The following is a 54,801-nucleotide window of genomic DNA, read 5'->3' as shown; positions in this document are numbered from 1 at the left end:
GTGGCCGTCAGCGCCACCGCCGATCTGGCCACCGTCCGCCGGTCCACCCCTCCGCCGACACCCGCGCCCGCACGCCCCTCCCCCTCCTGCGCCGGTCTCCACGACATCGCTCCCCCTCACTCCCACTCTGCTGCCACGCGCCCCCGCGCACGGTCAACTCCTCTCGACCGTGGCCCTCTTGGCCGGGGCCCTCTTGCCGCCCCGAGGGACAGTGGAGGGCCGTCACACCCGCCACACCGGCCGCCGTTCATCCGCAACCCTGGCACCACGGCCGGAAGGCGGCGATCCTTTAGGCTCTGGCCGAAAGGATGGCGCCACCGGTGGCGGGCGACGGAGAGACAGGGGGCAGCGGTGATCCGGATCCACTTCACGGCCGCCGACTTCGCCCAGGTCCGGTTCGCGCCCCGGCCGGCGCCACTCCAGGAGTTGAACGTGGCGCTCAGCATGATGTTCCGCCGCGACGCCGCACCGCTCTTCGGCCGCTGGCGGCAGCGCACGCTGCGCGCCCTGCCGCCGGCCACCCAGCCCTTCGGGGACCTCGTCCCCGGCCTGCAGGCCCCGAGCTTCCTCGACCAGTTCGGCGACGACCTCGACGAGGCCCTGGAGTCCGTACGGGCCACCCGGCCGGAGCTGGTCCGCGCCGAGATCGAGCGGGTCCACGCGGGGCAGCCGGTACCGGCTCCGGCCTGGCTCCATGACCTCCACCGGGGCGGCACCGATGCCTGGCGGCTGCTGCGCCGGGCCCAGCGAGCCGCCTTCGACGCCGTGCTGCGGCCCGTCTGGCCACTGGTCCAGGACCTGCACCATGCGGAGTTCGCCCGCCATGCCCTGACCGTCGCCGAACACGGCCTGGCCACCGCGCTCGACGGACTCACCGCAGGCGCCCAACTCCGCGGAAATTGCTGGGAGTTAACGGGAAACCGCGGGGAGTCGACGGATTCATCAACGGGTTCGTCAATAGATTCATCAACGAGTTCGCCGGCGCCCCACCGCGAGATCGCGCTACGGGGCCGCGGCGTCGTCCTCGTCCCCACGTTCCACTGGACGGGGCCGCCGCTGCTCGCCGATCCGCCCGGCCGGCCGCTCTACGTGACCTATCCGGCGGGGCCGGGGCTTCCGCTTCCGCCGCCTCCGGCCGGCGGCACCGACGAGGCGCTGGCCGCGGTGCTGGGCCGGACCCGTCTGGAGGTCCTGCTGCTTCTGGCGGAGGAACACACCACGGGCGCGCTCGCTCGTCGACTGTGCGTCAGCAACGCCACCGCCTCGACTCACGCCGCGGCGCTGCGCGGGGCCGGGCTGATCACCACGGAGCGGGCCGGCCGGGCGGTGCTGCACCGCCGGACCGCGCTCGGGACCCTGCTCGTCCACCGGGGCCGGCCGGCGGGCCCGCGCCCGGCGCGGTGGTGACCGCGGACGGCCCGGGGGTGTCGCCGTCCACGGCCACCGGACCTTCAGCGCACGGCCCTCACATTGGTGGCCTTCGCCCCGCGCACATCGAAGATGACCTGCTGGCCGACGTCGGTGGTCTGCGTCTCCATCCCGGAGAACGGCAGTCGCTCTCCGCGCTCGTCGGCGATGATGCCCACGCAGTCGCTCTTGTTGAACAGCACGATGGTTCCCTGTGGCATCGCTTCCTCCGTGGACGGACAGCTCTCGGCGGCGGGCCTCTCCCGCCGACCGCACCGCGTAGGAAACGTATGACGCAACGTGCGGCGACTGGGAAGAGACCGACGGCCCGTCGGCCACAGGTTGACCGAAAGCCAGCTATTGAAAATTAGCGTTCGCGATGACGCAAATGACACGTGGGCGGGGAGGCGGGCCCGGACCGCCGACCGATGGCCCAGGCCCGCCGCCCCGCTCAGCCGCGGGCGCCCTCGGCTGCCTCGCACCGCTCGTCCTGGTGCCGGCGGACGGCCTCCGCCGCCCAGTCGCACATCGTCAGCCGGGGCAGCATCCCGGCGTCGAACCAGTGCAGCAGCACGCCCTCGGTGAGCGGCAGCGCCGCCGCGTCACCGTCCCAGTGCCCGAGAAACACCTGCACGTGCCCGTGCACGGTGCCGTCCGGCCCGGAGCACCGCAGCAGCGCGAACGGCACCAGGTCGGGCACCACCAGCTCGGCCTCCTCGCGCAGTTCGCGGGCGATGGCCTCGTAGGGGCTCTCGCCTGCCTCCGGGGCGCCGCCCGGCAGGGACCAGGTGCCGGGGTTGCAGATCTCCTTGTGTGCGTCCCGGAGGTGGAGGAGGTACTGCCCCTGTTTGTTGACGAGCAGTGCCGCCGTGCCCGTGATGACGGGCCGGTGCGCGGCGTCCTCGGGGGCCGCGGGGTTCTCGGCGTCCGCGGGAGCCGCGCCATTCTCCGCCGCCCGGTGCACCTCCCGCGTGTGCTGGTAGGCCCACAGTTCCCGGAACAGCCCCGGCTGCGCGACGAGTTCGGGGAAGGTGCCGTGCTGGACGACCTGCCCCTTGTCCAGGACCAGGATGCGGTCGGCCACCGCCACGTTGGTGAGCCGATGGGTGATCAGGACCACCGCGCGGGTTGCCGCGATCTCCCGCAGGCCGGCGAAGATACGGTGCTCGCCGAGCGGGTCCAGCGCAGAGGTGGGCTCGTCCAGGACGAGCAGCCCGGCCGGCCGGTGGAACGCCCGGGTGAGGGCGATCCGCTGCCACTGACCGCCGGAGAGCTCCTGTCCGCCGAGCCAGTCGCGGGCCAGCACGGTGTCCAGGCCGGAACGGAGTTCGGTGAGCACCTCGTCGGCGCCGGAACGTGCGCAGGCGTCATGGATGTCGGCGTCACCGCCTTCGGTGGGCCGGCCCAGGGTGATGTTCTCCCGGGCGGTCAGCGGCCAGCGCGCGTAATCCTGGGGCACGAGGGCGACCTGCGACCACATGGCGTGCGGGTCGAGGTCGCCGGTGGGCACGCCGTCCCAGGTGACCGCTCCGGTCGTCGGCAGGTACAGCCCGCTCAGCAGCTTGGCCAAAGTGGTCTTGCCGCTGCCGTTGTAGCCGACGAGGGCTACGACCTCGCCGCGCCGCAGCGTGAACGAGACGCCGCGCAGCGCGTCCCGGGCCGCCTCCTCGTACCGGAAGACGAGGTCCTGGACACGGATCTCGCGCGGGGCCGCCGGGACGACGGTGCCGCGGCTCATCCGGAAGCCGCCGGCCTCCGCCAGGAACTCCGACCAGTCGTCCATGTACAGCCCGGTGCGCATGATGCGGGCGCCCCCGGTGACCAGTCCGCGCAGCGCGGTGCCGACCGTCTGCAGCGCGAACACCGCGGTGCCGGCGTGCCCGACGCTCATCCGCCCGGTGGCCAGCAGCCACACCACCGCCGACCAGACCGCCGCCGAGGCCAGCCCGCCGCAGACCGCGCCCACCGCGGACATCCGGGCGCCGGTGTCGGCAGCGCGCCGGTCGGCGCGGTTGATCCGCTCGGTGATCTGCCGGTAGCGCCCCACCAGGAAGTCGGCCATGGTCCCGGCCCGGACCTGGTCGGCGGCGTACCGGTCACAGACGTGCCAGCGCAGGATCGACAGCAGGCGGTAGTCGCCGCCGGCCCGCAGCCGCGCCAGGTACCGCACCCGGGCCGCACCGACCTGGGCCACCGCCTGCGGCAGACTGGCCAGCATCAGCAGCGGCAGCAGCGCTGGGTGCAGTGCCGTCAGCACGCCCGCGCCGGCCGCCAGCGAGGCGAGCGAGGCGATCAGATCCTGTCCCTCCCCCACCAGGTCCTGCGCGATCTCGGCGCCCCGGTCGGCCGCCTCCTTGCGGTGGGTGAAGCCGGGCGCGTCATAGGCCGACAGCTCGACCTCGGTGACCGCCTGCAGCAGGCGGAGTTCGGCCTCCCGGGACATCTGCGGCCCCAGCCTCGACGACAGCCAGCCCACCACGATCCCGAGCGCCGCCCGTACCCCGGCGGCGGCCGCCAGCAGGACCACCGACGGCCAGGCCCCGAGCAGCCGGCCGTAGAGGTCCCCGCCGGTCAGCAGCGCCGTGAGGGTCCCGCTGACCGCCAGCAGTCCGAGCGCCTGCATCGCACCCGAGGCGGCCTGACAGACCAGCAGTCCCAGGGCCGCCCAGCGGTCGGTGCGCCAGGCCAACGCGACCGAACGCCGCACCAGTTGCGGCAGGCGCCGCGCCATGTCCACCAGCCGGATCTGCCGCGCCGCCCGCTCCCGGCTACCGGTCCGGTCGACGTACTGCAACACCTCCCCGTCGACCGTTCCCCCGTCCGTCACCGACCCGGGTTTCTCCTTCCGCACCCGCCCGGAATCCCCCATCATTCTTCGCAACATGCCTCTTACTCCCCTTCACGATCAACGACTCGCGTTCGTGTCTTCGTGTCCTCGTGTCTGCATGTCTCCGTGCCTGTGATGCGGCCCGCGCGTGCGGTGTCAACCGCGTGCCGCGCCCGGACTGTCCACGGGGGAGAAATTCGAACGAAACCGGGCCGCGTTCCCTCACGGACATCGAACCCGCCCTTCTCCCCCGAGGCGCACGATGGGCACAGGTGCCCTACAAAACGGCCCACCCCGGTCCCCGTAACGGGGCATCCGGGGGCAGATGTTGGACGCACGTTCCCCTGGCCGGGACAGTCCGTGGGGGGCCTGGCTTACGACCATCGGCGGCCGCTCGAACAGTCCGGGTCGCCCGCACGGGGGATTGCGGGCGGCGAATCGCGGGCAGCCACTCGCGAAGAGTGCACGGGCGAGGGGCGAGGCGCTCCTTGCGGCTTCCCCCGCTCAACTCGCCCCGGGCGAACTAGGGTGAACGTGTGACCGAGACCGAGACTTGGAACGCCACCGACCCCGGAGTCCTGCGCCTGCCCTCCGGTCGCCTGGTCCGCGGCCGCGGCCTGCGCCACCCGCTCCCCGCCGGCCCGACACCCTCCTACGCGGTGTATCTGCTCGGCAAGAAGCCACCCCAAGTGCCCTGGGAATCCCATTGGTTGGCCTGGCCGGACTTCCGTCTGCCACGCAGCCGCACCGAGGCCCGTCGCGTGTTCCGCGAGGCATGGGAGCGGGCGGCGGAGGAACGGGTCGAGCTGGCCTGCGGCGGCGGCCGCGGGCGGACGGGCACCGCACTGGCCTGCCTCGCCGTGCTCGACGGCGTACCGGCCGACCAAGCGGTGGAATTCGTCCGCCGGCACTACGACCGGCACGCCGTGGAAACCCCTTGGCAGAAGCGGTACATCCGCCGCTTCACACCATGACGAGGACGGTACGCATGGACCCGAACCCCCACCCGGAAGCGGGCACGGGCACCGGCAAGGCCAAGGCACTGAAGGTGCTCGCCTGGACCATGGGCGTGGCCTGTGTCGCGATCGGCGTCTACCACCTCGCACTCGGCATCGCCTCGGTGCCGGGCGAGGAGGCGACCAACGCCACCGTCGACAGCCGGGAGCGCTTCTACAACGCGATCTTCCTCGGGTACGGCCTCGCCTGGATCTGGGCCGCCCGCCGCTCGCCGACCCCGTCGGCCGCGGTGCGCCTGCTCAGCGCGGTCTTCCTGCTGGGCGGGATCGGCCGGGCGCTGTCGGTCCTCGTCCACGGCTGGCCGCACTGGTTCCAGATCCCCCTGTCGGCCGTCGAACTCCTCCTCCCGCCCCTCTACTTCTGGCTCGCGGACGCCGACGAGAAGGCCGTCGGGTCGAGGCACGACTGACGCGACGCGGGGCGCATGGCGCGGGGCACAGGAGCTCGTGCGAGATCGCCGTGTGGAGAGTGCCGGGTGCGAGGTCGCCGGATGCGAGGCGCGGCCGCCGATGTCGCGGCGGCCGCCTCTCAGGGACGCGGCGCAGTGCCGGGCACCTGGGCGGCGCCGCCGGTGCGCACCGCGTCCAACACGGCCCGGTGGAGCACCGCTACGCCCCCGGGCGGAATCCGGACCGGCCCGCCTTCGAGGTCGTAGCGGTCCTCCGCACCGGTGTACTGGATGACGACCCGGGCCGTGCCGTCGCCCCGGTCGGTGGTGGTGACGGTCAGGTCGCCGGTGATGACGCCGACCTGAACCGTCATTGCGCCACCGGGCCCGGCGGTGACCCGGTCGGTGAGTGGTGAGTCGGGATCGGGGATGGTCACTGTTCGCAGGTGTCCAACATCTCGGTGAGTTTCGCCTTTTCCGGTCCGGTGATGTTCAGGTGGTAGAGGTGTTTGACGTCGGTCCAGGCGCGGGCGTAGGTGCACCAGTAGGCGTGCCGCGGCGGGGCCCACTGGTCCGGGGACTGGTCGCCCTTCTGTCGGTTGGAGGAGGCCGACACCGCGATCAGCTGGGAGTGGACGAGATCGTTGGCGAACTTCCGGCGCTCCGGGGTGGTCCACCCGTCGGCACCGGACCGCCAGGCGTTGGCCAGCGGCACGATGTGGTCGATGTCGAGCTGCCCGGAGTGGGTGAAGACCTTGGCGTCGTATTCGCTGAACCACGTCCCGGAAATGGCCCGGCACTTCTCGTCCTGCTTGGTGTTCTCGCCGTCGCGGGCGAGGACGACCTCACGGGTGTCGCATTCCCCGTACTGCTTGATCCAGTGCGGGAATTTCGCACGGCTGTAGCCGTTCATCGAATGCGGTGCCGCGGTATGCAGCTCGGCGAGTTCGTCCCGTGCTTCGTCCACGGGCGGTGGTTCCGGAAGCCGCAGCGGAATGGTGTCGAATGCGGTGTCGGCGGGCCGCATCGCGGGGGCGGGCGCGGGCGCGGGGCCCGGATGGGGAGCGGCTATCGCGGTGGTCGAGCCGGTCGGCAGAACTGTCGCGACGATCAGGGCTGTTGTAGTGGCGGCGCGGCGCCACCAGGCGTTGGTCAGCACCCGGGAAGCATCACCCGCCGAAACGGTTCCGCATTCCAACGTTCACCCATTGGCAGCAATTACCGGAATCCAGGGCGTAATTGAGAAGGCGACAACAAGCCAGCAGTGAGTGGCACCATGCAGGACGCCGAAATGGCGTGCGCAAGGACCCCCGGCGTTGCGATGATGCAGCCGAAGGGGAGGGGATGATGTGGTCGAAGGGGAGGGAGCGACGCATGACGACGGACAGCGGCCGGCCGGTGGGACAGGTGGCGGCGCCCGGCTGCCTGATCGTCTCGGGGATGCCGGGGGCCGGGAAATCGACGGTGTCGCCGCTGGTGGCCGCGCACCACGAACGGGCGGCGCACATCAACGGGGACTTCCTGTCGTACATGGTCGTCCAGGGGCGGGTCGGCTTCCTCGGCCGGCCCGCGGCCGAGTCGCGGCGGCAACTGCTGCTGTGCGCCCGCAACATGTGCACGCTCGCCAACAACTTCGCCGAGCAGGACATCTTCCCGGTCATCGAGTACGCCATCGCCGACCGCGCACTCCTCGACTTCATGGCCGAACTGCTGCTGCCCCGGCCGGTGATGTTCGTCGTGCTGGCCCCGCCGCCGGAGGTCTGCCGGCAGCGCAACGCCGCACGCCCCGCCCGGGAGCGCGTCGACTACGACATCGCCCCCTTCTACCGCGCGATGCGCGAGGAACTGGGCGGAGTGGGGTGGTGGCTGGACAGCTCCGGGCAGACGCCCGAGGAGACCGCCGCCACGATCGCGGCCGAGGCCCGGCACAGGGCGGTGCTCGCCGCCGGTCACCGGTCGTAGTACAGGGTGCTCATCGGTCGTAGTGCTGGATGCTCACCGGTCGTAGTGCAGGGTGCCGTCCTCGTCCATGGTCGGGTGGATCTTCGTCGGGCCGTAGTCGTCCACGTCCGACGGGCGGGGTGGCTCCGGGCCGTCGGGGCCCATCCGGATCATCCGCTCGATGCGGCAGATCTGGAACTTCCGGTCGCCCACCCGCACCTCGTCGGCCCGGCCGGCGGCCTTGAACTCCTCGGCGGCCCGCGCGTACCGCTTCCGCTCCTCCTCGTCGAACTTGTACAGCTCGGGCCAGAACTCGACCATGGCGTCGAAGAGCAGCCGCCGCGCCTCGTGCGGCGTCGGCATCAGCGCTCCCCGTGGCTGCCAGCCGCCGGAGCGGCGTTCGGCGACAGCGAAGCCGACGGGCAGCAGCACGACGTTCGGGTGGGTGGTGCACGCCCGCTCGGAGTCCTCGCGGACGGCGGCCGGGAAGCGCGGCCCCGAATAGGCGAAGTCCTGGAGCGCCACCTTCATGGCGGCGGCCATCGGGCTGGTCTCCCGGCCGGGGACGAGGCGGAAGTCGCGGTCCGGTGAAGGGGTGTCGTTTCGGCCATCCCAGTCACGGTCGGCCGGCTCGGGGTCGGTGGGCCGGGGCGGCTCCAGCCCGCCCCGGCCGCTGCGGGCGAACTCGTCGCCGCGGACGATCCGGTAGCGGGCCCCGCACACCGTCAGGTCGTCGATCGGTTCGCTTTCCAGCCGTGCCACGGCGGCGAGCAGTTCGCGCCGTACGGCGGGATCGTCGGTGTCGTCCTTGGCCTTGAACCAGAGATGGGAGTTGAGGGTGTCCCGGGCATCCTGCGGAGTACCGTCGGTCACAGGCTTCAACACCCGCCACTGCGAGGCGTGTTCGGGCACCTTCCCGTGGGGTACGGCATGCGCGGGATCGAGCACGGCGAGACCGAAGACCGGGCCGCGGAGCGCGAGGTCCGGGTAGCGGCGGGACGCGTCCACCGCATCCGCCTCCGCGACCCATTCGGCCGGGTCGTCGCGTCGCACCAGTTCCTCGTGGAGCCGGTCGATCTGTCGCTTCCAGTCTTCGGTCATGAGCGCATTGTGGTCGTTGTGCGGTCCGCGTTCGGCCGGAACGATGGATGTGGCCCACCCCCATGGGTGAATGTGGGGGAAAGTGTTGCCGCCCCCGAGACGGGGCGGGTCCACGAAGAACCGACGACGAGCCGCGAAGTCGACGAAGAGTCGAGAAGATGAAGAGGTGGGAAGGGACGGCATGGTCAGCGGAACAGGCATGGTCAGCGGAACGGGCATGGGGACGAACGCGGTGGCGAGCCGGCAGCGCGGTGACCGGCCGCCGTCGGCACAGGCCGTGTTCGGGGTCGGCGTCATCGTGCTGGACGCGGACGGGCGGATCCTGCTCGGTCTGCACCGCGCGGGCACCTGGGAACTGCCCGGCGGCAAGGTCGATCCCGGCGAGAGCGTGCGGTCCGCCGCGGCCCGGGAACTCCACGAGGAGACCGGACTGCACGCGGAGCAGGACGACGTCCGGATCTTCGCGATGCTGCACGACGATATCGAGGGCCTGAACCGCATCACCATGGCGTCCCTGGTCACGCGCTGTCAGGGCACGCCGTACGCGGCGGAGCCGCAGCACATCAGCCGCTGGGAGTGGCACTCCCCCACCGCGCTGCCCGGCCCGCTGTTCACCCCGTCCGCGCAGATCCTCACCGTGTGGCGCCCGGAGCTGGAGATCGTCGCGCCGACGGCGCACCGGCTCGATGTGCTGTGCGTGGGGACGACCTGATGCCTACAACCTCAGCGCACATGGCGGTGCACCGGCTCGACCTGGGCTACTTCATACGGCCGGCGTCGGAGACCGGCGGCCCGGAGCCCCGGGTGGAGCCGGCACTCGGCTACCTGGTGGAACACGAGCGGGGCCGACTCCTCTTCGACACCGGCATCGGCGCCGCCGACCCGGAAACCGAGGCCCACTACCGTCCTCAACGCCGGTCGCTGCACGCCGCGTTGGCCACCGCAGGGATGTCCGTCGACGACATCTCCCTCGTCGTCAACTGCCATCTGCACTTCGACCACTGCGGCGGAAATCCCCTGCTGGCCGGGAAACCCGTCCTCGTGCAGGACGTCGAACTGGCCACCGCCCGCCGGGGCGACTACACCATCGACGAACTGATCGACTTCCCGGGCGCCTCCTACGAGGAACTCAGCGGCGAGGCCGAGATCTGGCCGGGTGTCCTGATCGTCCCGACCCCCGGCCACACCGACGGACACCAGTCACTGGTCCTGTGCCGCCCCGACGGCACGGTGGTACTGGCCGGCCAGGCCCACGACTTCGCCTCCCATTACGCCTCCGACCACCTGGCCCGCCAGGCCGCACTCGACGGCGTGGCCCGGCCGCTCCCGAGCTACCGCCCCTGGCTCGACCGGCTCGCCGCGTTCGATCCGTGCCGGGTGTACTTCGCCCATGACGGCTCGGTCTGGGGGCCGCCACGCCCGGCGTGACGCCGCGCCAGGCGTGACGCCCCGTACCGTTCAGGCGCCCGGCTTCCCGGCACCGTCCCACCCGGGGACCGGCGGCAACGGCCACGCCGGCGGGACCGGCAACCGCCCGACGGGCACCGCCGCCACTCCGTCGGTAGCGCGGCCGCTCAGCCATCCCAACAGGACATGACCGGGCCCGGCGACCGTCGGCCCGGCCGCCCGCGACACGCTCCAGGCCCGCCCCAGATCGACGGCCTCGACCCGGGCGAGGGGGAAGTCCCGGGCGGCCAGCGCGGCCAAGGTGCTGTCCAGGGCCCACACCACATATCCGGCGGGCCAGTCGGCCGTACGGTACCCGGCACCCAGGTCGACGTGGTGGGTCTCCAGCTCGCGCCAGCACCGGTAGAGCGTGTACCAGGCCGGATGCGCCCAGCCGGCCAGCGCGGTGACCAGCGTTTCCCAGGCCCCGGCGGGCATCGCGCGGGCGTCCTCGACCAGCCGCGCCAGAGCGGACCGCACATCCTCTGCCAGCGCGACCGCCGGGCGCGCCGCCCCGTCCGCCACCGCCCGCGCGAGCTCCGCGCTCCCGGCCCGCGGTCCGGGTCCGGCTCCGTCGCGCGCTACGGTCAGCAGCCAGACATAGGCATCCGCACTGCGCGCCACATGGGCGAGGACATGACCGCGGGTCCAACCGGGAAGCAGGGACGGGGCCCGCACCTCCGCGTCGGTGAGCCCGTCCAGCGTCGCACCGAGCCGCACACCGGACCGAACAACCTCCCCGATGAGACCCGCGATCTCGCCCGGCCGCGCCCGACAGGACTGACTCGCGGACTCCGGCACGCTTCGGGACACGTCGTCCCCCTCCCGATCTCGACATCTCGACATCTCGACGCGGTTTCTCACCGGTACTGTGCACCATGACCATCCGCCGCGCCCTCGTCCGCCCCGTCCCGTACCACTCCCAGTGGGCGTCCCCCGAACTCGTTCCCGCGCTGCTCGCCGGGACCACGTCGGCCGCCGAGGACCCCCGCTGGCCGGAATACGGCGCCAAGAGCCCCGAGGAATACGCCTGGTGGTCATGGCGCCTGTGCGGGATGGCCTGTCTGCGGATGGCGCTGGGCTTCTGGCGGAGCTCGGCCCCGACCGCCATGGACCTGGCCGCGGAATGTGTGGACGCCGGCGCGTATGTGCGTCATGCGGACGGCCTGCATGGCCTGATCTACGCCCCGTTCGCCGCCTACGTGGAGCGCCGCTGGGGTCTGCTCGCCGAGTCCCGCTCCGAGCTTCCCCGGGAGGAGATCCCCCCACTGATCGGCGCCGGCCGACTCGTCCTCCTTTCCGTCCACCCATCCATCCGGGACGCGGACCCCACCCCGCCGCAGCGGGGCGGCCATCTCGTCCTGGCCGTCGGCGTCACCCCGGACCATGCCGTCGTCCACAATCCCTCCGGACTCCCCGGCCACTCACAGGAGTTCGCGCACGTCACCTGGGAAAAACTGGACCGGGTGTACGCCGGCCGCGGGGTCGTACTGGGGAACCGCATCGACCGCCTGGAGGCGCAGCATGGGTGACCGGGCTGGACGTACGGCAGGACGGGACCGGGCCGCGGTGCCCCCGGTGCACTCGCGCCCCCGGTGCCCTCGTATGAGTGATGGCCAACTCCCCACATCACAAAGGAACATGGAGGACAGGAAGAAGACGGGAAGAAGAAGAGCCGAGCGGCACAACGGGTGGAGCCGCTGAAGCAGCCGGAGTCGCTGGAGCAGCCGGAGCGGCGCGGCGGCGGGGAGGAGCGCCAGCGTGGCGACGGATACGCGAGGCGGGGCCACCGGGCGAGGCGAGATCCGACGCATCCCCGTCGAGAACATCGGACGCGGTGGAGTCCGGAGCATCCCGTCCGAAGACATCGGACGCGGCGGGGTGCGGCGCATCCCGTTCGAGGGCATCGGCCTCGTCTTCGCGCTGGCCGTGAGCGTCACCGGCATCGTCTGGACGGCCGGGTCCGACGAGACCGGCGTGGAGGTCGCCCCGTCGAGCACCCACACCCTCCATCACCACCCCTCCGCCACCCCGACCCCGACCCCGACCCGGGCACCGGCGCCGCCGCACCACGCCCCGGCCTCCCGCCCGTAGGACCGGGCCGCCGCCCCCTCCGGCGCCCGGCCCCGGCGGCGCTCCCGGCGCGGCGTGCCACGTCCCCTCTCGCCATTCCGGAAGTATGGGGACAAAAGGTACGCGCACGTAAGCCCGCCCGTGCGGCTCCAGCGGGCTCGTCGTCACCCACCACAGCCGCCGTAACCGCCGCACCCGCCGCCACCCGTCGCAGCAGAACGAGGGCACGCCCATGGAGATGCACAAGCCGCCCGCGCCGGCCGCGCCCCGCAATCCCGGCCTGAAACGAGACATCGGGCTGATCGGCCTGATCTGGACCTCCGAGGGGTCCATCATCGGATCCGGATGGCTGTTCGGGGCGTTGTTCGCGGCGCAGGCGGCCGGCACCGCGGCGCTGGTCTCCTGGGGTATCGGGGCCGTCGCCATCATCATCCTGGCGTTCGTCCACGCCGAGCTGGGGGCGATGTACCCGGTCGCGGGTGGCACCGCGCGCTTCCCGCACTACGCCTTCGGCAGCGCGGCCGGCGCGTCCTTCGGCTGGTTCTCGTGGCTCCAGGCGGTCACCGTGGCACCGATCGAGGTAATGGCGTCCCTGAACTACCTCAGCGTGCACGCCCCCTGGGTACAGACCGGCAAGAACCACCTCACCCCGGCCGGCTACGGACTCGCCGTCGCCTTCATGGCATTCTTCGTCGTGGTCAACTTCTTCGGCATCCGGTGGCTGGCCCACACCAACAGCGTGGCGACCTGGTGGAAGCTGGCCGTCCCCGTCCTCACCATCGTCGTGATGGGGACCGCCGCCTTCCATCCCGGCAACTTCGGCTACCAGGGCTTCTCGCCGTTCGGCGCCAAGGGCATCCTCTCGGCGGTCAGTACCAGCGGCATCATCTTCGCCCTCCTCGGCTTCGAGCAGGCGGACCAGTTGGCGGGTGAGAGCAGCAACCCGGCGCGGGACATCCCACGGGCGGTGGTCGGCTCGATCCTCATCGGTGTGCTGGTGTACGTCCTGCTCCAGGCGGTGTTCATCGGGGCGCTCCCGCACAGCGCGTTCGCGCACGGCGGCTGGGCCGATCTGTCGTTCGGCGGCAAGGCCGGACCGTTCGCCGGCCTTGCCACGTCGATCGGCCTCGGCTGGCTGGCGACGCTCCTCTACATCGACGCCGTCATCTCGCCGTCCGGCACCGGCCTGGTCTATGTGACGGCCACCTCCCGGGTCTCGTACGGGCTCTCCCGCAACGGCTATGTGCCGGCGGTCTTCGAGCGCACCACCAGGCGGGGTGTGCCGTGGCTGGGCCTACTGGTCGCCTTCGTCGTCGGGCTGATCGTCTTTCTGCCGTTCCCCACCTGGCAGAAGCTGGTCGGCTTTGTGACGTCGGCGAGCGTGCTGATGTACGCCGGTGCCCCGCTCGCCTTCGGCTGCCTGCGGAGACAGGACCCGGACCGGCCGCGGCCGTACCGCCTGCCCGGCGGCCTCTTCTGGGCTCCACTGGCCTTCATCGTCGCCAACCTCATCATCTACTGGGCCGGTTGGGACACCCTGTGGCGGCTCGGTGTGGCGATCGTCCTCGGCTATCTGGTCCTCGGCGGTTCGGCGCTGCTCAAGCTCAATCCCATGACCCCGCACCCGGACTGGCGGAGCGCACAGTGGCTGCCGGTGTATCTGCTGGGCATGGGCGTGATCTCCTGGCAGGGCGGCTTCTGCAGCACGGGCCCGGCGTCGAAGGTGTCCTGCGGCGCGACGGACGCCATTCCGCTGTGGTGGGACATCGCCCTCATCGCCGCGTTCAGTCTCGCCATCTACTTCTGGGCTCAGGCGGTACGCCTCCCCGACGCCGAAACGCAGGAGTACATCGGGTCGGTGGAGGTAGTGCCTGGGGGGTGAGGGGGGACGGGGCGAGCGGGAGGAGTTCCGGTAGGGCCGGAGGGGCGGGGTCCGCGGGCCTGGGCGCAGCGCGCCAGCCGGACGATGGTGCACTGCGGCTGATCGACCCGGCCTGGGCACCTGCCGCACTCCGACGTAGCCTCGATCGAGGACAGATTGTCAGGGTGGTGGCGGTGGACGGATGCGCGGAGCCGGAGCGGTCCGGCGGCGGCATGCAGGTGGAACGGAACATCCGGACGGTGGAGGACGTACTGCGGCTGCTGGACGGCCTGTTCGCGCCGGAGGCCGACCGCTGGACGGCGGGTGCCGCCGGCTGGTGGGACGACTTCTACGCGGACCGCGACCGGCCGGTGCCGTTCTTCGTGGCCAAACCGGACGAGAACCTCGTCTCGTATCTCGATCGCGGGCTGATCACCGTGGGCCGCGCCCTGGACCTGGGCTGCGGTCCGGGCCGCAACGCGCTGCATCTCGCCGCGCTGGGCTTCGAGGTGGACGCCGTGGACCTCTCCCCCGCCGCCGTCTCCTGGGCCGAGGACCGCGCCCGCCAGGCAGGAGCAGGGACAGAGGCAGGGGCAGGGGCCGGCGCAGCGATCCGCTTCCACTGCGGCGACGCCTTCACCGCCCTCGCCGATCCCGCCCATGCCACGGACAGCGGACTCGCCGGCGGCCCCTACGACCTGATCTACGACTCCGGATGCTTCCACCACCTGCCGCCGCACCGCCGCATCAGCTACCTCGCCCTCCTCGAACGTTCCCTGGCCCCCGGCGGCCACTTCGGTCTCACCTGCTTCGCGGTCGGGGCGATGGGTTCGGAACTTCCGGACGCCGACTTCTACCGCGAGCCCGGCCTCCATGGTGGCCTCGCCTACACCCCGGACTCGCTGCGCGCCCTCTTCGCCGACCTGACGGAGGTCGAACTGCGCCGGATGCGGGACGAGCCGCCGGAATCGCCCTCCTTCGGGGAGGCGTTCCTGTGGACGGCCTTGTTCCGTCGCCCGGGTCAGAGGTAGCCGCGGTGGGCCGGCCAGCTGCCGGGGCCGGCCCGCGGTGGTCTACTTGGCGGCGAACAGGCCGCGCAGATGGCTGCCGTTGGCGACCACGATGACGCCCAGCAGCGCCAGGCCGCAGACGCCCTGTTCTATCTTGAGCCACGCCGGGAACGAGCCGGGGATCGCGATGATGACGGCGATGGCGACCGTCATGACGGTGGCGACGATCCGCATCCTGCGGTAGGCCCCTCGGGAGCCACGGGCCGCTCGCGCAGCGAACACATACGTCAGCAGAGCGCTGACCACGACGATGCTCGCCCGCACCCAGACGGCGTCCGTCACAAGGGCGGTGTCGCTACGGAGCAGGTAGATGGCCGCGAGGGTGAGCACGCTGAGGCCGAGGTAGCCGCCGATCAACAGCTTCAGGCCACGGAAGGCCCTTATGCTGCTCGGGTGTTGGAGGGCCTCGGCGGGAACCGCGGTGGGGCGCGCGCTCCGGGCATTCATGATGGTGGTCCCTTCTGCTTCCCTGCTTCCCGGCGGGGCCGTGTGTCCCGCCGAACGGTCATCTCCAGGATCCGGCCGCCGAGACCGCCATTCATCGCCCCATCGGACGACTCCCGAAGCACCCCGCCTCGGGGGCACGCTAAGGGGACCCCCTAGGGGCCCCAGCACCACATCTCAGGGTCGCCGCCCCGCGGCCCCGGCCCTCAACTACCGCCCGCTGCCCAAGCGTTGGCGGCCCCGGCCCCACGTACCATCACTCCGACCGCTGCCGCCGATTTCGGCCCCTACTCAACCGGAACGAGGCTGCGACCTCTGGAAGCGGCGGGCCATGCCGCCCCTGGCGTAGCCGGCCTCCGTGCCGAGGCCCTGGGAACCGGGGAAGCGGACCAGGCGGCCGTCGAGATCCTGGGGCCACTGCGCACCGACCTCGGTGTCCCTCGTCACCGACCGAGACCGCAGCGGCGTGGGCGGACGACTCCAGCCCTGTGATGAGGCGGCTCGACGACGGCTCGGGAGCGGCCCTCGGGGGCTGATTTGCCCCGGGCCGGGGGCGGTGTGCGACAGTGGGCGTTCCGGTCGGCCGGGCGCTTCGCGTGTGCGGAGGCGGCCGCCGGGATCCCATACCCCCAGACACCGAATGACGGTTACGGCCGTGCCCTGCGCGGATCCTGCCCGTCCGTCCTTCGCGTAGCGATTCCTTCCCCCAGAGAGCGATGCAGGCGACGACTCTTCTCCCCCGGACCACGGACCTGTTCACCCAGGGCCTGGAGCTGCAGAGCGGCTCGGCGCTGCTGCGTTTCGGCGCCGCGCGACCGCGCCCGGCCGGCCGGATCAGCTGGTCCGGCGACGGCGCGGTGGCCTGGCTCGACGAGCCGCGCGGCCATGTCTGGAGCGTCGGCGAGCCGACCGCCGCGGCCGGTCTCGTCCTGCGTGCTGCGCATCAACTGCCTGACACCGTACGGGAGTTCACCGGCCCGCGGGGCACCGAGGCACTGCTCGGCCGGCATCTGGCGGTGCTCGACCCGATCGCGTGGATCTTCCGGTGGACGGTGGCCGAGCCGCCGGTCCATCCGGCGGAGGAGCGGGTGGTCGCGCTGGACGAGACGCACCACGACGAGCTGCTGGCCTTCCTCAACGAGCACAGCCCGGCCCATTCGACGGGGCCCGGCTCCGCGGACGTCAGCCTGTGGGTCGGGATCCGCGGCGCGGACGGGGAGCTGGTGGCCTGCGGCGCGCTGAGCAGCCTGCGGGACAGCGGCGCCCCGCTGATGGCGTCGGTCGCCACCGACGCGGACCAGCGCGGCCAGGGTCTCGGAGCGGCCCTGACCTCGTGGCTGACCCGGTACGCCGTCCGCCGCCACGGCTTCTGCACGCTGTGGCAGCTCGCCGACAACGTCCCCGCCGACCGGCTCTACACCCGCCTCGGCTACCGCAACGAGGACCCGTGTGTGTCCGGGCGGCTCAGCGGGCGCTGACCGCCGGGGTGGGGCCGCGGGGCGGCCGGTGGCCCAGGACGTGGCGGAGCCGGGCACGCAGGCGGCCGGCACGGCGGCCGGCGGCCTCGGGCCGCAGCGGCGGGCAGGCATCGGTGAGGAAGAAGGTGTAGGCCAGGACCTGCACGGCCCAGCGGTCGAAGGCGACCCACTCGGTGAACTGGTGCCGGGGGTAGCGCCCCGTCCACAGCAGCACCGCGGCCGGCGAGCTGACGACCAGCACCACCAGGATGGCCAGCGCCAGCACCGCCGACAGCCCGCCGATCCACCACAGGAGCCGGAACAGCAGGCCGACGAGCACCAGCCCCACCCACTGCGGAAGGGCACGCAGCCGGGAGAGCAGCAGGCCGGGGCCGCGGGGCAGGTGCTCGGGGCGGTCGATGTACAGGCGGGCCGGGTAGTCGGGCACAAGACCGAGAGTGAAAGGCGGGTAACGGTCGGTGGCCAGTGCCCCGTAGGAGTAGAAGGCCACCCGCCAGAGCCAGCGCAGGACGCCGGTGGTGAGGCGGAACAGCGGCCGGGGGTAGCGGCCGGTGAAGAAGATCACCGGGAAGGCCAGCGCGGTGCCGAGCAGGAACGCGATGACCAGGGGCGTCAGCAGGATCTGGTGCGGGACGAGGAGCAGCCACTTCACCATCCAGAGCCAGCGGGACAGCGGCTCGTCCAGCTCCGCCTCGACCCGTACCGGCCGGTATTCCTCGGAGAGCGTCGCCATGGCCGTCAGCTCCCTCCGCCACTGTGGCCGGTCCCGGCCGGGGCGTACCCCCTCACCACCAGCGTGACCCCGTCGCGCCGATTTGTGGAGACCAGGCGGGACCGGCCACGGTCAGTGGCCATCAGCCGCAGTCAGTCGCGGACCGTCTGCGCCGGGATCGCCGGGCGGTCGGCCTGCTTGGTCTCCGCGCCGTGGGCGAAGCCCCCGGCGTCGGCCGCGTCGCGGTGCGGACGCTGCTGGGCCTGGAGCCGCGGGAGGACGCGGCGCAGGTCCTCCAGGAACAGGTCGCCGAGGTCGTGGCCGAAACCGTTGCGGACGACGACCCGCAGCGCCGCCAGGTCGGTGCGGTTGGCGGGGAAGGTGTAGGCGGGTACCTGCCAGCCTCGTTCACGCAGCGCGGCGGAGACGTCGAAGACGGTGAAGTTGGTGACGTCGTCGCTGATCCGGAAGGCGAAGACCGGGAGTTGGCTGCCGTCGGTGAGCAGGGTGAACGGGCCCATCGCGGCGATCTCGGCGGAGATGCGGGTGGCGACGTCCCGGCTGGTCTGCTGGACGGCGCGGTAGCCCTCGAAGCCCAGGCGGAGGAAGTTGTAGTACTGGGCGATGACCTGGGCGCCGGGCCGGGAGAAGTTCAGCGCGAAGGTCGGCATGTCACCGCCGAGGTAGTTGACGTGGAAGACCAGGTCCTCGGGGAGCGCGTCGGCGTCCCGCCACAGGGCCCAGCCGACGCCGGGCATCACCAGGCCGTACTTGTGGCCGGAGGTGTTGATGGAGGCGACCCGCGGAAGCCGGAAGTCCCAGACCAGTTCGGGGTCGAGGAAGGGCGCGATCATCGCGCCGGAGGCGCCGTCGACGTGGAGTGGGACATCGATGCCGGTGCGCTCCTGGAGGTCGTCGAGGGCCGCGGAGATCTCGGCAACCGGCTCGTAGGCGCCGTCGAAGGTGGAGCCGAGGACGGCGACGACGCCGATGGTGTTCTCGTCGCAGAGTTCGACGGCCTCCTCCGGGGAGAGGATGAAGCGGTCACCCTCCATGGGCACATAGCGCGGCTCGACCTCGAAGTAGTTGGCGAACTTCTCCCAGCAGATCTGGACGTTGATGCCCATGACCATGTTCGGGCGGTCGGTGGACTTCCCCTCGGCGCGCCGGCGGTGCTGCCAGCGCCGCTTGAGCGCCAGCCCGGCGAGCATCGCCGCCTCGCTGGAGCCGGTGGTCGAACAGCCCACCGCCGTATGGGAGTCAGGGGCGTGCCACAGGTCGGCGAGCATGTGCACACAGCGCGCCTCGATCTCGGCGGTCTGCGGGTACTCGTCCTTGTCGATCATGTTCTTCTCGGCGCACTCGGCCATCAGCCGCTGGGCCTGCGGTTCGGCCCAGGTGCTGACGAAGGTGGCGAGGTTGAGCCGGGCGTTGCCGTCCAGCATGAGTTCGTCGTGGACGATCTGGTAGGCGGTGTCGGGGTCCATGCCGTCGTCCGGCAGCTCGTACCGGGGGACGTGGACGGGCTGCCGGCTGAAGACCGGGTTGACGCAGAGGTTGCGGCTGGTGTCGCGGTGCTGGTGCGGGCGCTTGAGTGGCATGAGCTGTCCCTCCCGGGTACGTGGCGGACCGTGCGGCGGACGGGTCCGGTCGTCGCTGCCGCCCGGCCGGGCCGGTCCACGCGCGGCGGTCAGGTTAACGGTTGCGACCGGACGGGGGCGGCGGTATGCGCCACGGGGGTACGGCGGTCCCGCCCGCGCCCCGCCGCCGTCCCGCTCGACGCGCGGGACCGGCCCGGAGCTGGTGTGCTGGTGGCAGGAGGCCGTTGCAGCCGTACGGGGCAGAGCCGGCAGGTGGCCGTACGGGGCAGAACCGGCAGGTGACAGAGCCGAACCGCACGCGGAAGAACGCACACGGACGCGGGAGAACGCACACGGGAGAGATCCAGATGAGCAGCTACCGAGTCGCGCAGGCGGGTGCCGTCGGCGCACCCTTCGAGATCGTCGAGCGGGAGGTGCCGCGGCCGGGTCCGGGACAGGTCCGGATCGGCGTGGACGCCTGCGGGATCTGTCACAGCGACGCCATGTTCGTCAACGGTGCGTTGCCGGACCTCCGCTTTCCCCTGGTCCCCGGGCATGAGATCGCCGGACGTATCGAGGAGGTCGGCGAGGGCACGGGCAGCCGCTGGAAGGCCGGAGACCGGGTCACGGTGGGCTGGTTCGGCGGCAGCTGCCATCACTGCACGGCCTGCCGGCAGGGCGACTACATCGTGTGCGAGCGGCTGAAGGTGCCCGGCTGGGCGTACGACGGAGGGTTCGGCGAGCAGGTGATCGCGCCGGCCGACGCGCTGGCGCGGATCCCCGACGGTCTGTCCGCGGCCGACGCGGGCCCGATGGCCTGCGCCGGCGTCACCACCTACAACGGGCTGCGGCGCAGCTCGGCCCGCCCGGGCGACCTGGTCGCCGTCCTGGGTCTCGGCGGCCTGGGGCACCTGGGTGTGCGGTTCGCCACCGCGATGGGCTTCGAGACGGTCGCGATCGCCCGCGGCGCCGACAAGGCGGACTTCGCCAAGCAGCTCGGCGCGCACCACTACATCGACAGCACCGCCGGCACGCCCGTCGCGGACGCGCTGCAGTCGCTCGGCGGCGCCCAGGTGGTCCTGGCCACCGCCGCCAACTCCGCGGCCATCACCGCGACCGTGGACGGCCTGGCGCACCGCGGCGAGCTGGTGGTCGTCGGGGCGGACGCCGAACCGCTGGGGCTCCACCCCACCCAGCTCCTGATGCGCGGCCGGGTCGTCCGCGGCCATCCGTCCGGCACCGCGCAGGACATCCAGGACACCATGGAGTTCTGTGTCCTCCAGGGCATCCGCCCGATGATCGAAACCATGCCGCTGGAGCACGCCAACGAGGCGTACGGGAAGATGCTCGCCGGGAAGGCCCGGTTCCGGATGGTGCTCGCCCATACCGAAGCGGGCCGCGCGCACTGAAGCCGGACGCCCGGCCGGGCACGGGCCTGAAGGCCACGCGCCTGAAGGCCGTACATCCGTCACACCCGTCGCGGGTCAGGCGACCTCCGCGCGGAACGCCCGCCGATAGGCCCCCGGAGTCGTCCCCAGGGCGCGGAGGAAGCGTCTGCGGAGGTTGGTGGCCGAGGAGAGGCCGACACGGCGGGCGATGGCGTCCAGGGGGAGATCGGTGGACTCCAGGAGCTCCCGGGACGCGGTGATGCGCTGAGCCAGCAGCCACTGCCCGGGGCTGGCGCCCAGTTGGTCGGCGAACCGGCGGGCGAGTGTACGGGCCGACACGCCCTCGTGCGCGGCCAGTTCCTCGACCGTGAGGGGTTCGTCGAGCCGGGCGGTCATCCACTCCAGGAGGGGCGCCAGCGAGCCGTCCATCTGAACGGGGCGCGGTGGGGCGGTGAACTGGAGCTGGCCGCCCTCGCGATGCGGCGGCATGACCATGCTCCGGGCGACCTGCGCGGCGTAGCCGGCCCCGTGGTCGGCGCGGACGAGGTGCAGACAGAGGTCGATGCCGGCCCCGGAGCCGGCGCTGGTGGCGACGTCGCCGTGGTCCACGTACAGCACGTCCGGGTCCACCTCGACGGCCGGGAACGTCTCGGCCAGTTGGCCGGCGCGCGCCCAGTGGGTGGTCGCCCGTCGCCCGTCCAGCAGCCCGGCGTGCGCCAGCGCGAAGGAACCGGAGCAGATGCTGACCAGCCGCGCGCCGCGGTCGTGCGCCCGGCGCAGCGCGCGGACGACGGCGGGCGACGGCGGTTCCCCGGGAGGCAGCCACCCGGGCAGGACGACGGTGTCCGCCCGGTCGAGCGCAGCCAGCCCGTCCGGTACGAGCATGTCGTATCCGGCGAGCGTGGCCACCGGGCCGGGGTGCTCCGTGCAGACCTCGAAGGTGTACCGGACCGGGACCCCGCTGCGCTCGATCCCGAACACCTCGGCCGCACAGCTCAGTTCGAAGGTCGACTGCGGCGGGCGGACGAGTGCGACGACACGGTGACCGGTGACAGGCATGGCAGAAAAGTACCTCAGGATGTCATTCCTGACACTCGGCCGGCCGGCACCGTTCCGCGATGCTGTCCGTATGGCAACGAAAGTGAACACAGGCAACGAACCGACCGGCTACGTATGGACCGCCGTCGCGGACGCACCGACGCACGAGCTGTTCCCCGGCATCCGGGCGCGGCCGCTGTGGAGCGGGGAGAGCGGCGCCAAGGCCCAGGTCCTGGAGATGGATCCGGAGACGTGCTGGGAGGGCATCGACGTCCACGAGCCGGGCCCCGAGGAGGTGTTCGTGGTCTCCGGAGTCTTCAACGACGGGGAACGCGATTACCCGGCCGGCTCGTTCATCCACGCACCCGCCGGATCCTGGCACGTCCCGCAGACGACGACGGGCTGCACGCTGTTCGTGTTCTACCCGGAGGGATAGCCGCGGCGGGCGGCCCCGGAGGGACACCGTTCACCCGACGGCGGCCGCCCGCCCCCTCGCAGAGCCGATCACCTCGTCCACGCCGCCTCCCGGGCACCCCCGCAGCGACGTCACGCCACACTTGACGCCATCACGGCACACAGAAAGCGCCACCCCCTCGCACATAGCGCCAAACATGTGCCATGATGGCATCACGAAGCTCCGGCCGATCGTCAACTGCGGTACGCAATGGAGGACTTGGACCATGTCGCAGCAACCCGAGCGGGAGCCGCTCACCGCGTTACCGATCACCCGTCCCGAGGGGTGCCCCTTCGATCCGCCCGCCGAGCTGGCGGCACTGCGCGAGGAGCAGCCGCTCCGCCGGATGCGCTACCCGGACGGGCACGTCGGCTGGCTGGCCACCGGGTATGCCGTGTCCCGCGCGGTGGCCGGCGACTCCCGCTTCAGTTCGCGCTACGAGCTGATGCACGCGCCGTTCCCGGGCGCGGAGGACATCACCCTCCCGCCGGCCCCGGTAGGCGACCTGACCGGCATCGACCCGCCCCACCACACCCGCTACCGCCGGCTGCTCATGGGGAAGTTCACGGTGCGCCGGATGCGCGAGCTGACCTCGCGCGTCGAGCAGATCACCGTCGAGCATCTCGACGCCATGGAGCGCCAGGGCCCGCCGGTCGACCTGGTGAAAGCCTACGCGCACCCCCTCCCCGCGCTGATGATCTGTGAACTCCTCGGCGTCCCCTACGCCGAACGCGAGCTCTTCCAGCAACACGCCATGGAGGCCGGCAGCACTCAGGGCACGCTGGAGGACCAGTACGCCGCCATGGCCGCGCTCCAGGAGTACGTCGGAAAACTGGTGCGCGCCAAGCGCGCCCGGCCCACCGACGATCTGCTCAGCGACCTGACCGGCACCGATCTCACCGACGAGGAACTGGCCGGCCTCGGCAGCTTCCTGCTGGGCGCGGGGCTGGACACCACCTCGAACATGCTCGGGCTCGGCACCTTCGCCCTGCTGACCCATCCCGACCAGGCCGCCGCCCTGCGCGCCGACCCCGCTCTGGCCGACCAGGCGGTGGAAGAGCTGATGCGCTACCTCACCATCGCCCACACCGGGGTGCGCACGGCTCTCGAAGACGTCGAGCTGGACGGCCAGTTGATCAAGGCCGGGGAGACGGTCACCCTCGCGATCCAGGCCGCCAACCGCGACCCGGCGCGCTTCCCCGACCCCGACACCCTTGACCTGCGGCGCAAGGCCACCGGCCATCTGGCCTTCGGCCACGGCATCCACCAGTGCCTGGGCCAGCAACTGGCCCGCGTCGAAATGCGGGTGGCCTTCCCGGCCCTGTTCACCCGCTTCCCGACGCTGCGCCTGGCCATACCGCCGGAGGAGGTGCCACTGCGCGCGGACCTGACGATGCACGGCGTACAGCGCCTCCCCGTCACCTGGGACGCGGCGTAGGCCCCGGCCCGGCGAGGGTGCCGTCCGGCGCCTGGTGGAAGAGGCGCCGACGACCGGCTCAGCAGTCGCAGCAACCGCAGCTGTCGCAGCAGTCACAGCTGCAATTGCAGCAGCACCCACAGCTGTCGCCGCTGTTGCAACAGTCACAGCAATCGCAGGCGTGGCAGCAGCCCTCGCGCATCTTGCGCGACCACGGCCCCTCGAACTCCGACGCGCAGCAGACCTTGCAGGTGCAGCACAGCCCGATCGCGACCGCACAGCCCGCCCAGAAGCCACGCGGCTTCTTCGGCTCCGGCGAGAAGTGCGGCGAGCGCCCGTCACCGCCACCCGAACCACCCGGGCCGCCCGTCCCACCGGACCAACCGGACCCGCCGTCTCCGCCCCCATGGCCACCGCCGGCCCCACCCGGCGGAACCGCGCCCCCGTAGGGATTGCCCGCGTACGGGCTGTTGGCATACGGGCTGCTGGCATAGGGGTTGTCGGCGTAAGGATTGCTGGCGTAGGGATTGCCGGTGTGGGGACTGCCGGCGTACGGGTTCCCGCTCTGCGGGTCGTAGGGGCCGGGAGTCGCGCCATGGGCCTGGTGGGAACAGGAGGACGTACCGAAGGCGCGATCCACCGAGCGCCGCAGTTCGTGCACCAGCAGCACATGGACCAGGGCGGAGTCGGTGAACTCCACATCGCGCAGCGCCAGGCGGATGCCGTGCAGTGCGTCGTCGCACAGCCGGCGGGCCTCGGCCGGCCCGGCGCCGGTGGCGGTGATCGGGTTCCAGGCGCCCTCGGCGGCGTCCGCCGTCCGGTCCTCCACGGCGTCGAGGAGGTGGGCCAGCCGGCCGAAGAGCCGGCCGGCCTCGGCCAGGGGCGCGGCGTTGCCGGGCCGGCCGGCCAGTACCGCAGTGTGGGCGAAGGCCGCGGCGGTGGCCGTCTCGGTCGGTTCGGTGATCCTCGTCAGCGGTGTACCGGGACCGGCCAACTGCTCGATGCCCAGCTGCCGGTCCACCGCGTCGACGAGGACCGCGGTGTCGAAGCCGAGCGCGGCGCCGGTGCGCGCACCGGCCCGGTCCCAGCCCGCGGCGACCCGGCGTGCCGCGGCGGCCATCGGCCGACGGCGCAGCATCCCGTTCCCGTCGGCGACATGGTCGCGGATCTTCGCCGAGGCGAGGACGAGCGAGACCGACGCCGCGAGTCGCGCGCCCTCCCCCTGGGCGACCGAGGCGGTCCGCATGCCCCGCAAGGGGCAGGGGCCGGCGGTGCGGCGACGGAGTTCGGCGCGGCCGGACTGGGCATCGGTCAGCACGGACACGATGAGTCCGTCGTAATTGGTGACGATCCGCGCGAACTGGCCGTGATCGGCGCGCAACGCGAGGCAGAGGCCGCACAGATGGGCCATCCACTCCGTCTTGAGCCCTTGCGTCAGCCGATGGGCGCAGGGCCTGACGATTCCGAACATGTAAGAGCGAACCCCCCGTGTGGCATGAACATGAGCCGGCATGTTGACAGCGGCAGGGAATGCTACCGATCGCCCCGTGACCTGCGCCCACACCCCCCACGCCCGTCACACCGCCCCCTCCCCTCCCCCGCCTCGTCCACCCTCCCCTTCCGCCTTTCCTTCACCCTTTCTGCTGATACCGCCGCCCCACCCCTGCTGGGACCATGACGGCGCCGCCGCCCGGACGACCGGACCATGTCCGGACGGAACGGCGGCGAACTCGCCATCACCTAAGGGGATTTGGAGTGCCATGAAGACAATGAGGCGTCTGGCCGTGGTGTGTGCCGTAGGTGCGGGGCTGAGCACGGGGGTGGCCTCCGCCGCCACACCGACCGGGCCCGGCTCGACCGCGCACGGCCCGGGCCGGGGCCCGTCGGCCCATGGTGTCCTGCTCGCCAACCGGGACGACGGCCGCCGGCTCACCGTGCACACCGGGGACGTGATCGAGGTCCGGCTCACCGGCGAGCGCGGCCGCGGGACGACCTTCACCTGGAGCCCTCCGGTCTCCGGCGACCCCGCGCTGCTCCGGCGGACGGCGGCCCGCGCGACGCCGGCGGGCGGCACCACCGGGCGCTTCGCCGCGGCCGCCCGGCGGGGCACCACCACCGTCACCGCACAGCGGCGGTGCCACGCCACCGCCGGCTCCTACTGCCCGCACGTGGTCGTCCCGTGGAAGGTCACGGTCACGGTGACGTGACGGGTGGACGGGACGGACAGGACGGACCTGGCACGACGGGGCGTCAGACCGCCGTCCGCGGCCACCCGCCCAGTTGGCGGCTCGCCGCGTCGACGGTCTGGGTGAGGAGGGTGGCGATGGTCATCGGGCCGACGCCGCCGGGCACGGGGGTGATCAGGCTCGCGACCGTGGCCGCGGAGTCGAAGTCCACATCGCCGACATTGCCGGCGTTGTAACCGGCGTCGATGACGACGGCGCCGGGCTTGAGCTGGTCGCCGTGCAGGAAGCGGGGACGGCCGACGGCGGCGATCAGGACGTCGGCCGCCCTGATGTGCGCGGTGAGGTCGGCGGTGCGGGAGTGGCAGTAGGTGACGGTGGCATTGCGGCCGAGCAGCAGCATGCCGACGGGCTTGCCGAGGATCGCGCTGCGCCCGACGACCACCGCGTGCCTGCCGGTGAGATCGACGTCGTAGTGGTCCAGGAGGCGCATGATGCCGCCGGGGGTGCAGGACACGAAGCCGTCCATCCCGAGGCTCGTCGCGGCGAAGGAGTGCGCGGTGACGCCGTCGACGTCCTTCTCGGGGGCGATGGCCTCGAAGGCGGCGCGCTCGTCGATGTGCGGGCCGACCGGGTGCTGGAGCAGGATGCCGTGCACCCCGGAGTCCTGCGACAACTGCCCGATGGTGTCGACGAGTTGACCGGTGGTGGTGTCGGCGGGGAGGGCGATGTGCCGGGACTGGATGCCGGCCTTGGCGCAGCGGTTGCGCTTCATCCGGACGTAGGTGACGGAGGCGGGGTCGTCGCCTACGAGGACGGTCGCCAGGCACGGGGCCTGGCCGGTACGCGCGGTGAGCGCCGCGGCGCGTGCGGCGGCCTCCTCGACCATGCGGCGGGCGAGCGCGCCGCCGTCCATGAGGCGGGCGGTGGGGGACGTGGTCGTGGTCATGGCGCCTCCTGGGCGTCGTACGTCGTACGGGATCGCCCAGGCGCACGGCATTGACCAAGGAGGTCGAGCCGCTCCCTGGTGGTACTCCACCCAAGCGCCAGTCACGGCTCACCGAACACTTTAGGCGATGACCGGGCGGCGGGAACTAGTGTGCGCGCCCCGCTCAGGGGTACTGCTGGCCGGGACTTGAGATATGCGGTGCGGTGGCGGCCTCCCATTGGCTGAGGATGCCATCCCAGTCGTGCTGGGCGACGGTGACGGCACTGGGATCCCAGGGGGGCGCCTGGGGTGGTGGGGAGGCCCAGGGGTTGTGGGATTCCTGGGACGGCCAGGAGGCGTGGGGTTCGTGTGGCTGCCAGGAGGCGTACGGGTCCTGGGGTGCCGCCCATTGGGCGGAGTGGGCGGCCGCCGCCCAGGCGGCCTGCGGATCGTACGGGGGCGGGGGCGGTGGGGCCGCGTCGGTGCGGGGAAGGTGGCCGGTGTCGGTGGCGCCGGGTGGCTGGACGTCGGTCATCCGGCGGTGGCGGCCGATGCGGTCCGAGTTCCCGGGGCGGGCGGTCTGGGACTCGGAGGAGAGCTGGTGCGCGCGGGCGGCCAGGATGGTCACGTCCAGGCCCAGTTCGGTGGCGAGCGCGGTGAGGTCGGCGCCGGTGTGGTAGCTGTGCACCAGAACCGCGTCCAGCGCCGGTGACCAGGCCGGTTCGGTGACGGGCAACGGCGGGGGCGCGGCGGCCGGGGCAGGCGCGGGGGCGGGCGGGGGCGCGGGGGCGGGAGTGGGGGCGGGCGCGGTCGGACGCGGCGGGATCCAGCTGTGGGTGTCGGCCTGGCCTGCGGGTACGGAGGTCACGCTGCCGACGGTGGTGGCCCGCGGCCAGCCGTTGCCGATCGCGGCCGCGGCGGCGGCTGCCGCGGCGGCCGCCGCGGGCGAGGCGGGGCGGGGTGGCTCGGCCTTCTCCGGCTGGTGCTCGGCCCGGCGGGCGGCGCGGCGCTCCCGCTCGGACTCCTCCAGCAGGTTCTTGGCCACCGCACGGGCGTCGTCCTTGCCGACCGTACGGCGGGCCAGACGGACCTCGCGGGCGTCGAGGCCGAGCAGATCGGCGACCACCTCGTCGCTGCCGACGGTCACCGCGAAGGCGGCCAGGGTCCGCGAGCGGCGGGCCTCGGCCTCGTCGAGGAGTCCTTGGGTCCGGCGGACCTCGTCATCGCTGATGCAAAACGCCTGTGCGAGTACCGCGTGGCGCTCCCACAACTCCCTCGGTTCCATGTCACCGACAACGCTTTTTGGCCGGAGTTGGTCCGGTTCTCAACGAGAGATCACTGTAAGAGGTGATATTCCCCGCATCGCGCGCAGTGCTTTGGGATGTTATGAGACGGGGTACACGGGGCCGACCGGGGGTATGCGCAGTGACCGATCGGCGGGGCGAATCGTTTCAACAGCCATGAGTGCTCCCTCGTCCGTCACCGTCGCCGGCCACGGCCGGACCGCCTTCGTCCCCTGCCCCCCGGGGGCCCAGCCCGCTTCCCCCGGCACGGAGGTCGTCGCCCCCGCGCCGCCGCGGATCCACCCCGAAGTCGTCCGACAGACCCCCGTGTACGCGGGGCTGGTGCAGATCTGGGCGGAGCGCTCCGCGACGGTGCCCGGCGTCGCCGACCCGGAGTGGCAGCGGCTGGTGTCCTACCGGGCACTGATGGAGGAGACCGAGAACGCGCTCACCGCGCTGCGGCCGCACCGGGCGCCGGACGTGCTGCCGCCGCGCCGGACCGTTCCGGTGCCCCCCGGCCGGACCGTTCCGGTGCCGCCCGCGCGGTACGCGACCGAACTGACGCCGGTGCACGGCGGGTTGCGGCCGATCGGCCACCCGTGACCGTGCCGCCCGGTCCCGGGCGTCCGGGCCCTCCGCACACCGGTGGGCCCGGGTACCGGACCCGGGCCCATGGAGGTGGCGACGCGGCGGAACGCGGTGGCTAGAGGAGACCGAGGAAGTCCAGTCCGAGGAGGCCGTGCCGGCCCAGGCCGTCGGCGAGGCGGGCCGACTCCTCGTCGTGGCGGCCGCCGCCACTGTCGTCGTCCCGCCGGCCCGAGTCGTCGCGGCGCTTGCCCCCGTCGTCACGGCGGTGGCCCTCGTCGTCGCGCCGGCCGTAGTCGTCGTCGCGGCGACCCTCGTCGTCATCGCGGCGACCGTAGCCTTCGTCCCGGCGGCCGTAGTCGTCGTCGTACCGGCGGCGCTCGCCGCTGCGCCCGTAGCCGTCGTCGTAACGGCTTTGCCCGTGTCGGCCTGCGTGGCTGCCGCCGTGGCCGTGGTGGCGGCCGTGCTTGGCGTGGCACTGGCTGTGGGAGGGGCACAGCGTGGCCTGCGCGCCACTGGGGGCCGCGGTCGCGGCGCCCGCGGCCGGGACGACCAGGGCAGCCGCGGCGAGACCGGCCATCGCGAGCCCGCGAGGAATCGAACGAAGCATTGTTCCACCTTTACTCAGCTGGGCAGAAAAGGAACATTCTCCTGCAAGCGCGACAATAGGGCTGCTATCCGACCCCGCTCGGCGACCCGCCGGAGGGTCACCGGAACGCAGCACGGGCCGCACCGCACCCGAGTGCGGCATCGGCCGGACGGTGTCACCCGGCCTTCGGCAGGCCCTCCAGCAGGGCGCCCAGCGCCTCCCCCACCAGTCGGCAGACGGTGTCCGGATCGGCGCTGGCCAGCGGCTCCTTGCCGACCACCACCCGCATCAGGCCGATGCCCAGCAGCCAGGACAGCGCGAGATCGCCGCGCAGCGCGCCGTCGTCGGCGCGCGAGAGGGTGGCGAGCACCTCGGCGTACTCGTCGCCAAGTCCCCGGAGCGCCTCGGCGATTTCGTCGCTGCCGCCGATGGAGCGGAGGCAGACCTCCAGCGACCGGTCGGTGCCGGGGCCGCCGCCCTCGGCGAGCATGCCGCGCAGGGCGACGTCGAAGAGCCGCTCCGCGGGGGTGGTGCGCAGCTGCTCGTGACCGCCGTGCGCCATCACCTCGCCGAACAGGGCCTTCTTCGAGCCGAAGTACCGGAACAGCAGGGCCTGGTTCACGCCGGCCCGGGCCGCGATGTCGCGTACCGTCGCGCGTTCGTAGCCGCGTTCGGCGAAGAGTTCCGAGGCGGCGTCCAGCAGCAGCCGCCGGGTTCCCTGGGCGTCCCGGCGGTGTTCGCCGGGAGGGCCGCCGTGCGGGGTCTCCTCCGCCGGCCGCGCCCTGACCTCCTCCGTTGCCTCTCGCATGGCTCTTCCCCTTTCCGTCGGTCCGTCGGATGACCACAGTGGCCCGCCGCGGCCGGCCATGACGACGGCGGCAATCCGCCGTTGACCGCCCCGTGTACGCGTCCTACCGTTGTAAGCAGGTGCTTACACAAGGGAGGTCACCGTGACCACAGCCGACACAGCACCCCTCTCCTACCCCTTCAATATCGCTGAGAGCCTTGATCTTGCGGCGGAGTACGACCGGGTACGCGACCACCCGGGGCTGCTCAAGGTCCAGTTGACGTACGGTGAGCCGGCCTGGCTCGTCACGCGGTACGCCGAGGCCCGGTTCGTCCTGGGCGACCAGCGGTTCAGCCGGGCCGAGAGCGCCCGGCACGACGAACCTCGGCAGTCCGAGGGGACCCGCAACAGCGGCATCCTGAGCATGGACCCACCGGACCACACCCGGTTGCGCACCCTGGTCGCCAAGGCGTTCACGGTCCGTCAGGTCGAGAAGCTCCGGCCGCAAGTCAAAGAACTGACAAGGGAACTTCTCAACGAACTGGAGGCGGCCGGGCCGCCGGCGGACCTCGTCGACCGGTACGCGCTGCCCATTCCGGTGGCCGTCATCTGCCGGCTGCTCGGGGTGCCGACGGAGGACCGGCCGCAGTTCCGGGTGTGGAGCGACGCCGCACTGTCGACGAGTTCCCTGACCGCCGAGGAGTTCGAGGCCAATCGCGAGGAACTCCGCGCGTACATGGGCAAGTTGATCGACCAGCACCGGCAGGAGCCGCAGGACGACCTGATGACCGCGCTGATCGATGCGCGGGACGTCGACGCCGACCGGCTGACGGAGCTGGAACTGGTCGACCTGTGCGTGGGCATCCTGGTCGCCGGCCACGAGACCACCGCCACCCAGATCCCCAACTTCGTGCTGGCGCTGCTGGACCACCCGGAGCAGCTGGCCCTGTTGCGGGAGCAGCCCGGGCTGATCGGGGGCGCCGTGGAGGAGTTACTGCGGTTCGTCCCCCTGGGGAGCGGTGCCGGCCAGGCGCGGTACGCCACCGAGGACATCGAGGTCGGGGGCACGCTGGTGCGGGCCGGCGAGCCCGTGCTGGTCGCGGTGGGCGCGGCCAACCGCGACGCGCTGCGGTTCGACGCACCGGGGAAGCTGGACATCCGGCGGACCGGCAACCAGCACCTGGGCTTCGGGCACGGCGTGCACCACTGCCTGGGCGCGCCACTGGCCCGGCTGGAGCTCCAGGAGGCGCTGCTGGCGTTGCTGACCCGCTTCCCGGGCCTGCACCTCGCCGGGGACGTGGAGTGGAAGACCCAGATGCTGGTGCGCGGTCCGCGGGTCCTGCCGGTGGGGTGGTGAGCGCGGTGACGTGGAAGGTGGAGATCGACCCGGGGCTGTGCATCGCCTCGGGTTCCTGTCCGGCGATCGCGCCGGACCTGTTCGTACTGGACGGGCCGCACGCCCGGCCGGTGCGGGAGGAGATCCCGGAGGACGAACGGGCGGTGGACGCGGCCGAGTTGTGTCCGGCGATGGCCATCACGGTGCGGGACGCGACCGGGCAGGTGATCGGGCCCCGGCCGTAGGGGGCAGGGCCGTAGGGATCAGGGGCCCGGCGGGGCGTGGCCGGGAGCCGCGCCCCGCTTCGCATGGCGCCGGCTGGTGCGCCACCGGCCGGCGCCGCGTCCCGACGGCCGGCGCTGCGTAACGGCCGGCGCTGCGTCGCCTGATGCTGCGTCGTCTGATGCGGAGGGGATGCGGGGGATGCAGGGGGGAGGATGTCGAACGGTCCGCGAGGGGCGGGGTGGTGCCCCGTGATTGAGTTGCCCCATGGCTGACGAGACCACTTCCTCTGCGCCCGGTTCACCCGTGGCACCCCGCACCACCGAAGTCCCGGCAGCGGTCCCGCCCGCTCTGACGGCCGCGCCCGGCTATCAGGTGCGGCGGCTGTATCAGGCGTATCTGGCCGTGTGGGTGCGTGCGGTCGATCCGACGCTGACCGGGCCGCAGTTCGCGGTGCTGACCGCGGTGGACACGACGCCGGGGCGGGACCAGCGGTCGATGGCGTCGGCGGTGGCGTTGGACACCTCCACGATGGCGGATGTGGCGCGGCGGCTGGAGAGCCGGGGGTTGATAGTCCGCCGCACGGACGCCACGGACGGCCGCCGCAAGCTGCTGTTCCTGACCGAGGACGGCGAGCGGACGCTGCGGGCCGCGCAGGAGCGGGTGCGGCGGCTGGACGAGCGGTTGATGGCGCCGTACGACGCCGCGCAGCGCGCCGCTGTGATGCGGCTGCTGACGTCCCTGGCCGATCACTGGGAGGGCCTGGCCGGGGAGTCCTGACTCCTGACTTCTGACACTCCTGATGGCACTCCTGACCGGCGCGCAGGTGGGCGGCGCCCCGCCGGGGGCGACACGTGTTGCCCGTTTGGCGCGCTGCGCCACTCGCTGCGTACGTGCTCCACTTCCGCCCCTCCTGGTTCGTCTGCGGGGGCGGGGTGCGACGATGGGGCCTGTCATGGATGCGGGGCACGTTCTCAGGGGGCTGCGCGCCGCGGTGTTCGCGGTGGTCTGCGTGCTCCTGGCTGCGCTGGGGCACGCGGTGATGTCGGATGCCGCGGTGCCCGGCTGGATGCTGCTCGCGGCCGGACTGCCGACCGCGGCCGGTGCCTGGTGCCTGGCCGCCCGCGAACGCGGCCCCGTGGTCGTGGGCCTGCTGACCGTCGGCACGCAAGTCGCCCTGCACAGCGCGTTCTCCCTGGGGCAGGCGATGGTCGGCGCCGGCGGGGACCGGGCCGCGCTCACCCGCGCATGGGCGAGTACCTGGCTGTGCGGTGCCCAAGGGCTGTCGCTCAAGGAGATCGACGCGGCGCGGGCGTTGACGCCGATGGGGCGGGCCGGGTCGATGGGGTCGATGGACCCCTCGGCCGCGATGGGCGGTGTGGCGGAGCTGCCGCACTCCGGCCCGGCGCACCTGGGCATGCCGCAGATGGATATGTCCCATATGGGGATGTCCGGCTCGGGCATGCACGGGAGCGCCGTCGGCATGCTCGCGGCGCACCTGCTGGTCGCGCTGCTCAGCGCGTGGTGGTTGTGGGGCGGGGAGCGGGCGGCGTTCCGGCTCGTGCGGAGCGTGTCCGCCTGGCTGTTCGCGCCGCTGGTGCTGGTACTGCGAGCGGTGCTGCCGGCGTCCCGCCCGGTCCCGCGCCCCGTCCGGCAGGAGCCGCGGTGCGCGGTGCGCCGGTTGCTGCTGGCCCATGCGATGTCCTTGCGGGGTCCCCCGTGTGAGCCGGCTGTCGTCTGACAGCACGGTCGAACACCCCGGCCGGAAACGGCGTACGGGCACCACGGGCCGCGGCCCCGTGCCCGCGCCGCCGGCCGCGACGTCACCGGTCGGCCGCGTCCTCGCGCGCCGGCCGGATCACGCGAAGGACTCCAAGGACTCCAGATGACGAATCCTGTCCGGATGCCGGTGGCACCGCCGCCCGCGTCCCTTCCCCATATACGGGAAAGCCTCGATGAACGGGAGAGCCTCGTCGGGCGCGCGGCGCTGCCCGGCCGGTCAGCCCGTCCGTCAGCCCGCCCGTCGTCCCGGCTGGAGGCGGGCGAGCAGCGTCTCGACCGACGCCGGATCGCCGCCCGCGGGCGCGGGGGCTCCCTCCCCCTCGTGTCCGGTGGCGCCGCCGAGCGCTGTGCTCAGCGCCCGGGCCCGGGCCTCCCACTGGCGGCAGTCCCCACAGCCCGCGAGATGGTCGTCGAGACGGCGGGCGGTCAGCCCCGGGGGCAGCGCCTCGCCGTCGAGGCGGGCGGAGAGTGCCGTACGGATGCGCGAGCAGAGCATGCGCCCAGTCTCCCCGAATTGGTCCGTACCGGCGAGGGGCGGTCGCGGCGTGCGTGACGACGAGACGGTGACCGGCTGGGCGCTGGCCGCCCGGGACGGCGACGAACGGGCCGTCGAGCAGTTCGTACGGGCCACCCAGCTCGATGTGCGGCGGTATGTGACGCACCTCAGCGGGGAGGCCCAGGCGGCCGACGACCTGGTGCAGGACACCTATGTGCGGGCGCTGCGCGGGCTGCCGCGGTTCGAGGGCCGGTCGTCGGCCCGGACCTGGCTGCTGACGATCGCCCGGCGGGTGGTGGCGGACCGGATCCGCACCCATGCGGTACGGCCCCGGCTGTCGGCGACCGACGACTGGCAGTCCGCCGCCGAGCGGGTCCAGCCGCGCGGGGTGCCGGGCTTCGAGGAGGGCGTCGCGCTGGCCGAGTTGCTGGCGGCGCTGACGCCGCAGCGGCGGGAGGCGTTCGTGCTGACGCAGCTGCTGGGGTTGCCGTACGCGGCGGCGGCCGGGGTGATGGGCTGCCCGGTGGGGACGGTGCGTTCGCGGGTGGCCCGGGCCCGGGAGACGCTGATCGCGCTGCTGGCCGAGGCGGAGGCCGGCGCCAGGGCCGAAGGGGAAGCCGGGGACGGCGCCGCGGTGCCGTCCGACGGTGAGCGGACACTACGGGCCGCGGCCCCGCGTGGCCTACCGCAGCGCATACCGGTGCCGGGCGACCGGCGGCCGCGCCGGCTCGCCACCGCGGTGGCCTGACCGGCCGGTACGGTGGGCCGACGGGGGCTCATGGGCGGGCGGTGGCCGGCTCATGAGCCCCCGTGGCGTCGGAACAGCGGGACGACGGGACGACGGGACGACGAGCGTGCTCGTCGCCTGCCGCCCGCCGGCCCTGCCGCCCGTCGTCTACTGCTCGCCGGGCCGTACCGCCCGGGCCGTCACGGTGAGCGGTGGGCTGTCGCGGAAGTGCAGGGTGAAGGTCAGGCGGTCGCCGGGGGCCAGCCGGGGCGGTGGGCTGACCATGATGTCGAGCGTGGTCGGCGTCATGGTGAGCGCACCGCCGGCCGGGACGGTGGCGCCGGCGACCATGGCCATGGAGTGGGCGTTGCGGCCGACGGCGATGTCGCGGCTGAGCATGGCACGGTGACCCGGCGGACCGGTGACGGCGGTGAGGACGTCGTGCGTGGTACCGGAGTTGCGGATGGTGAAGAAGGCCGCGGTGGCGTCGTTCCCGGCGGGTATCAGCACCCGGCCCTCGGTGGCGGTCAGCCGGGCGGGGGTGCCCGCGTTGCCGGTGGCGGTCCAGGCGGTGAGGGTGCCGAGGGTGGCCAGGCAGGTGAGCAGCGGCACGGCGCCGGCGGCGAGGCGTGAGCGGTTCATGCGGATTCCCGAGTGCCTTGGCTGTGGGGTGACTTGGCGCCGTGTGAGGCGTCGTCGTGCGAGGTGGCGTCGTGTGGGGTGGTGCGGCCGTGTGCCCGGCCTCCCGGGCGGTGGGGTGCGCGGGTGGCGGTGGGGGGTCGCCAGGCACGGAGCCGCAGGCTGTTGCCGACGACGAGCAGGGAGCTGACGGACATCGCGGCCGCGGCGAGCATCGGGTTGAGCAGTCCGACGGCGGCGAGCGGCACGGTGACGAGGTTGTAGCCGAACGCCCAGAGGAGGTTGCCGCGGATGGTGCCGAGCGTGCGGCGGGCGAGGCGGACGGCGTCGGGGATGGCCTGGAGGTCGGCGCGGACGAGCGTGACGTCGGCCGCGCCGATCGCCGCGTCGGTGCCGCCGCCCATGGCGATGCCGAGGTCGGCGAGGGCCAGCGCCGCCGCGTCGTTGACCCCGTCGCCGACCACCGCGACCCGGGCGCCCTGCTCGCGCAGCGTCGTGACCAGCGCGGCCTTGTCGTGCGGCCGGGCCTGGGCGTGGACCTCGGTGATGGCCAGCTGCGCGGCGACCGCCCGGGCGGTGGCGGTGCGGTCCCCTGTGGCCAGCACCGGGCGCAGGCCCAGGCGGCGCAGGTGGTCGACGGCGCGGTAGGCGTCGGGACGGAGGGTGTCGCCGAGGTCGAGGACGGCCGCCGGATCGCCGTCGACGGTGACCAGCACCGCGGTGCGACCGGCGGCTTCGGCGGCGCGGACCGCGTCCGGCAGGGGAGCGGGCAGCCCGGCGGGGTCGTCGGGCGGGCGGACGACGGTGACCGTGCGCCCGTCCACCACGCCGCGGACGCCGAAGCCCGGGGTGGCGGTGAAGTCGCGGACCGCGGCGGCCGTTTCGAGCGGCGCGCCGGACCCGTGGTCGCGGGCGTAGGCGAGGACGGTGCGGGCCACGGGGTGTTCGGAGCCCTGCTCCACTGTGGCGGCGAGCCGCAGCACCTCGTCCGGGTCCGGGCCGTCCGCGCGGGGAGTGAAGGCGCTGACGGTCATCCGTCCCGTCGTAAGCGTGCCGGTCTTGTCGAGGACGACGGTGTCGATGCGGCGCAGGCGTTCCAGCGCCCGCGGGCCGCTGACCAGGATTCCGAGCTGGGCACCGCGGCCGGTGGCGGCCAGCAGCGCGGTCGGGGTCGCCAGGCCCAGGGCGCACGGGCAGGCGACGACGAGCACGGCGACCGCGGCGGTGACCGCGGCCTGGGGGGCGGCGCCGGCGCCGAGCCAGAAGCCCAGCACGGTGACGGCGATGGTCAGCACGGCGGGGACGAAGACCGCGGCGACCGCGTCCGCGAGCCGCTGGGCCCGGGTCTTGCCGGTCTGGGCGTCCTCGACGAGCCGGGTGATCCGGGCGAGTTGGGTGTCGGCGCCCACCGCGTCGGCCCGGACCTCCAGCAGCCCGCCGGAGTTGACCGCACCGCCGACGACCGGCGAGTCCGGGCCGACCTCGACGGGATGGCTCTCGCCGCTGATCAGGGAGAGGTCCAGGGCCGAGCTGCCGGTGACGACGGTGCCGTCGGTGGCGACCCGTTCGCCGGGCCGGACCAGGAAGTGGTCGCCGACCTGCAACAGGGCGACGGGGAGGCGGCGTTCGCTGCCGTCCGGGCGGCGCACCGACACCTCCTTGGCGGCGAGTTCGGCCAGGGAACGGAGCGCGGCGCCGGTGCCGCGCCGGGCCCGGGCCTCCATCCGCCGGCCGGCCAGCACGAACAGCGGCACGCCGACCGCGGCTTCGAGATAGAGGTGGGCGGTGCCGTCGTCGGCCGTGGGCAGCAGGCTGAACGGCATCGTCATCCCGGCCGTGCCGGCGCCGCCGAGGAACAGCGCGTAGACGGACCAGCCGAACGACGCGGCGACGCCGAGGGACACCAGGGTGTCCATGGTCGCCGCGCCGTGCCTCAGGCCGCGCAGCGCACGGGCGTGGAAGGGGGCCGCGCCCCACACGGCGACGGGCGCGGCGAGCACGAAGCAGAGCCACTGCCAGTTGCGGAACTGCCAGCCGGGCACCATCGACAGGGCCAGCACGGGGAGGGCGAGCAGGGCGGTCAGGAGCAGCCGGCGGAGCTCGGCGGATTCGGCTGAATCGGTGGCATCGGGGGCGTCGTCCGGTGCTTCGGTGGCGTGGTCCGGAGCATTGCCGACGGTCGCGTCGTCGGGCCTCCCGGCGGCGGGCTGCCGGGGGGCGTCCTGCGGCGGTGCGGACGCGGTGAAGCCGGCGGCCTCGACGGTGGCGATGAGGACGTCGACGCCGAGCGATGCGGGGTGGCTGATCCGGGCCCGCTCGGTGGCGAGGTTCACCGAGGCGGTGACGCCGTCCAGCCGGCCGAGCTTCCGCTCCACCCGGCCCACGCAGGCGGCGCAGGTCATGCCGCCGATGGCGAGGGTGGTGAGGCGTTCGGGCTCCGGCCGGGGCTGCGGTGGGGGCTGGAGGTCGTCGGACTGGGGCTGGGGCTGGGGTTCGGACTGCTGTCGGTGGTGGGTCATCGTCCGGCTCCCGACACCCGGAGGAGAGGTGCGGCCGAGGCACCCAGTGCGCTCATGCCCGCCATGCCGGACATGCCCGGCATCCCACCGGAATCGCCGCCGCCGGGCGGCTCGGTGCTCCCGGGGCGGCGGTCGGGACGGAGGTCGGGGGCGACCGGTCCGACGGCGCCGCCCACCGCGTAGGCGAGGGCGAACAGCAGCGTCAGCAGCGCGACGAAGCCGAGGACCGGGCGGGCCGGGAGCAGTCGGCGGAACCGGCTGAGCGGCGCGGGGGTCCGGGGGCGCCGGGCGGAGCCGGTCGGGGACGCGTCGGGTGGGGGTGCGGAGCGGGCGGGGGTGGTCATCGCGTCATCGTGGCAGGTGGGAACGGGGGTGAACGGCCGATCGGCAGCCGATCGGCGCGTGAGGTTCGTCCCGTCCGCCCGGCGGAACCCGGCGCGCTTCCAGCCCGACTAACTGGGTTTCGCCCCGGTCCACTTCGCGGCGTCGCGCCCCCTCCGCCCGGAAATTTCCCCCACTTCGGCGGGAACCCGGGCCGGTCGCCGCCCGACCTTTCAGACGCCGCCGTGCCGGACGTGTGCGGTGGATCGAGGAGAGGACGGGCCGATGCCACGGGACCTGGCGGAGGGACAGCGGGAGCGGTGGGGGCTGGTGGCCGTCGCCGGGATCTGCGCGTTCCTGGCCATGTTCGACATGAGCGTGGTGACGGTGGCGGTGCCCGGCATCGCGACCGGCTTCGCCGTCCCGGTGTCCGTCGCCCAGTGGGCGGTACTGGCCTACCAACTCCCCGTCGTCGCCCTGCTGTTGCCCGCCGGACGCTGGCTCGACCGGGCCCCGCTGCGCCCGGTGGTGCTGGGCGCGCTGGCCGGCTTCGGACTGTGCGGCGCGGCGGCGGCCGGCGCGCCGGTCGTGACGGTGCTGATCGTGGCGCGGCTGCTCCAAGGGGCCTGCGGCGCGGTGCTGTTCGTCCTGATGCCGCTGCTGGCGCTCCGCGCCGTACGGCCCGAGCTGCGCGGCCGGGCGATGAGCGTACCGGCCACGCTCGGGCCGCTCGGCGCGGTCACCGGGCCGGCGCTGGGCGGGGTGCTGCTGGACCACTGGGGCTGGCGGGCCGTGCTGCTGGTGAAGCTGCCGCTGTGTGCACTCGCCTGGTGGCTGGCCCGGCGCGGGTTGGCGCCGGGTGGGCGGCCGGCCGCGCCGGGCCGGGCCGAGTGGCGGGCCGCCGTGCCGGCCGGCGTCGCCGTCGCGGCCCTGCTGCTCGGGCTGACGTCGACGGCCGCGGGCTGGACGGCCCCGGCGCTGGGCGTGCTCGCGCTGGCGGCGGGCATGGTGTGGGCACGGGGGACGGACGGGCGGCGGGTGCGTGTCACGCTGCGGTCGGCCCGTACGGGCGGGATCCACAGTGCGGTCCTCGCCCTTGCCGCGGCGTTCGCGGCGGTGCACTTCCTGCTGGCGGTGGATCTGCAGCGCACGGCGGGCGTCTCGGCGTCGGCGACCGGTCTGGCGCTGCTCGGTTTCCCGGCGGCCATGGCGGTGGCGGGCCCGGTGGGCGGCCGCCTCGCCGATCGTTACGGGCCCCGGCCGGTGGCGGTGGCCGGCGCGGCGCTGGTCGCCGTCGGTTTCGGCCTGCTCGCCACGGCCGGCGCCTGGACGCCGCTCCAGGTCGGCTGGCGCCTGGCGGTGGCGGGGCTCGGCATGGGGCTGTACGGCGGGCCGGCTCAGTTGATGGCGCTGGAGGCGGCGGGGCCGGAGCGGATGGCCACCGCCGGCTCGACCGTGCAACTCGCCCGGAGCGCCGGCTTCGCGCTCGGGCCGGCCGCGGCCACCGCGCTGGCAACCGCGGACGGCATCCGCACCGGGCCGGCGCTGGCCACCGCGGCCGCGGTGCTGGCGGCCCTGTTGCTGGCCCGGCGGCCGGGGCGGGACGGGCGGGGTGCTGCGACAACGGCGAGCCGCACCCGCTCCACACCGCCGTGAGCCCCGACGACCTGACGCCCCGACACCGCGACGCCCCATCGAAGAAGCACCCCGGTACCGACGTACCCACGTACTCACGAGGCGCCCAGGCGCTCAGGCACCCACGTGCCCACGGGACCCACGTGCCCAACCACCCACGTGCCCACGGCCCCACGCACCCGGGTGCCCCCACCCCCACCACCCCCAGAAAGGCAGTCCCATGTGCGGCATCACCGGCTGGATCTCGTTCGGCGAGGATCCCGGTCACCGCCCCCGGGTCATCGAGCGGATGACCGCGGCCCTCGCCCCGCGCGGCCCCGACGGCTCGGGTGTCTGGCGCGGGCCACACGCCGCGATCGGCCACCGGCGACTCGCCGTACTGGACATCGAGGGCGGCGCACAGCCCATGACGGCCGGGGCCGGTGCCAGTGCCGGCGCCGACGTCGTCCTCAGCTACAGCGGCGAGGTCTACAACCACCACGAGCTGCGCGCCGAACTCCGCGGCCTGGGGTGGGAGTTCACCACCCGCAGCGACACCGAGGTGGTGCTGCGCGGCTACCAGGAGTGGGGCGCCGGGCTCGCCGCACGGCTGGAGGGCATGTACGCGTTCGCGGTGTGGGACGCCCGGGCCCGGCGGCTGCTGCTGGTGCGCGACCGGATGGGCGTCAAACCGCTGTACTACGCCCGGACGCCGGACGGCGGACTGCTCTTCGGCTCCGAGCCCAAGTCCCTCTTCGCCCACCCCGACTGCGCACCCCGGGTGGACGCGCAGGGGCTGCGGGAGGCGTACGGCCTGGTCTTCGGGACGGGGACGACGCTGTGGGCGGGCGTCCGCGAGGTGCCGCCCGGCGGGCTGCTGGCCTTCGACCGCGACGGGCTGACCGAGCGGCTCTACTGGCAGCTGACCGCGCGTCCGCACGACGACGCCGACCTCGCCGCCACCACCGCCGGCGTCCGCCGCCGCCTGGAGCACGCCGTCCGGTCCCAGCTGGAGGCCGACGTGCCGCGGTGCAGCCTGCTCTCCGGCGGGCTGGACTCGACCGTCGTCACAGCGCTGCTCGCGGACGAACTCCGGCTCCGCGAAGGGCCCGCGGCGCGGCTGCGCTCGTACGCCGTCGACTACAGCGACCAGGCGGAACGCTTCACCGGCGATGTGCTGCGCACCGGGCACGACGCGCCGTACGCGGTCGAGGCGGGCGCGTTCATCGGCACCGAGCACGACACCGTCGTCCTGGATCCGCAGACGCTCCTGGATCCCGTGCACCGCGCGGCCGTGGTCGCCGCCCGCGACTCGCCGATCGGCGTCGGCGACATGGACACCTCGCTCTATCTGCTGTTCGGCCGGATCGCGGAGCACTCGACGGTGGCGGTGTCGGGCGAGGCGGCGGACGAGGTGTTCGGCGGCTACCCGTGGTTCCACAGCCCCGCGGCGCGGGCCGCGTCGACGTTCCCGTGGCTGCTGGTCACCAGCGACGAGGCGGCCATGCCGCTGCACCCCGATCTGGCCGCGGCGCTGCGCATCGGGGAGTTCCAGCGCGACACGTATCGGGCCGCGCTGGCCGCCGTACCGCGCCTCGACGGCGAGAGCGCCGAGCGGCGCCGGCAGCGCGAGTTGCAGCATCTGTCGCTGACCCGCTGGCTGCGCCAGCTGCTGCACCGCAAGGACCGGCTCAGCATGGCGCAGGGCCTCGAAGTGCGGGTGCCGTACTGCGACCACCGCCTGGTGGAGTACGCCTTCAACGCGCCCTGGGCGCTACAGACGCACGACGGCCGGGAGAAGAGCCTGCTGCGCGCCGCGGGCGCCGGGCTCGCCCCGCCGTCGGTGCTGTGGCGGGCCAAGAACCACTATCCGGCCACCCACCACCCCGACTACAACCGCGGGCTGCAGCGGCTGGCGCACGAGGCGCTGGCCGCGGACGGCGGACGGGTGCGCGACCTCGTCGACGAACGGATCGTCTCCGCCGTCCTGAAGACGGAACCGGAGCGGCTGGAGTGGGGCCACCGGCTGCGGCTGGAGCGGGTGGTGGACCTCGCCCTGTGGCTCGACCGGTACCGGCCGGAGATCACCGTGTGAGGCGCATACGGCAGAGCCCGCCGTGATCCACACCCCACACCCCCCTCATGAAGGAGACCCCATGGACCTCTCGAACGCCATGAACCCCACCGACCCACCGCCCCCCATAGAGCTGTACGGCGCCGACTACAAACGCGACCCCTATCCCCTCTACGCCGAGCTGCGGGCCCGCGGGCCCGTTCACCGCGTCCGCTTCCCCAGTGGGGTGTGCGCCTGGCTCGTCACCGGGTACGACGCGGCACAGCAGGCGCTGACCGATCCGCGGCTGGGCAAACACCACTCGCGTGGCAACGCGGCCTGGCGGGCGCGCGCCTCGATCATGCCGGAGCCGCAGCACTCCCAGTTGCAGGTGCATCTGCTCCACCAGGACCCGCCCCGGCACACCGCGATGCGGCGCATGATCACCGATGCCTTCGCCCCGCAGCGGGTCGAGGCGCTGCGCCCCCGCTTCCAGGAGATGGCCGACGCCCTGCTGGACCGGTTCGCCGGCGACGGCCGGGCCGACCTGGTGGCAGAGTTCGCGGCCCACTTCCCGTTCCAGGTGCTGGCCGAAGTGATCGGCCTGCCGGCGGAGTTCGCCGCGCGCTTCGACCGCGACTGGGGGAAGGTGGTGCAGCCGGTCGGCCCCACGGACCCGGGGCGCCCGGCGTACGAGGCGCGGCTGCGCGGCCTGCAGCAGTACATCGCCGATCTCGTCGTCCACAAGCGGCGCGCGGCGGGCGGGGATCTGCTCTCCCGGCTGGTGGCCGCTCGCGACGCCGGGGAGCTGACCCCGGAGGAACTGGACTCGATGCTCTTCCAGTTGCTGGTCGCGGGGCAGGAGCCGGTGACCAACCAGATCACCACGGCGCTGGTCACCCTGCTGCGCCATCCCGACCACCTCGCCGCGCTCGCCGCCCGCCCCGAGCTGCTGCCGCGCGCCGTCGAGGAACTGCTGCGCCACGACGCCGCGTTCGAGCTGACGACCTGGCGGTTCTTCGCCGAGGACAGTGAGCTGCACGGGACGCGGATCCCGGCCGGCGACTCGGTGATCGTCTCACTGTGCGCGGCCAACCGCGACCCCCGGCGGTTCGCCGACGCCGACACCCTCGACTTCGACCGCTCGCCCAACCCGCATCTCGCCTTCGGCCAGGGCATCCACTTCTGCCCCGGCGCCGCGCTGGCCCGCGCCGAACTGCAGATCGCGCTGGGCACGCTGCTGCGGCGGCTGCCCGGCCTCCGCCTGGCCGTCCCGGAGGACGAACTGCCGTGGATTCCCGCGGTGTTGGCCCGTGGGGTGGACCGGCTCCCGGTGGCGTTCGGCCCGGAGTCCCCCGGCCCCGCGCCCCGCGGCTGCCCGATATCCGGCGCCCACGCGCCGAGCACACACGCACCGAGCACACCGGACACGGCATGCTGACCCGACCCGCCACCGCTCCCCGCCCCCAGGCCGGCCCCACCCGCTCGACCACCCGCGCCACCTGCGAGGACATCCTCCGCGTCCTCCTCCCCTACCGGCGCACCCTGGACGACCCGCACGGGGACGCCCCGGACGCCTTCCCGCTCCAGCTGCGGCAGTTGGCCCCCTGGGTCGCGGCGGGCCGACCGATCCCGTTCACCCTGCCGGGTTTTCCCTGCAAGTCCCCCCATCCCGCGAAGGTGCTGGGCCCGCTCCCCGATGAGGGCGAGCGGCTGGCGCTGCGCTTCCTGGACGGGCTGTGTGCCCGTATCGCGGCGGTGTATCCGCCGGGGGCACGGATGGTGATCTGCTCGGACGGGCACGTCTTCAGCGACCTCATCCGGGTGCCGGATGCCGCCGTCGACGCGTACGGGGACGGACTGCGGGCACTGATCCGGGACGAGGGGCTGACGGACCGGCTGAGCGTCTTCGACCTGCGCGCGGCGTACGGGGACCTGCCGTACGAGGAGAAGCGGGCCAGGATCGAGGCGGAGCACGCGCCCACGCTGGAGGCGCTGCGGGCCGAGACCCGCGCCGAGGAGACCGCGCGGCGGCTGTACCAGGGGATCACCCGTTTCCTCTTCGAGGACACCGACCTCGCGCGCTACCCCGGCACCCGTTCGGCGCTCCAGCGCGAGTGCCGGGCCCGGGCCTACGGCGTGATCCGACGGAGCCGGGCCTGGGGGGAGCTGATCGCGGAGTACCACCCGGGCGCGGTACGGCTGTCCATCCATCCGCAGCCGCGGGGTTCGGCCAAGTTCGGCATCCGGCTGCTGGACGCGCCGGACGTGTGGCTGACGCCCTGGCACGGGTGCGTTCTGGAACACCCGGACGGGCGCCGGGAGTTGCTGCGGCGGGCGGAGGCCGAGCGGCTGGGGCGGCTGGTCGTGCGCGGGGGGCGGCCGAGCCACTTCGCGGTGGCCGCGGACCCGGCGGCGGGCTGAGCCCGAAGGCCCGGTGGTGCGGGCCGGCAGCCCGCACCACCGGGCCCTCAGGGGTGCGTCCGGCGGTGGTCGAAGGCGATCAACGGGTCGCCGGTCAGCGGGTGTTCGGTCACCGCGGCCCGGACGCCGAAGACCTCCGCCAGCAGCTCCGGGGTCAGCACCGTGCGGGGCGGGCCGGAGGCCACCAGGCGGCCGGCATGCAGGACGTGCAGCCGGTCGCAGAGCGAAGCCGCGGCGTTCAGGTCGTGCAGCGAGATCAGGGTGGTCCGGGCCCGGTCACGGAGCAGGGCGAGCAGCTCGACCTGGTGGCGGACGTCGAGGTGGTTGGTGGGCTCGTCGAGCACCAGGACGTCCGGTTCCTGGGCGAACGCCCGGGCGAGCAGGACGCGTTGGCGCTCGCCGCCGGAGAGGGCGGAGAACCGGCGGGTGCCCTGTCCTGACATGCCGACGGCGGCGAGCGCGTCGGCCACCGTCGCCCGGTCGGTGCGGTCCTCGCCGGCGAACGCCCGCTTGTAGGGCGTCCGGCCCATCGCCACCACCTCGTGCACCGTCAGCTCGAAGTCGGCGGCGCGTTCCTGCGGCAGGGCGGCGATATGGCGGGCGGTCCGCCCGAGGGACAGGGTGCGTACATCGGTCCCGGCGAGCAGGACCCGGCCCGCGGTGGGCCGCAGATGGCGGTAGACGGTCCGCAGGACGGTGGACTTGCCGCTGCCGTTGGGGCCGACCAGCCCGACGATCTCCCCGGGCGCCGCCATGAGGTGGACGCCGGCGACCACGTCCCGTCCGTCGTAGCTGACCCGCAGCTCCTCGATGTCGATCCTCATCGCTCCGCCCCCAGTCGCCGGTCCAGGACGAGCAGCAGGGCCGGGGCGCCGATCATGGCCGTGACCACCCCCACGGGGAGTTCCTGGCCGTCCATGGCGGTGCGGCACACGACGTCGACGACCACCAGCAGCAGCGCCCCGGTGAGGGCGGCCAGCGGCAGCAGGCGGCGGTGGTCGCCGCCGAGGACCAGCCGGCACAGGTGCGGCACCATCAGGCCGACGAAGGCGATGGCGCCGGAGACCGCGACGAGGGTGCCGGTCAACAGGCTCGTCACGACGAAGAGTTCGCGCCGAAGCCGGGTCACGTCCACGCCGAGGCCGGCCGCCGTCTCGTCGCCCATGAGCAGCGCGTTCATCGCGCGGGCGCGGGCCTGGAGCACCAGCAGCCCGGCTCCGACGGCGAGGGCCGGCAGCCACAGCGCGCCCCAGGTGGCCCCGCTCAGGCTGCCCATGAGCCAGAACAGCACCCCGCGGGTCTGCTGTTCGTCGCCGGCCTGGAGGACGAGGTAGCTGGTGAAACCGGACAGGAACTGGCCGATACCCACCCCGGCCAGCACCAGCCGCAGCGGCGAGAAGCCGCCGCCCCGGCGCGCCATCAGCCACACCAGGGCGAACGCGGCGAGCGCGCCGGCGAAGGCGGCCGCCGACAGGCCGAGGCCCAGTGCCCCGCCGGCGCCCGCGCCCAGCACGATGGCGGCGACCGCGCCGAGCGAGGCGCCGTTGGAGATGCCCAGCAGGTACGGGTCGGCGAGCGGGTTGCGGACCAGGGCCTGGGTGGCGGTGCCGACCAGGCCGAGTCCGGCGCCGACGAGGGCCGCCAACAGGGCCCTGGGCACGCGGAGTTGCCAGACGATCAGCTCGTCGGTGCCGGGCCGGGGCGGGGCACCCCGGAGCCGGTCCAGGACGACGGACCAGACGTGTCCGGGGGCGAGGTCGGTGGCGCCCAGGGACACCGCGGCGGTCAGCGCCGCCAGCAGTGCGACGGCGAGCAGGAGGGCGAGCGGTCCGGTGCGCGCCAGGTGTGTCCGCTCCCCCACTAGCGCGCCGCCTTGAACCGCGCCGGGTACAGGGTGTGCGCGATCTCCTCGACGGTGTCCGCGGTGCGGGTGCCGGGGAGGGTGGTGCGCTCCGAGCCGATCCGCAGGAACCGGCCGGCGCGGACGGCGGGCAGGTCCTTGGTGGCGGGGAACGTCTTCAGGAACTGGGCGGCCTGGTCGTACGCCGCGGCGTTGGCGGCCGCGTCGCCGCGGTCGCGGACGCCCAGCTGGATCCAGTCGGGGTTCTTGGCGACCACGTCCTCCCAGGAGACCGGCTTGAAGTCGCCGTCGCAGTCGCCGAAGACGTTGCGGGCGCCGGCCTGGGTGAGCACGGCGTTGCCGACCTGCTTGCCGCAGAGGGCCATCGGCTGCTTGGTGCCGGCGTCGAAGTCGAAGAAGAAGTAGCGGGGCCGCTGCGCCTCGGGGACGTCCGCCAGGGCCTTGTGGACGGTGTCGACCTTGGCCCGCATGCCGGCCACGAGGGCGCGGGCCCGCGGGGCGGTGCCGGTGACGGCGCCCAGCCGGGTGAGGTCGCCCTCGACGCCGGACAGGTCGCGCTGCGGCCCCTTGGCCATGGCGGCGCAGGCCGTGGAGGCGAGGTAGATGTGGCGGATGCCGGCGGCCGCGAACTCCTCCTCGGTGGGGGTGTCGCCGGCCCCGCCCATGGCGCCCATGGAGGCGAAGGTATCGATGTAGAGGTCGGCGCCCGACCCCAGCAGCTTCTCCTTGGGGATGATGCCCTTCCCGAGGACGGGCACCTTGGCGGCCCGGACGCCGAGGTCGCCCGGCAGCGTGCCCTTGCCGGGCGGGAATCCGGTGCCGATGACGCGGTCGCCGGCGCCCAGCCGCAGCAGCATCTCCAGGGCGGTGGCGTTGCTGGTGACGATCTTGCCGGGCGGGGCGGTGAAGGTGGTCTCGGCGCCCTTGCAGTCGGCGACCTTCACGGGGAAGCCGTCGCGGCCCGGTGGGCCGTCCGCCGCCGTGCCGCGTTCGCCGCCGCCTCCGCCGCACGCCGTGGCGGTCAGCGCGACGACCATCGCGAGTCCGCACCACTTTCCTGGGCGCATGGGTCTTCTCCCCTACCACTGTGACGCTCCGGCCGGTCTCCGGCCGCGGGCCACCCTCGTGACCCGGCACAGGTAGTCGGGGGTGAGCCGCTTCCGGTTCCCGGGAACGCACAGGTCGTCCCAGGTCGTCCCGCGGGTCACGGTCCGGCGGCGCTGCCCTGGGGCCCGTAGAGGTCGAGGAGCCGGGTGCGGGTGCCGTGGAGGCGTTCGGCGACGGTCTCGGCTACGTAGCGGTAGACGGCGCGGCCCAGGACGGGGTCGTCCTCGCACAGGGCGCGGACCAGGGTGGCGTCGAACTGCAGGGCCTCGACGGGACCGACGGTCTCCGCGCCGAGGTGCCAGAGGTAGGGCGGGAACAACCAGGACCAGCCGAGGAGTTCGTCCCGGCCGAGGATTTCCACGACGGCGGCCCGGCGGCCGGGGACGTGCTGGTCGAGGGCGACCCGGCCGGTGCTGATGATCCAGAAGCGGTCGGCCCGGTGGCCCTCCTCGAAGAGGCGGGTGGCGCGGGGCAGCGACACCTCGTGGGCAATGTCGGTCAGCCGCCGGCGCCGGTCCGGGGGCAGGGCGTCGAACAGCTGCTGGACCTTGGGCATCTCGTCCTCCATCGACCGCTGTGCAGTGCTTGGCACGATATGCGGCGGATCGGGGGGATACGGGGAATGGCCGGTCCGGCGGCCAGCGGCGGCTGTGCGTCAGGCCATCTGACGGCGTACCAGGTCGTGCAGCCGGCCGCCGGTGTCGGCGAGGAGATCGGCCGGGGCGCCCTCCTCGACGATCCGGCCGTCCGCCATGACGAGGACCCGGTCGGCGTCGAGCACCGTGGAGAGGCGGTGCGCGATGACCACCCGGCTGGCGCTGAGCGCGCGGGTGCTGTCGATGACGATCCGCTGGGTCTCGTTGTCCAGCGCGCTGGTGGCCTCGTCGAAGAAGAGGATGCGCGGGCGGCGGACCAGCGCCTGGGCGATCATCAGGCGCTGCCGCTGGCCGCCGGAGATGGCACCGCCACCGGCGATCATGGTGTGCAGGCCCATCGGCATCCGCTTGATGTCCTCGGCCAGGCCGGCCATCCCGGCCGCCGCCCAGACCTCCTCCTGGGTGAACACCTCGGCGCCGCAGATGCAGTCCAGGATCGAGCCGGTGAGCGGCTGGGCGTTCTGCAGGACCACCCCGCACTGCCGGCGCACCGCCGCCTGGTCGAGCGCGCCGAGGTCCTGGCCGTCGTAGAGGACGCTGCCGGCGGACGGCCGGTCGAAGCCGATGAGCAGCCGCAGCAGGGTCGACTTGCCGCAGCCGCTGGGGCCGACGATCGCCACGAACTCGCCGGGCCGCACCTGGAGGGAGACGTCGTCGAGGACGAGCGGGCCGTCCTCGCTGTAGCGGAAGGAGAGCTTGCGGGCCTCGATGGCGCCGGAGAGCACCCCGGGCTGGGAGCTGCCGCCGCGGACCTCGGGGGCCTCGTCCAGGACCGGCCGGATCTGTTCGAACATCGGCAGGGCCGCGGCGGCCGAGACAAAGGCGCCGGTGAGCTGGGTGACCGAGGTGAGCAGCATGGTCACCGAGGTGTTGAAGGTCAGGAAGGCACCGGCGGACAGGGTGCCGCGGGCCGGCCCGGCCAGCAGCACGAACAGCGCGAGGGAGCACAGCGGCAGGTAGACGGCGTTGAGGACGGTGGTGATGTTCTTGATCCGGCCGGCCTTCTGCTGGAGTTCCCGGGAACGGGCGAACTCCCGGGCCCAGGCCGCGTAGGCGAAGGACTCCGCCGCCGCGACCCGCAGTTTGGGCAGCCCGCGCAGGGTCTGGAACGCCTGGTTGTTGAGCTTGTTGCCGAGCGTCACCAGCCGGCGCTGCCAGCGCAGTTCCCACAGTCCCAGGACGAGGAAGACCGCGCCGATGACGAGCAGCATGGCGCACGCGGCGAGCGCCAGCGGGACGCTGTAGACCAGCAGCAGCACGAGGTTGACCGCCCCGACCGTGCCGGCCTGGACGGCGACCGGCCCGACGCCGGCCAGCACCCGACGGATGGCGCTGATGCCCATGGCGGCACTGGCCAGTTCGCCGGTGGAGCGGGCCGCGAAGAACTTGGTGGGCAGACGGAGCAGCCGGTCCCAGACGGCCGGCTGGAGGACGCTCTCGATCCGGCCCTCGATGCGCAGCACGGTGAGGTTCTGCAGCAGGGTGAAGGCGGCCGCGACGACGCCGGCGATGATGACGGCGAGCGCGACCTGGACGATCGGGCCGCGGGCGGCGGCCGGGACGTAGACGCCGAGGACCTTGCCGGTGGCGATCGGGACGAGGGCGCCGAGGGCGACCGTCACCAGTCCGCTCAGGGCGAGGTTGCGCAGGTCGGTGCGGTTGCCGCGGAGGCTGAAGCGCATCAGCCGCCACAGTGTGAGCCGGCGGTCCGGCAGCGGCCGGTAGAACATCACCGCGCGCGGCTCGAACTCCGCCGCGTTGTCCTGGCCGATCCGTATCCGCAGCCCGGAGGCCGGGTTGACCGCCTCGTAGCGGCCGCGCCGCCACAACAGGGCCACCGGGGCGCCGGACTTGGCCCGGTGGCCCACCAGCGGCCCGGCGTCGGTGCGCCACCAGCGGCCGTCGAGGCGGACCGCGCGGGTGCGGATCCGGGAGGCCAGGGCGATCCGTTCGACGGGGCTGATCCGGTCGCCGGCGGCGGCGCCCTTGGGAGGTTCGGTGAGCGGGATGCCGGCCGCCCCGGCGACCTTCCGGCAGACCGCGAAGGTCAGGTCGTCGCCGGCCCGGTCGCGGCCCGCGCCGGTACGGCCGGCGCCCGGGTCCTTGCCGATGGAGGCCAGCAGCGCCTGGTCGGCGCGTTCCCGGACGGCCTCGCCGGCCTTGATGCCGGCCGCGGCCCGGTCCTCGTGGGCGCGCTCCAGCTGCTCGATCCAGCGGTCCACGGCGGACAGCAGCCGGTACTGCTGGTTCACCATCCGCTGCCACAGCGCGGCGTCGACGAGCAGGTCGGCGGCGGCCTCGGCGCCGTAGGAGGCGCCGTACTGGACGCTGCCGGGCGGCACCGGCATCCACAGGACGTCGTCGTCGGCGACCGCCTCGTCGGTGGGCCGGCCGTCCAGCGGCGCCTCGAAGAGCACGCCCAGCCCGCGGGCGGTACCGAGCGCGAAGGCATGCTCCAGAGGGCCGGCCGCCGCAGCGCCCTGGGTGCCCTCGTAGCCGTATGCGTCGTAGGTGTCGGGGTGCGTCCCCTGGTCGCCGTAGCCGGCGTACTCGGGGCGGGGCAGTTCGCGCAGGGCGATCCGGCGCAGTCCGCAGTGCTGGGACGGGCGGCCGACGAGGGTGTGCTGGGGGCCCTGGACGGGGCCGAGCAGCAGGGTGCCGGCTTCGAGGCGCCCGAGGAAGTGCCAGGGGCCCTCCTGGGTGGCGTCGACCGCGAACAGGTCGAGGGTGCCGCCGGTGACCAGCCACAGGACGTGCGGGCCTTCGAGGGGGACGGTGCGCAGCCCGGCGCAGTCGACCGGTGTGCCGAGGCCGCCCAGGGCGTGGGTGACCGCGTCGGCGCCGTCCGGGCCGGTCGCCGGAAGGGCGGGTGCGGCCGGTGGCGTGGCGGGTCCGGCGTCCGGGGACGGGTGTGCGGATGCCACGTCAGTGCTCCTTGACCAGCTCGGCGTAGACGCCACCGGCGGCGACCAGTTCCTCGTGCCGGCCGCGTTCGACGACCGCGCCGTGGTCGAGGACCACGATCTCGTCGCTGTCGCGGACGGTGCTCAGCCGGTGGGCGATGATGACGCAGGCGCAGCCGCGGCGCCGCAGGTTGTCCATGATGACCGCCTCGGTGCCGGCGTCCAGGGCGCTGGTGACCTCGTCGAGGACGAGGATGCTGGGGCGCCGGACCAGCGCCCGGGCGATCTCCAGGCGCTGCCGCTGGCCGCCGGAGAAGTTGCGGCCGTCCTGCTCGACGCGGCTGTGGATGCCGTCGGGGCGGCGGGCGATGACGTCGTCGTAGAGGGCGGCGTCCTGGAGGGCGGCGATCACCGCGTCGTCGGGGATGGAGGGGTCCCACAGCGCGACGTTGTCCCGGACGGTGCCCTCGAAGAGGAAGACGTCCTGGTCGACGAAGGAGACCGAGGCGGCCAGGGCGCTGCGCGGGATGTCCGCGAGGCGCTGTCCGTCGATCCGGATGGTGCCTTCCCAGGGGGTGTAGAGGCCGGATATCAGCCGGGAGACGGTGGACTTGCCGCTGCCCGAGCCGCCGACCAGGGCGACCTGCCGGCCGGGCCCGACGGAGAGTGAGAAGCCGGTCAGCAGGGGGGCGTCGAGCGGGCTGTAGCCGAAGGTGATGTCGTCGAGGGTGACATGGCCCTTGAGGCGGCGGGTGCCGGCGTCCGCGTCCGGGCGGGTGTAGTGGGCGTCGGCGGGGAAGTTCTCGACGTCCTTCAGGCGGGCGACGTCTGCGGCGAAGTCCTGGATCCGGCCGGCGACGCCGTTGAGCCGGGTGATCGGGGCGGTGAAGCGGGTCACCAGGGCCTGGAAGGCGACCAGCAGACCGATGGAGATGTGGCCCTCGACGGCGCGCAGGCCGCCGATCCACAGGATCAGGGCGCTGTTGAGGGTGGCGAGGGTGGGGGCGACGACGGCCAGCCAGGCGCTGGGGACGCCGAGCCGCTGCTGTTCCTCCAGGGTGGCGGCGTGCTGCCCGGCCCAGCGGCGGAAGTAGCCGTTCTCGCCGCCGGTGGCCTTCATCGTCTCGATGAGCTGCAGGCCGGTGTAGGAGGTGTTGGTGAGGCGGGCGGTGTCGGCGCGCAGCTTCTGGGTGTGGGTGGCGCGCAGCCGCACCACGATCCGCATGGCGACGACGTTGAGCAGCGCGATGAGCACGCCGATGACGGTGAGTTGGGGGTCGTAGGTCCACAGCAGCACCGCGTAGAGGACGACCACGACGCCGTCGACGGCGGCCGCGGCCAGGTCGCGGGCGAGGGTCTCGGCGACCGCGTCGTTGGACTGCAGACGCTGGACGAGGTCGGCGGGCGCGCGCTGGGCGAAGAAGGTGACCGGCAGCCGCAACAGGTGGCGCAGGAAGCGGGCGCTGCCGAGCGTGGAGGAGATGATCCGGCCGCGCAGCAGGTTGGCCTGCTGGAGTCCGGTGAGGACGGCGGTGAGCACCACCATCGCGGTCATCGCGGCGAACAGCGGCCCCAGCAGCGAGGTCTGGTTGCCGATCAGGAACATGTCGATATAGGTGCGGCTGAGCGCGGGCAGCGCGGCGCCGGCGCCGACCAGCAGCAGGCTGGCGAGCAGCGCCGCCAGCAGGGTGCCGGCGGTGCCGCGGAGCCGGGCCGGCAGGGCCTGCAGCACGCTGGGTTTGCGGCCGCCCCGGCGGAACTCCTCGGTGGGTTCGAAGACCAGGACGACGCCGGTGAAGCTGGTGTCGAAGTCCTCCGTGGGCACGAAGCGGCGGCCCTTGTCGGGGTCGTTGAGGTGGACGCCGCGGCGGCCGAGGCGGCGGCCCATGCCGTCGTAGACGACGTAGTGGTTGAACTCCCAGAAGAGGATGGCCGGCGCCTGGACCTCGGCGAGTGCGGCCGGTTCCATCTGCATGCCCTTGGCCTGCAGGCCGTAACTGCGGGCGGCCTTGAGGAGGTTGCTGGCCCGGGAGCCGTCGCGGGAGACGCCGCAGGCGATCCGCAGCTCCTCCAGCGGGACGTGCCGCCCGTAGTGGGCGAGGACCATCGCCAGGGAGGCGGCGCCGCACTCGACGGCTTCCATCTGGAGCACGGTGGGGGTACGGACGGCCTTCGTCGCCTTGGGGGCGGCGGCCGAGGGTCTGCGGCGGCGGGCGGGCGAGGGGCCCTCGGGGCGGTGCCGGCGGCGCCCGGCGGGCGGGAGGTGCTGCGGAGGCGCGGCGGAGGCGTCGGGGGCGGTCACGAGAGCAGCCAATCGATCGGGTGCTGCGCGGCCAGGTGGACGGCGGCGGTGGCCTGGGTCATCGAGGCGAGGGCGAACGGCGGGCCGCCGGAGGTGGACCAGGCATAGCCGGAGGCGGTGGGCGCGGTGTCGAGCCGGACCAGGACCGCGATCGGCTGGCCGGTGCGGGAGAACTGCTCGCCGAGCTGGGCGCTGCCCAGGAACGCGGAGATCCGCTGGCGGGACTGGGCGGCGCGGCCGACGGCCGCGACCCGGCCGCGCAGTACGCCGAACCGCTGGCTGGGGGCGGAGGCGACGGTGAGGTCGACGGCGGCGCCGGCGGGGAGGGTGGCGGCGCTCTCGGCCGGGACGTAGAGGGTGGCGGTCAGCGGGTCGCGGGGGCCGGTGGTCCGCTCGACGGAGGCGAGGTCGACGCCGGTGGTGACGACCGAGCCTATGGTGGCGACGACGCCGGTCAGCCGGCCGGCGGCCAGGGCACGGACGACGGTGGTGGTGCCCTGTGCGGTGCGTATCCGCACCAGGGGGGCGCCGGTGGCGACCTGCTTTCCCTCCTCGGCGAGGACCGCGGTCACCTGTCCGGCGACCGGGCTCTGCAGGACGTAACTGCCGTGGCCGTGGGTGAGGATGCCGGGGGCGGTGAGGGTGGCGGAGACGGTGCCGGTGATCGCCCAGACGGTCGCGGCGATCATCACGAGGACGCTGACGGTCAGCACCAGCCAGCCCTGGGGGCGGGCGAACCGCACCGGAAGGTCGAGTTCCTCGGGCGATTGCAGCTTGGACAGGGCCTGTTGACGGAACTGCACGGCACTCCTCCCTCAACTGCGGGGGTCGGTACGGGCGGACGGAGTCCGCCGCCGGTGCGGAGATCCGGCGGCGGACAGCCGGGTGCCCCGGGACCCGGCCGGAACCGGGTTGTCCGGGGCACTCGGCACGGCAGATCGGCAGGGAGGGGGCGCCGACTACCGTCACGACCTTATGTGGCTGTGCCGCGCGGCGGCACGGGGTCCGCTGGATCAGAGACCGTTGGTGAGGTTGGTCACGGTGCTCTGCACGTTGAGGCCGGTGGCGCCCTCGGCCACGCCGGTGACGTTGCCGAGCGCGGGGGAGACCGGGGCGACCGAGTCGACGGTGGTGGTGACGGTGCTCAGCACACCGCCCACGAGGCCACCGGACACGTTGTCCAGGTCGGCGTCGGAGATTTCCTGGGTCTGAACCTGGGCGTTGTTCATGATGTTTCCCTTCGGATCAATATCAAGAAAAAACAGCGGGCGGGCCGTCCGGTGGGGGACCCGGCCGCGGCCACGGTAGTGGGACCCCGGATATCCGGAAACCCCGGCGACCACCGCGGTGCGATGGATCAAAGCATGCGGGGTGGTTGCCCTGCTAATCGGATGAGCCGAGATCCGGACGTGGCCGCACCGGGAAATTACCGGACGTGTACGTGCGTCCATGACTTGGTCCGAGCATCTTCACAACTCCCCCGGTTTCCTTTTCGGCTATCCGTCGTTGTGACGCCCGCGGAATGGGACATTCCGGAAGCAAGTCGCCGCTCATCAGGGCGCCTTCCCGGCCCAAAACCGCGCCGCGTGTGCCGGCTGCGCATTCGGTGTGCAGATTTCCTGGAGACCCCCGAACTCAACACCCGGCCGGCACACCCGGGCACCCCGAAGTCCGATTCATGTTTCCGCAGTACAGCCGCGGCATTGCCCCGGTTTTAACCGAACATGATTGCCCGCCACTTCCCGTACGTTCATGACCGGAATCGTCACGACTATCGCCCCGCATTCCACGGGAAACGGATCGACCATCCAGAGAACGGACATATTCGCATAACTGCGGTAG

54 protein-coding genes and 1 riboswitch (1 of these 55 cut by a window edge) are annotated in these 54,801 nt (G+C 73.3%); of the genes, 25 read left to right on the top strand and 29 right to left on the bottom strand.

The annotated features are described in order from the left end of the window. Positions 1–107 carry the 5' portion of an alpha/beta hydrolase family protein gene (locus ACRAS8_RS31340; RefSeq protein WP_438489349.1) on the bottom strand. The gene continues 1,213 nt to the left of window position 1, outside the view, so 107 of the gene's 1,320 nt are visible here — the first part of the coding sequence; it begins with the start codon at positions 105–107; the stop codon falls past the left edge of the window. A gap of 244 nt (positions 108–351) precedes the next feature. On the opposite strand from ACRAS8_RS31340, the gene ACRAS8_RS31335 reads away from it, so the two are divergent. Then, the gene (locus ACRAS8_RS31335; RefSeq protein ID WP_438489348.1) at positions 352–1,407 is read left to right on the top strand and encodes an ArsR/SmtB family transcription factor; all 1,056 of its coding nucleotides are present in this window, start codon (positions 352–354) and stop codon (positions 1,405–1,407) included. 44 nt (positions 1,408–1,451) lie between these two features. Here the strand turns inward: ACRAS8_RS31335 and ACRAS8_RS31330 are convergent, their stop codons facing one another. Both ACRAS8_RS31330 and ACRAS8_RS31325 read right to left on the bottom strand, forming a co-directional pair. Next, positions 1,452–1,628, bottom strand: coding sequence for a hypothetical protein (locus ACRAS8_RS31330; protein ID WP_438489347.1), 177 nt, complete (start codon positions 1,626–1,628; stop codon positions 1,452–1,454). A gap of 230 nt (positions 1,629–1,858) precedes the next feature. Then, positions 1,859–4,276 carry an ATP-binding cassette domain-containing protein gene (locus ACRAS8_RS31325; protein ID WP_438490654.1) on the bottom strand — a complete coding sequence of 806 codons (2,418 nt, stop codon included), beginning with the start codon at positions 4,274–4,276 and terminating at the stop codon, positions 1,859–1,861. A 494-nt stretch (positions 4,277–4,770) separates the two neighbouring features. Here ACRAS8_RS31325 and ACRAS8_RS31320 point away from each other — a divergent pair, with 494 nt between their 5' ends. Then, positions 4,771–5,208: a protein-tyrosine phosphatase family protein gene (locus ACRAS8_RS31320; RefSeq protein WP_438489346.1), complete on the top strand. Its 438-nt coding sequence runs from the start codon at positions 4,771–4,773 to the stop codon at positions 5,206–5,208. Positions 5,209–5,222: 14 nt separating this feature from the next. After that, positions 5,223–5,660 (top strand): DUF4345 domain-containing protein, encoded by a 438-nt coding sequence (locus ACRAS8_RS31315; protein WP_438489345.1) that lies wholly within the window; start codon positions 5,223–5,225, stop codon positions 5,658–5,660. Between the two features lie 119 nt (positions 5,661–5,779). Here the strand turns inward: ACRAS8_RS31315 and ACRAS8_RS31310 are convergent, their stop codons facing one another. Together ACRAS8_RS31310 and ACRAS8_RS31305 are read right to left on the bottom strand one after the other, a co-directional pair. Continuing rightward, the gene (locus ACRAS8_RS31310) at positions 5,780–6,076 is read right to left on the bottom strand and encodes a hypothetical protein (RefSeq protein ID WP_438489344.1); all 297 of its coding nucleotides are present in this window, start codon (positions 6,074–6,076) and stop codon (positions 5,780–5,782) included. After that, positions 6,073–6,795, bottom strand: coding sequence for an HNH endonuclease family protein (locus tag ACRAS8_RS31305; RefSeq protein ID WP_438490653.1), 723 nt, complete (start codon positions 6,793–6,795; stop codon positions 6,073–6,075). Before ACRAS8_RS31305 ends, ACRAS8_RS31310 begins: the two co-directional genes overlap by 4 nt. A gap of 218 nt (positions 6,796–7,013) precedes the next feature. Here ACRAS8_RS31305 and ACRAS8_RS31300 point away from each other — a divergent pair, with 218 nt between their 5' ends. Next, positions 7,014–7,601, top strand: a complete 588-nt coding sequence (locus ACRAS8_RS31300) for an AAA family ATPase (RefSeq protein ID WP_438489343.1) — start codon at positions 7,014–7,016, stop codon at positions 7,599–7,601. 33 nt (positions 7,602–7,634) lie between these two features. Here the strand turns inward: ACRAS8_RS31300 and ACRAS8_RS31295 are convergent, their stop codons facing one another. After that, the gene (locus tag ACRAS8_RS31295) at positions 7,635–8,681 is read right to left on the bottom strand and encodes a DUF5954 family protein (protein WP_438489342.1); all 1,047 of its coding nucleotides are present in this window, start codon (positions 8,679–8,681) and stop codon (positions 7,635–7,637) included. Positions 8,682–8,898: 217 nt separating this feature from the next. Here ACRAS8_RS31295 and ACRAS8_RS31290 point away from each other — a divergent pair, with 217 nt between their 5' ends. Then, the gene (locus ACRAS8_RS31290; protein WP_438490652.1) at positions 8,899–9,393 is read left to right on the top strand and encodes a nucleotide triphosphate diphosphatase NUDT15; all 495 of its coding nucleotides are present in this window, start codon (positions 8,899–8,901) and stop codon (positions 9,391–9,393) included. Next, the gene (locus tag ACRAS8_RS31285) at positions 9,393–10,109 is read left to right on the top strand and encodes an N-acyl homoserine lactonase family protein (RefSeq protein ID WP_438489341.1); all 717 of its coding nucleotides are present in this window, start codon (positions 9,393–9,395) and stop codon (positions 10,107–10,109) included. Before ACRAS8_RS31290 ends, ACRAS8_RS31285 begins: the two co-directional genes overlap by 1 nt. 30 nt (positions 10,110–10,139) lie before the next feature. Here the strand turns inward: ACRAS8_RS31285 and ACRAS8_RS31280 are convergent, their stop codons facing one another. Further along, complete coding sequence (locus tag ACRAS8_RS31280; protein ID WP_438489340.1) at positions 10,140–10,940, bottom strand: maleylpyruvate isomerase family mycothiol-dependent enzyme; 801 nt, start codon at positions 10,938–10,940, stop codon at positions 10,140–10,142. 65 nt (positions 10,941–11,005) lie between these two features. Between ACRAS8_RS31280 and ACRAS8_RS31275 the strand changes: the two genes are divergently transcribed. The 4 genes from ACRAS8_RS31275 (at position 11,006) to ACRAS8_RS31260 (ending at position 15,092) form a co-directional block, all read left to right on the top strand. After that, positions 11,006–11,659 carry a C39 family peptidase gene (locus tag ACRAS8_RS31275; protein ID WP_438489339.1) on the top strand — a complete coding sequence of 218 codons (654 nt, stop codon included), beginning with the start codon at positions 11,006–11,008 and terminating at the stop codon, positions 11,657–11,659. 229 nt (positions 11,660–11,888) lie between these two features. Next, positions 11,889–12,221 carry a hypothetical protein gene (locus ACRAS8_RS31270; RefSeq protein WP_438489338.1) on the top strand — a complete coding sequence of 111 codons (333 nt, stop codon included), beginning with the start codon at positions 11,889–11,891 and terminating at the stop codon, positions 12,219–12,221. Positions 12,222–12,432: 211 nt separating this feature from the next. Then, positions 12,433–14,082 (top strand): APC family permease, encoded by a 1,650-nt coding sequence (locus tag ACRAS8_RS31265; RefSeq protein WP_438489337.1) that lies wholly within the window; start codon positions 12,433–12,435, stop codon positions 14,080–14,082. Positions 14,083–14,300: 218 nt separating this feature from the next. Next, positions 14,301–15,092: a class I SAM-dependent methyltransferase gene (locus tag ACRAS8_RS31260; RefSeq protein WP_438490651.1), complete on the top strand. Its 792-nt coding sequence runs from the start codon at positions 14,301–14,303 to the stop codon at positions 15,090–15,092. Positions 15,093–15,134: 42 nt separating this feature from the next. On the opposite strand, the gene ACRAS8_RS31255 is transcribed toward ACRAS8_RS31260, so the two are convergent. Beyond that, a complete protein-coding gene (locus ACRAS8_RS31255; protein ID WP_438489336.1) occupies positions 15,135–15,578 on the bottom strand; it encodes a hypothetical protein in 444 nt (147 codons plus the stop codon). A 288-nt stretch (positions 15,579–15,866) separates the two neighbouring features. Beyond that, a complete protein-coding gene (locus tag ACRAS8_RS31250) occupies positions 15,867–16,022 on the bottom strand; it encodes a hypothetical protein (protein ID WP_438489335.1) in 156 nt (51 codons plus the stop codon). A 269-nt stretch (positions 16,023–16,291) separates the two neighbouring features. Between ACRAS8_RS31250 and ACRAS8_RS31245 the strand changes: the two genes are divergently transcribed. After that, on the top strand, positions 16,292–17,053 hold the full coding sequence (locus ACRAS8_RS31245; RefSeq protein WP_438489334.1) for a GNAT family N-acetyltransferase: 762 nt from the start codon (positions 16,292–16,294) through the stop codon (positions 17,051–17,053). Here ACRAS8_RS31245 and ACRAS8_RS31240 read toward each other — a convergent pair. Then, on the bottom strand, positions 17,040–17,786 hold the full coding sequence (locus ACRAS8_RS31240) for a DUF4389 domain-containing protein (RefSeq protein WP_438489333.1): 747 nt from the start codon (positions 17,784–17,786) through the stop codon (positions 17,040–17,042). The two genes, ACRAS8_RS31245 and ACRAS8_RS31240, sit on opposite strands and share 14 nt — an antisense overlap. Positions 17,787–17,917: 131 nt before the next feature. Beyond that, positions 17,918–19,366, bottom strand: a complete 1,449-nt coding sequence (locus ACRAS8_RS31235) for a glutamate decarboxylase (RefSeq protein ID WP_438489332.1) — start codon at positions 19,364–19,366, stop codon at positions 17,918–17,920. Between the two features lie 347 nt (positions 19,367–19,713). Between ACRAS8_RS31235 and ACRAS8_RS31230 the strand changes: the two genes are divergently transcribed. Next, positions 19,714–20,754, top strand: a complete 1,041-nt coding sequence (locus ACRAS8_RS31230; protein ID WP_438489331.1) for an alcohol dehydrogenase — start codon at positions 19,714–19,716, stop codon at positions 20,752–20,754. Positions 20,755–20,829: 75 nt separating this feature from the next. On the opposite strand, the gene ACRAS8_RS31225 is transcribed toward ACRAS8_RS31230, so the two are convergent. Next, a complete protein-coding gene (locus tag ACRAS8_RS31225) occupies positions 20,830–21,792 on the bottom strand; it encodes a GlxA family transcriptional regulator (protein WP_438489330.1) in 963 nt (320 codons plus the stop codon). Positions 21,793–21,862: 70 nt separating this feature from the next. On the opposite strand from ACRAS8_RS31225, the gene ACRAS8_RS31220 reads away from it, so the two are divergent. After that, positions 21,863–22,207, top strand: coding sequence for a cupin domain-containing protein (locus ACRAS8_RS31220; RefSeq protein ID WP_438489329.1), 345 nt, complete (start codon positions 21,863–21,865; stop codon positions 22,205–22,207). Between the two features lie 244 nt (positions 22,208–22,451). Then, positions 22,452–23,663: a cytochrome P450 gene (locus ACRAS8_RS31215; RefSeq protein WP_438489328.1), complete on the top strand. Its 1,212-nt coding sequence runs from the start codon at positions 22,452–22,454 to the stop codon at positions 23,661–23,663. A 58-nt stretch (positions 23,664–23,721) separates the two neighbouring features. Here ACRAS8_RS31215 and ACRAS8_RS31210 read toward each other — a convergent pair whose 3' ends face one another. After that, positions 23,722–25,113, bottom strand: a complete 1,392-nt coding sequence (locus ACRAS8_RS31210; protein ID WP_438489327.1) for a DUF5685 family protein — start codon at positions 25,111–25,113, stop codon at positions 23,722–23,724. A 289-nt stretch (positions 25,114–25,402) separates the two neighbouring features. Here ACRAS8_RS31210 and ACRAS8_RS31205 point away from each other — a divergent pair, with 289 nt between their 5' ends. Beyond that, positions 25,403–25,849, top strand: a complete 447-nt coding sequence (locus ACRAS8_RS31205; RefSeq protein ID WP_438489326.1) for a hypothetical protein — start codon at positions 25,403–25,405, stop codon at positions 25,847–25,849. A 43-nt stretch (positions 25,850–25,892) separates the two neighbouring features. Here ACRAS8_RS31205 and ACRAS8_RS31200 read toward each other — a convergent pair whose 3' ends face one another. Beyond that, positions 25,893–26,774, bottom strand: coding sequence for a bifunctional 5,10-methylenetetrahydrofolate dehydrogenase/5,10-methenyltetrahydrofolate cyclohydrolase (locus tag ACRAS8_RS31200; RefSeq protein ID WP_438489325.1), 882 nt, complete (start codon positions 26,772–26,774; stop codon positions 25,893–25,895). Between the two features lie 27 nt (positions 26,775–26,801). After that, positions 26,802–26,889, bottom strand: a riboswitch (ZMP/ZTP riboswitch). Positions 26,890–26,937: 48 nt separating this feature from the next. Beyond that, positions 26,938–28,038: a hypothetical protein gene (locus tag ACRAS8_RS31195; RefSeq protein ID WP_438489324.1), complete on the bottom strand. Its 1,101-nt coding sequence runs from the start codon at positions 28,036–28,038 to the stop codon at positions 26,938–26,940. A gap of 175 nt (positions 28,039–28,213) precedes the next feature. On the opposite strand from ACRAS8_RS31195, the gene ACRAS8_RS31190 reads away from it, so the two are divergent. Continuing rightward, the gene (locus tag ACRAS8_RS31190) at positions 28,214–28,639 is read left to right on the top strand and encodes a hypothetical protein (protein WP_438489323.1); all 426 of its coding nucleotides are present in this window, start codon (positions 28,214–28,216) and stop codon (positions 28,637–28,639) included. A gap of 100 nt (positions 28,640–28,739) precedes the next feature. Here the strand turns inward: ACRAS8_RS31190 and ACRAS8_RS31185 are convergent, their stop codons facing one another. Next, a complete protein-coding gene (locus tag ACRAS8_RS31185) occupies positions 28,740–29,231 on the bottom strand; it encodes a hypothetical protein (protein WP_438489322.1) in 492 nt (163 codons plus the stop codon). A 154-nt stretch (positions 29,232–29,385) separates the two neighbouring features. Continuing rightward, positions 29,386–30,018, bottom strand: a complete 633-nt coding sequence (locus ACRAS8_RS31180; RefSeq protein ID WP_438489321.1) for a TetR family transcriptional regulator — start codon at positions 30,016–30,018, stop codon at positions 29,386–29,388. 142 nt (positions 30,019–30,160) lie between these two features. On the opposite strand from ACRAS8_RS31180, the gene ACRAS8_RS31175 reads away from it, so the two are divergent. The 4 genes from ACRAS8_RS31175 (at position 30,161) to ACRAS8_RS31160 (ending at position 33,296) form a co-directional block, all read left to right on the top strand. Further along, positions 30,161–31,354 carry a cytochrome P450 gene (locus tag ACRAS8_RS31175; protein WP_438489320.1) on the top strand — a complete coding sequence of 398 codons (1,194 nt, stop codon included), beginning with the start codon at positions 30,161–30,163 and terminating at the stop codon, positions 31,352–31,354. Between the two features lie 5 nt (positions 31,355–31,359). After that, positions 31,360–31,578 (top strand): ferredoxin, encoded by a 219-nt coding sequence (locus tag ACRAS8_RS31170; protein ID WP_438489319.1) that lies wholly within the window; start codon positions 31,360–31,362, stop codon positions 31,576–31,578. A 244-nt stretch (positions 31,579–31,822) separates the two neighbouring features. Next, positions 31,823–32,335: a MarR family winged helix-turn-helix transcriptional regulator gene (locus tag ACRAS8_RS31165; RefSeq protein WP_438489318.1), complete on the top strand. Its 513-nt coding sequence runs from the start codon at positions 31,823–31,825 to the stop codon at positions 32,333–32,335. A gap of 175 nt (positions 32,336–32,510) precedes the next feature. Next, a complete protein-coding gene (locus ACRAS8_RS31160) occupies positions 32,511–33,296 on the top strand; it encodes a PE-PGRS family protein (RefSeq protein WP_438489317.1) in 786 nt (261 codons plus the stop codon). Positions 33,297–33,566: 270 nt separating this feature from the next. On the opposite strand, the gene ACRAS8_RS31155 is transcribed toward ACRAS8_RS31160, so the two are convergent. Further along, on the bottom strand, positions 33,567–33,833 hold the full coding sequence (locus ACRAS8_RS31155) for a zf-HC2 domain-containing protein (RefSeq protein WP_438489316.1): 267 nt from the start codon (positions 33,831–33,833) through the stop codon (positions 33,567–33,569). A gap of 49 nt (positions 33,834–33,882) precedes the next feature. Here ACRAS8_RS31155 and ACRAS8_RS31150 point away from each other — a divergent pair, with 49 nt between their 5' ends. After that, a complete protein-coding gene (locus ACRAS8_RS31150; RefSeq protein ID WP_438489315.1) occupies positions 33,883–34,581 on the top strand; it encodes a sigma-70 family RNA polymerase sigma factor in 699 nt (232 codons plus the stop codon). A 147-nt stretch (positions 34,582–34,728) separates the two neighbouring features. Here ACRAS8_RS31150 and ACRAS8_RS31145 read toward each other — a convergent pair whose 3' ends face one another. From ACRAS8_RS31145 to ACRAS8_RS31135, 3 genes are all read right to left on the bottom strand, one after another. Then, positions 34,729–35,202, bottom strand: a complete 474-nt coding sequence (locus tag ACRAS8_RS31145) for a copper chaperone PCu(A)C (RefSeq protein ID WP_438489314.1) — start codon at positions 35,200–35,202, stop codon at positions 34,729–34,731. After that, the gene (locus ACRAS8_RS31140) at positions 35,199–37,601 is read right to left on the bottom strand and encodes a heavy metal translocating P-type ATPase (protein ID WP_438490650.1); all 2,403 of its coding nucleotides are present in this window, start codon (positions 37,599–37,601) and stop codon (positions 35,199–35,201) included. The genes ACRAS8_RS31145 and ACRAS8_RS31140 overlap by 4 nt, the downstream gene beginning before the upstream one ends. Positions 37,602–37,714: 113 nt before the next feature. After that, positions 37,715–38,062, bottom strand: coding sequence for a hypothetical protein (locus tag ACRAS8_RS31135; protein ID WP_438489313.1), 348 nt, complete (start codon positions 38,060–38,062; stop codon positions 37,715–37,717). Between the two features lie 262 nt (positions 38,063–38,324). On the opposite strand from ACRAS8_RS31135, the gene ACRAS8_RS31130 reads away from it, so the two are divergent. The 4 genes from ACRAS8_RS31130 to ACRAS8_RS31115 all read left to right on the top strand — a co-directional run bounded on the left by ACRAS8_RS31130 (position 38,325) and on the right by ACRAS8_RS31115 (position 44,130). Next, on the top strand, positions 38,325–39,695 hold the full coding sequence (locus ACRAS8_RS31130) for an MFS transporter (protein WP_438489312.1): 1,371 nt from the start codon (positions 38,325–38,327) through the stop codon (positions 39,693–39,695). A 199-nt stretch (positions 39,696–39,894) separates the two neighbouring features. Next, positions 39,895–41,748, top strand: a complete 1,854-nt coding sequence (gene asnB / locus ACRAS8_RS31125) for an asparagine synthase (glutamine-hydrolyzing) (protein ID WP_438489311.1) — start codon at positions 39,895–39,897, stop codon at positions 41,746–41,748. Between the two features lie 61 nt (positions 41,749–41,809). After that, positions 41,810–43,147 (top strand): cytochrome P450 family protein, encoded by a 1,338-nt coding sequence (locus ACRAS8_RS31120; RefSeq protein ID WP_438489310.1) that lies wholly within the window; start codon positions 41,810–41,812, stop codon positions 43,145–43,147. Next, entirely contained in the window at positions 43,141–44,130 is a 990-nt protein-coding gene (locus tag ACRAS8_RS31115) for an L-tyrosine/L-tryptophan isonitrile synthase family protein (RefSeq protein ID WP_438489309.1), read from the top strand. The genes ACRAS8_RS31120 and ACRAS8_RS31115 overlap by 7 nt, the downstream gene beginning before the upstream one ends. A gap of 47 nt (positions 44,131–44,177) precedes the next feature. Here the strand turns inward: ACRAS8_RS31115 and ACRAS8_RS31110 are convergent, their stop codons facing one another. The 8 genes from ACRAS8_RS31110 to ACRAS8_RS31075 all read right to left on the bottom strand — a co-directional run bounded on the left by ACRAS8_RS31110 (position 44,178) and on the right by ACRAS8_RS31075 (position 54,188). Further along, positions 44,178–44,954 carry an ABC transporter ATP-binding protein gene (locus tag ACRAS8_RS31110; RefSeq protein WP_438489308.1) on the bottom strand — a complete coding sequence of 259 codons (777 nt, stop codon included), beginning with the start codon at positions 44,952–44,954 and terminating at the stop codon, positions 44,178–44,180. Then, entirely contained in the window at positions 44,951–45,991 is a 1,041-nt protein-coding gene (locus tag ACRAS8_RS31105) for a FecCD family ABC transporter permease (RefSeq protein ID WP_438489307.1), read from the bottom strand. Before ACRAS8_RS31105 ends, ACRAS8_RS31110 begins: the two co-directional genes overlap by 4 nt. After that, positions 45,991–47,058, bottom strand: coding sequence for an ABC transporter substrate-binding protein (locus ACRAS8_RS31100; RefSeq protein ID WP_438489306.1), 1,068 nt, complete (start codon positions 47,056–47,058; stop codon positions 45,991–45,993). Before ACRAS8_RS31100 ends, ACRAS8_RS31105 begins: the two co-directional genes overlap by 1 nt. A 137-nt stretch (positions 47,059–47,195) precedes the next feature. Beyond that, complete coding sequence (locus tag ACRAS8_RS31095; RefSeq protein ID WP_438489305.1) at positions 47,196–47,654, bottom strand: cyclic nucleotide-binding domain-containing protein; 459 nt, start codon at positions 47,652–47,654, stop codon at positions 47,196–47,198. Between the two features lie 99 nt (positions 47,655–47,753). Further along, positions 47,754–50,678, bottom strand: coding sequence for an NHLP bacteriocin export ABC transporter permease/ATPase subunit (locus ACRAS8_RS31090; RefSeq protein ID WP_438489304.1), 2,925 nt, complete (start codon positions 50,676–50,678; stop codon positions 47,754–47,756). Between the two features lies 1 nt (position 50,679). Beyond that, positions 50,680–52,959: an NHLP family bacteriocin export ABC transporter peptidase/permease/ATPase subunit gene (locus ACRAS8_RS31085; RefSeq protein ID WP_438489303.1), complete on the bottom strand. Its 2,280-nt coding sequence runs from the start codon at positions 52,957–52,959 to the stop codon at positions 50,680–50,682. Then, the gene (locus ACRAS8_RS31080; protein WP_438489302.1) at positions 52,956–53,762 is read right to left on the bottom strand and encodes an HlyD family efflux transporter periplasmic adaptor subunit; all 807 of its coding nucleotides are present in this window, start codon (positions 53,760–53,762) and stop codon (positions 52,956–52,958) included. The genes ACRAS8_RS31085 and ACRAS8_RS31080 overlap by 4 nt, the downstream gene beginning before the upstream one ends. A 210-nt stretch (positions 53,763–53,972) precedes the next feature. Beyond that, positions 53,973–54,188 (bottom strand): type A2 lanthipeptide, encoded by a 216-nt coding sequence (locus ACRAS8_RS31075; RefSeq protein ID WP_438489301.1) that lies wholly within the window; start codon positions 54,186–54,188, stop codon positions 53,973–53,975. Between the last annotated feature and the right edge of the window lie 613 nt (positions 54,189–54,801).

Source organism: Streptomyces sp. S186, assembly GCF_051603415.1.
GTDB lineage: Bacteria > Actinomycetota > Actinomycetes > Streptomycetales > Streptomycetaceae > Streptomyces.
This window is presented reverse-complemented; position numbering and strand designations above follow the sequence as displayed.

What these genes read in the sequence shown, in the direction of transcription:
- asnB (WP_438489311.1), top strand. Translation starts at nt 39,895, where the DNA reads ATGTGCGGCATCACCGGCTGGATCTCGTTCGGCGAGGATCCCGGTCAC.
- ACRAS8_RS31075 (WP_438489301.1), bottom strand. Translation starts at nt 54,188, where the DNA reads ATGAACAACGCCCAGGTTCAGACCCAGGAAATCTCCGACGCCGACCTG.
- ACRAS8_RS31115 (WP_438489309.1), top strand. Translation starts at nt 43,141, where the DNA reads ATGCTGACCCGACCCGCCACCGCTCCCCGCCCCCAGGCCGGCCCCACC.
- ACRAS8_RS31330 (WP_438489347.1), bottom strand. Translation starts at nt 1,628, where the DNA reads ATGCCACAGGGAACCATCGTGCTGTTCAACAAGAGCGACTGCGTGGGC.
- ACRAS8_RS31160 (WP_438489317.1), top strand. Translation starts at nt 32,511, where the DNA reads ATGGATGCGGGGCACGTTCTCAGGGGGCTGCGCGCCGCGGTGTTCGCG.
- ACRAS8_RS31285 (WP_438489341.1), top strand. Translation starts at nt 9,393, where the DNA reads ATGCCTACAACCTCAGCGCACATGGCGGTGCACCGGCTCGACCTGGGC.
- ACRAS8_RS31165 (WP_438489318.1), top strand. Translation starts at nt 31,823, where the DNA reads ATGGCTGACGAGACCACTTCCTCTGCGCCCGGTTCACCCGTGGCACCC.
- ACRAS8_RS31220 (WP_438489329.1), top strand. Translation starts at nt 21,863, where the DNA reads ATGGCAACGAAAGTGAACACAGGCAACGAACCGACCGGCTACGTATGG.
- ACRAS8_RS31265 (WP_438489337.1), top strand. Translation starts at nt 12,433, where the DNA reads ATGGAGATGCACAAGCCGCCCGCGCCGGCCGCGCCCCGCAATCCCGGC.
- ACRAS8_RS31095 (WP_438489305.1), bottom strand. Translation starts at nt 47,654, where the DNA reads ATGCCCAAGGTCCAGCAGCTGTTCGACGCCCTGCCCCCGGACCGGCGC.
- ACRAS8_RS31295 (WP_438489342.1), bottom strand. Translation starts at nt 8,681, where the DNA reads ATGACCGAAGACTGGAAGCGACAGATCGACCGGCTCCACGAGGAACTG.
- ACRAS8_RS31225 (WP_438489330.1), bottom strand. Translation starts at nt 21,792, where the DNA reads ATGCCTGTCACCGGTCACCGTGTCGTCGCACTCGTCCGCCCGCCGCAG.
- ACRAS8_RS31140 (WP_438490650.1), bottom strand. Translation starts at nt 37,601, where the DNA reads ATGACCTGCGCCGCCTGCGTGGGCCGGGTGGAGCGGAAGCTCGGCCGG.
- ACRAS8_RS31205 (WP_438489326.1), top strand. Translation starts at nt 25,403, where the DNA reads ATGAAGACAATGAGGCGTCTGGCCGTGGTGTGTGCCGTAGGTGCGGGG.
- ACRAS8_RS31275 (WP_438489339.1), top strand. Translation starts at nt 11,006, where the DNA reads ATGACCATCCGCCGCGCCCTCGTCCGCCCCGTCCCGTACCACTCCCAG.
- ACRAS8_RS31190 (WP_438489323.1), top strand. Translation starts at nt 28,214, where the DNA reads ATGAGTGCTCCCTCGTCCGTCACCGTCGCCGGCCACGGCCGGACCGCC.
- ACRAS8_RS31100 (WP_438489306.1), bottom strand. Translation starts at nt 47,058, where the DNA reads ATGCGCCCAGGAAAGTGGTGCGGACTCGCGATGGTCGTCGCGCTGACC.
- ACRAS8_RS31300 (WP_438489343.1), top strand. Translation starts at nt 7,014, where the DNA reads ATGACGACGGACAGCGGCCGGCCGGTGGGACAGGTGGCGGCGCCCGGC.
- ACRAS8_RS31180 (WP_438489321.1), bottom strand. Translation starts at nt 30,018, where the DNA reads ATGCGAGAGGCAACGGAGGAGGTCAGGGCGCGGCCGGCGGAGGAGACC.
- ACRAS8_RS31245 (WP_438489334.1), top strand. Translation starts at nt 16,292, where the DNA reads ATGCAGGCGACGACTCTTCTCCCCCGGACCACGGACCTGTTCACCCAG.
- ACRAS8_RS31240 (WP_438489333.1), bottom strand. Translation starts at nt 17,786, where the DNA reads ATGGCGACGCTCTCCGAGGAATACCGGCCGGTACGGGTCGAGGCGGAG.
- ACRAS8_RS31230 (WP_438489331.1), top strand. Translation starts at nt 19,714, where the DNA reads ATGAGCAGCTACCGAGTCGCGCAGGCGGGTGCCGTCGGCGCACCCTTC.
- ACRAS8_RS31185 (WP_438489322.1), bottom strand. Translation starts at nt 29,231, where the DNA reads ATGCTTCGTTCGATTCCTCGCGGGCTCGCGATGGCCGGTCTCGCCGCG.
- ACRAS8_RS31255 (WP_438489336.1), bottom strand. Translation starts at nt 15,578, where the DNA reads ATGAATGCCCGGAGCGCGCGCCCCACCGCGGTTCCCGCCGAGGCCCTC.
- ACRAS8_RS31315 (WP_438489345.1), top strand. Translation starts at nt 5,223, where the DNA reads ATGGACCCGAACCCCCACCCGGAAGCGGGCACGGGCACCGGCAAGGCC.
- ACRAS8_RS31325 (WP_438490654.1), bottom strand. Translation starts at nt 4,276, where the DNA reads ATGGGGGATTCCGGGCGGGTGCGGAAGGAGAAACCCGGGTCGGTGACG.
- ACRAS8_RS31210 (WP_438489327.1), bottom strand. Translation starts at nt 25,113, where the DNA reads ATGTTCGGAATCGTCAGGCCCTGCGCCCATCGGCTGACGCAAGGGCTC.
- ACRAS8_RS31135 (WP_438489313.1), bottom strand. Translation starts at nt 38,062, where the DNA reads ATGACCACCCCCGCCCGCTCCGCACCCCCACCCGACGCGTCCCCGACC.
- ACRAS8_RS31200 (WP_438489325.1), bottom strand. Translation starts at nt 26,774, where the DNA reads ATGACCACGACCACGTCCCCCACCGCCCGCCTCATGGACGGCGGCGCG.
- ACRAS8_RS31195 (WP_438489324.1), bottom strand. Translation starts at nt 28,038, where the DNA reads ATGGAACCGAGGGAGTTGTGGGAGCGCCACGCGGTACTCGCACAGGCG.
- ACRAS8_RS31145 (WP_438489314.1), bottom strand. Translation starts at nt 35,202, where the DNA reads ATGAACCGCTCACGCCTCGCCGCCGGCGCCGTGCCGCTGCTCACCTGC.
- ACRAS8_RS31155 (WP_438489316.1), bottom strand. Translation starts at nt 33,833, where the DNA reads ATGCTCTGCTCGCGCATCCGTACGGCACTCTCCGCCCGCCTCGACGGC.
- ACRAS8_RS31290 (WP_438490652.1), top strand. Translation starts at nt 8,899, where the DNA reads ATGGGGACGAACGCGGTGGCGAGCCGGCAGCGCGGTGACCGGCCGCCG.
- ACRAS8_RS31235 (WP_438489332.1), bottom strand. Translation starts at nt 19,366, where the DNA reads ATGCCACTCAAGCGCCCGCACCAGCACCGCGACACCAGCCGCAACCTC.
- ACRAS8_RS31120 (WP_438489310.1), top strand. Translation starts at nt 41,810, where the DNA reads ATGGACCTCTCGAACGCCATGAACCCCACCGACCCACCGCCCCCCATA.
- ACRAS8_RS31215 (WP_438489328.1), top strand. Translation starts at nt 22,452, where the DNA reads ATGTCGCAGCAACCCGAGCGGGAGCCGCTCACCGCGTTACCGATCACC.
- ACRAS8_RS31110 (WP_438489308.1), bottom strand. Translation starts at nt 44,954, where the DNA reads ATGAGGATCGACATCGAGGAGCTGCGGGTCAGCTACGACGGACGGGAC.
- ACRAS8_RS31130 (WP_438489312.1), top strand. Translation starts at nt 38,325, where the DNA reads ATGCCACGGGACCTGGCGGAGGGACAGCGGGAGCGGTGGGGGCTGGTG.